Genomic DNA, 57671 nt, shown 5'->3' with positions numbered 1-57671 from the left:
GTCCTGCTGAATGGTACATAGCTAAGCCCGTCAATGACTACCAGATGGTATGCCGAGTACTGTTTTTCCAGCCAGTTTAGCCTGCATTCCTGCTGGTCCGCTATCAATTCGTTCCTTACGCGAGCTTAAGACAACCGGACAATTTGAAAAAACGAAACCCAAATAGACCAAGAATACGCATCAACGGTCTCACTTCACTGGTGATAAGGCCCACGCCAGCTGTTACCAAACATACGGAACCAAGCGATATCTTATCGTATTAGCGTAATCAGCGTAGCCGGGAAGATCGCGCAACAGCAATTCTTCTTCTTCTTTCTTAATCCTGAACATAATCATGGGTACGAAAAGGAGAGAGAATATCAATGCCCAATAGGAACCGAGGGCTAGAGGAGTAAACAACTGGATTATCAACAACCCGGTATACATGGGATGACGAACAACAGCGTAGGGACCGGTTGTAATAACCGGTTGTTCTTTTTCTACCTGGATGACCGTCGAAGCATAACTGTTTTCTTTAAATACTAAGAAAATGAACAAATATCCCAAAAAGACCAAGGCATTGGCGAGGATAACAATCCAAACCGGCACTGCCGACCAGTGATATCGGTAATCAAAGCCTGGAACCAAGAAGGCGAACAGAGATAAGAATGATAAGAAACGTATGATAGCGGGCTGTGGTTCTTTTTCTTTGACCTTCATTCGTCTTGATAAGAGCTCAGGATTCCTTTTCAAGAAATAGGCGGCAATAAAGAGTGTCATCGCTGAAATTATCGACCACCAAATCCATGCTTCCCAATACTTCAACGATCCTGCCGGAAGAAATAGCACAAGACCCATCACAACCATGATTATTACAGGCACCAGATAAGCCTTAAATGAGGACAATTTAGCGTCATCTCGCATTGATATTACCTCCCGTCCTTGTGATAGTAATTTATGGTTTTCAATGTACTTCCCGTCAGCTTAACAAAGTCGCCGATCCTTATACGGTTTTCCAAGTGCCATCCCACCTCCAAGTCAAGTATAAACCAGGCCCTAAGGGCCTGGTCAACAAATCTTGTTATACCTGCTTGGCTCGGCGCACCAGCTGGCAGATGCGATAAAGGAGTAATGTGCCTTGGCCCGCCGTCTTCATAAGCCTCAGGGCCGAGGGCGTGTACCCGAGCTTTCTGACCTTGGGATCGCTCAGATACATGGCCAATAGGCCGGTAACTACGAGGCGGTGAAAGGAAGGCGTCCTGAGCCCCGACGCCGCCTGGAGCGAACTGCCAACGAACAACCGCAGAGCCTCCCATTTTTGGTTTTCATCGCGGTAGTAGGAAACAAAATTGAGGTCACCTCCCAGCTTGTCTTCCTCCTGGTCGATCAAGTAGTCGAGGAGGATGTGCAGACCGCAGATCCAGGGGAAATAGGCGTGGTAGAGCCCCTCAGCCCAAGCAGGGGCACAGTCCGGATGGGCCGCTAGAGCCATAAGCCCAAACACGCCGAGGGTTGAGCCGGTAGCCGCTGCCAGTTCCCACCATGCCAGCCCGTACTGATCAGGTACCTCCTTCTTGATATAAGCCTCAAGGCGTTCCTGGCGTTGTCCGACCGGCAGGTGTTTCAAGACCTGCAGGTTCGAGTAATACCTCACAAGCTCGATTAAACGGTCCCGCACCAACTCGAGCCGCGGCAGGGAAGCCGCGATTTTCTGGCACGCCCTAACCAAAGCAGGAAGGTAACATTTTTCCTCCGCGTCCGCGTAATGCTCGTAAAAATCCACTAGCGGGGCCTCAGGAGCGAGGGCCACCACTATTGCCTGATGCAGTCGGGTAAAGGCGACCTCATCGACAATGCCAGCCCGGTCGCACAGGTTGTCCAGGTAATCAGATATGGTTTGGAAGGCAACGATGAGAGCTACCAGGTCCTCAAGTCGCTCCTTGGGGCCTAGGAGGGACATCACGGCTCCCCCGTAACAATGGAAAGCTTTCGCTTCGAGGCTGTCCAGGGCTTGATGCCTTAAGGACTCATCCTCTATATTGTCGGCTTTTTCTCGCCAAACCAGGAGTTCCTTGTCAACCAGCGGCAAGACCTCTTTCAGGTAACGACATAACCAGGAAGCGGGTGGCAAGCAACGCACGTTTCTTCCTCCTCATCTACACAGCCCTCGATTCTCCCTGCCAAACCGGCCGGCAACATGCTTATTATTGAATCCGCCATCTCTATAAGTTCGTCACGGGCAGGGCAATCCCTGAACGCAGCTAAAACCTCTTTGGCCTTCTCTACCTTGGCTTTGACTTTGCAGGCCGCGTACTCAAAGGCTCCGCATTCTTCAATCAGGGCTATTACCTTCTTGAGGTCAGAACCGTAAATCCGGCGTGAGAGAATAAGAAACGAAATCAGTTCCCTTTCAGGCGATATCTTGAGGGCTCTAATGACCGGAAGGGTTATCACCCCGTTGACTAAATCCGTTCCGGCTGGCTTGCCCATCTTCTCCTCGTCTCCAATCAAGTCGTTAATGTCGTCTGCCACCTGGTAGGCATATCCCAACTCCCGGCCGAACTTGCCCATAAGGTAAACCTCCCTTGCACTACCCCCTCCCGCCATCACCCCACAGCGGCAGGCAGCACTGAAGAGGCTGGCCGTCTTGCCGAATATACTGGTCCAATAATCATCCTCAGTGATATAGGGGTTGAACAGGTTTAAGTCTTGGTAAATCTCGCCTTTGCACATGTCTTGAATCGCATCACTCAATTCCCGCATAATGTGTTTGAGGTTGTGGCGGGTCAGTAACCCAAAGGCGGCGGCGAAATAATGGTCACCTACCAGGACTGCGATCTTGGGTCCGTAGAGGTGGTTTATAGTGGGTGCCCCTCTCCGCAGTACGGCGGCGTCGATGATGTCATCGTGAATTAGGGAGGCATTGTGTATGCATTCAACCGCCACTGCAACGTCAACCGTAAGATCCTCAATCGGCCCTAAAAGCCCCCGGCTTAGAAGGACCAGCCTCGGCCTCAACATCTTTCCCAAACCCTGAAGCGGACCCATAAGAACCTCCTCCAACTGGGCTTGGCCACCGGAGAGGACCTCTTTGAGCCTCTTTTGTACCCGCTCCGTAGCTGTGCTTGCTATCAACTGAGAACCGACCTCCGCACTTGTGTTTTTGTTATTAATATGGTTGCCATCTTCAACTAGCTTGATTACCATTGTGGTGCCATTTTGTACGGTGGCTAGTTTAATCCCTTTTGCTATGACAGTTGTATCCAACTACAGGCTGGTGTAGCAATGAGCTCTATCTCGTACTAGGCATTTTGGGCCAAGATATTTAACCAGGTTAAGCCTGTGGATATGAGAGCAGTAACAGTTCACTATTTCTGTTACTTCAACCATCAAGTCTAATATCTTTTGGAATCTGGAGCCCAAAGACCGGTTCGATAGTGGAAGCCTCATTGTGGTTGTTTTGGGCCGAAAAACTGCCCGGTCCGGGAAGCGAAAACCAGGCTCAACTGGGAAACTTCTTTTACTGCCTTCCTATGTAAAATAAACTTGACATCGACCAGCGTTGCGGTTATGCTGAAGATGTAAAGTTAACTTTACTACGCGAGGGATAGCGAGGGTGGTGAGGTAATGCAAAACCGTTTGCGAGCCCTGAGAGAAGAAAGAGGCCTGACCCAGGAGGATCTGGCATCCATGGTTGATGTCTCGCGCCAGACCATCATTTCTCTGGAGCACGGTCGGTATAATCCTTCAATTATCCTCGCACATAAACTAGCCCGGGTATTCGGCTTGACTATCGAGGAAGTGTTTATTTTTGAGGAGAGAGAGGAGGAAGAGAAATGAGAATTGGGAAGCTTTTTCTCGCAGTTATTTTTGCGGTCCTGATAGGACTGGGGTCACTGGCACTGGTAAACGGCAAGACAGGGATGGGAATAGGCCTCATCGCAGGCAGCGCGGCTGCCTTTACTGCCCGTACCATCAAGATGAAGAGACTGCGGCGCCTGGAAGAACGGGGTCTCAATCCTTACGATGAAAGGGTACAGATGATATCGGGCAAAGCAGCCTACGCGGGTTATGTGACGTTCATTATTGCCAGCAGCATTGTGGTGGTAATAGGGTCAGTAATCGGACCGGTGATGAGTGTTAATCTGTACGACGCTCTTGGAACCTGCCTCGCCCTGTTAGTGCTCTTATATGTGGGCTACTTTTACTACTACAGCTACAAAATGTAACAACGGTTAACAGGGTTACTGGGTCCCAAATCATGTCTTTGAAAACCTCTGGACACGCTAGCGGCCGAACGGGTTACGCATAAAGGGTAGTCGGAGAGATACTCTTGCCTGATGGTACGCTCCATGCCTTTTGCCTTTTCTTCCCTTGACGTAAGCCTCGTCCGCTTCGATTCTCCCGGGATTTTTTGCGCCCGAAGCTAAAGTTAACCTACCACTCTGCCGTGTTAATGCTTTATTATAGATAAAGAAGTCAAAGACAAGGAATGGAGGTTGGATCGATGGTTTTTTTCAGGAAAAGAAAGTTGTTGCTGACGAGTTTGCTGGTTTTTGTGCTAGCTCTGTTCATTGGGGGATGCAGTTCCAAACCGGCGACGGAAAAAAAAGACGAACCGGTGAAGTTTAAGATAGGTCACTGTACCTGGGTGGGTTACGGTCCTCTGTACATAGCCAAGGAAAAGGGATTCTTCCAGAAGTACAATATTGATCCGGAAATGGTAATCATCGAAGACGAATCCCAATACGCGGCGGCGCTCGCAGCTAACCAGATTCAAGCATTAGGAAATGTTGTGGATCGTGATGTTATTCATTACGCCAACGGGGTGAACGCAAAGTTCGTCTGCGGGATGGACCAGTCTTTTGGAGGGGACGGAATCATTGCGTCAGCCGATATAAAGACGGTAAAGGACCTAGAAGGGAAAACGGTAGGGCTGGACAAGGCTTCGACCAGTTATTTCTTCTTCCTGGCTGTTCTCGACAAATATGGAGTGGACGAAAGCAAAATACAGATTCAAGAGATGACCGCAGGAGATGCGGGAGCAGCTTTCGTGGCTGGAAAATTGGATGCTGCCGTGGTCTGGGAGCCGTGGCTGACCAAGGCCAGCCAGCGAGAGGGCGGACATGTATTGATTTCCAGCCGCGATTTCCCCGGCTATATAGTGGACGTAATCTCTGTGCGGCAGGACTTTATCGACCAGCACCCGGATGCCGTTTTGGGCTTGGTAAAGGCCTGGAACGAAGCTGTCGACTATTACCGTGAACACCCTGAGGAAGGCAACAGCATCATGGCTAAGGCTCTTTCCCTATCGGAAGAGGAGATCGCTGACATGGCCAAAGGCGTGCAGTTCATGGGTACCCAGGAAAACAAGAAGTTCTTTGATCCGAACGAACCGAACAACATCTATTACATTACCGAACTGGCTTCCCGGTTCTGGACGGAGAAGGGCGTCCTTAAGACCAAGGTAGACCCCAAAGATGTAATCGTCTCCCGGTTTGTTGAGGAAGCTGCCCGGTAAATGGGCCGAATACCCGTTAATGCAAGGAAGGGGTTGTTCTACGGCTGTAAGACGAATACTTATTGTTATTCTCTAATGGTAATTACGTCAGGTGTCGTAGAGGGCCTAGGTTTATCCGTAGTTCGTCTTTCATACCGGTACTTGTGAGGAGCGACTGACATGGAAGCAAACAAGGACTCGTTTTCCAGGTTTTCCAGCATGGAACCGCGCACTTACATGATGTTGTCGGTAATCGTGATATTAGGGGCCTGGTGTGTACTGTCTTTCAGCGGACGGGTTAACCCGATCTATCTTCCATCGCCGGCGGCTGTAGCTAAGGCCTTTGTCTCGCTGCAGGAGGAAGGGGTATTGATTCCCTATACTCTGGTCAGCTTATATCGGGTTTTGGCGGGTTTTCTGGTTGCCGCGGTTTTAGCCATTCCTTTAGGGATCGTCATGGCTACCAGCAGGAAGGCGGAGGCTTTTTTTGAACCGTTTATCGATTTTGTCCGTTACTTGCCGGTAACCGCGTTGATTCCCTTGATGATCCTTTATTTCGGGATTGGGGACTTTGAGAAGGTGGCCGTAATCTTCGTGGGGACGTTCTTTCAACTGGTGTTGATGGTGCAGGACACCGTTTCTACCGTGCCCAAGGAGTTGTTGCATGCGGCCTACACTTTGGGGACCAAAGGAAGGGCAGTCTATACCAAGGTGCTCTTACCTGCTTCACTTCCGGGAATAATGGACAACCTGCGGATATGTATGGGTTGGGCGTGGACCTACCTGGTTGTGGCAGAGCTGGTTGCGGCCAACTCGGGCCTGGGGTTCATGATATTGAGATCGCAGCGTTTTTTGCAGACGGATCGGATATTCGTGGGACTTTTGGTTATTGGCGGCCTGGGGGTTGTAACTGACTTTGCCTTCAAGGCCCTGTCGAAGGCCCTGTTTCCTTGGTGGGAAAGGTTGGGGAGTTAGATGCTGTCGGTAGAAGGAGTAAGCAAGGTATTCTTAGCGGGAGGCAGGCAGGTTGTTGCCTTAGAAGATATCAACCTCGGGATCGAGCCCCAGGAATTTGCGGTTATCGTCGGTCCTAGCGGGTGCGGTAAAACTACTCTGCTCCGCATGGTGGCCGGGCTGGAGAAACCTACTTCCGGCACTATCACGCTGCACGGGCGTCCCATTAGTGGACCCGGAGCCGACCGGGGGATGGTCTTTCAGGCTTACACCTTGTTCCCGTGGCTTACAGTAGAAGATAACGTGGCCTTTGGGCCCAGGCTGCGCAGGATTCCCGAAAAACAAGTGGAATCAATAGTCGACCATTATCTTCAAGTTACTGGTTTGCTTGAATTTAGAAGACTCTATCCTAAGGCGCTCTCGGGAGGTATGAAGCAGAGGGTGGCAATTGCCAGGGCCATGGCCAACGAGCCGGACATCTTATTAATGGACGAGCCGTTTGGTGCATTAGATGCCCAGACCCGTGTGGTCATGCAGGAGCTGCTCCTGAGAGTCTGGGAGGAAGACCACAAGACGGTGTTGTTCATCACCCACGACATCGACGAGGCTATTTTCTTGGCTGATACTATTCACGTTATGACGCGGCAGCCGGGTACCATAAAGAAAACGATTAAGGTTTCTCTGCCTCGTCCGCGCGATCACAGCATCCTTTTGACTCCCGAGTTCATAGCCATGAAAAAAGAGATAGTGGACATGATATGGGAAGAGAGTAAAAAAGCGGCCGAAGAAGTGTCAGTTCTCGATGTTTAGAGGAATTGTTCAACCAGGGGGGAATGCTTCGATGCTGACTTTTGATGAAGCCCTTCGTCTCGATCGAGCCTCTGCTGTTCAGCTGTACAAGCAGTATGTCAACCCTGGCCTGGCCACGCTGCTGGGCCTTCTGGATTTTGATAAGCGCTTTGTCCGGGCTCAGGGTGCCTATCTCTGGGACAACGACGGCAACCGCTACCTTGATTTCCTAGGCGCCTATGGCGCCCTCAATCTCGGGCACAACCCGCCGGAGGTGCTGCGGGCTTTGGAAGCGGTCCGGGAGCGACCGAATCTGCTGCAGGCTTCCTTAAATCCCTTGGCTGCCGCTTTAGCCCACAACCTTGCCGAGGTAGCTCCTGGGGAACTGCGGCACTGCTTCTTTTGCAACAGCGGAGCCGAGGCGGTAGAGGGGGCCTTGAAGGTAGCACGGGCGGCTACCGGCCGCCACGAGATCATACATTGCGAGGGTTCTTTTCACGGCAAGACTTTCGGTGCCCTTTCCGTTACTGGGCGGCCCAAATACCAGAAGCCGTTTGTGCCCCTGTTACCCGGCTGCTGCGCCATCCCCTATGGCGACCTTGACGCCCTAGAAAAAACCCTCAAACAGACCGAGGCTGCGGCTTTCATCGTGGAGCCCATCCAGGGCGAGGGCGGCATTATTGTTCCTCCTAAAGGTTATCTGGCTGGGGCGCGCGAGTTGACCAGGCGGTACGGTACGCTCCTGATCGCGGATGAGGTGCAAACCGGGCTCGGTCGCACCGGTGCGCTTTTTGCCTGCCAGCACGAAGGGGTTGCACCTGACATCCTGTGCTTGGCCAAATCCTTAGGAGGGGGAGTTATCCCGGTAGGTGCCTTCATGTGCACCCCTAAGATCTGGGAGCAGGCCTACGGCGGCTTGGACAAGTGCCTTCTTCACACCTCGACCTTCGGCGGCAACACCTGGGCCATGGCCGCGGGGCTGGCGGCGCTCGAGACCATCGTAGGGAAGAACCTGGCGGAGGAGGCCAGGCACAAAGGCGAGTTCTTTCTGGAGCGCATTCAAGATGTGGTGAGCGGCCATCCGCTGGTCAAGGCGGTGCGGGGGAAAGGTTTGATGGTGGGCATAGAGTTTACCGGTGGGGGCGAGGGCTTCCTGGATAAGTTGGCTGGCGGGCTGGTATCAAACCTGCGAGAAGAATACACCGCCTCACTGGTAGCGGGGCTGCTTTTGAACGAGCACCGTATTCTCACCGCCTATACGTTGAACAACCCCAACGTCATAAGGCTGGAGCCTCCTCTCATCGTTTCCTGGGAGGACCTGGAGGCGGTGGTGGACCCATTGAAAGCTATTCTATCCCGACACCGCAGCTTTGCCGGATTGGGTCTTGCCTCCAGCCGGACGGTGCTGGGTTCTTTGTTTCGCAAGAATTAGGCAAAGCCCGGCGAGCAGCTTTGTAAGAGCTAGGCCTGGCGGCTCGACAGGCCAAGGATTTCAGCGTCACTAGTGGCGTGGCGATGAGACCTTCGATGTGCTTTTGGATGACAACCAAACGATTGAATTGAGTTCTTTTGTACTCGACTTTACATATTCCTCGCCCATGGGAACATTTTCACTGGACTAATACAAGGTGACAATATCAGAGAACGATGACAAGCGGATAAAGGATAAGGTTGCCAGGTTTGGAAGTAGGTGATATGGTAAGACTAAGCTAATTAGCTTGGGGAGGTGCGTGTGCTATCTGGGTGTAATACTTGGTCAAAACCCGAATTCCGACCGGGAAAGTAAAAACAAGTCTAGTAACGAAGGGGTGTGAAATAGGATGAAGGGCTTAAAGAAATGGATTTTGCTTGTGAGTACGATTTTTATTGTTATGATATTTGCTGTACCGGCAGCCAACGCGAGCCTTGCGATGCAAACCATCAAAGCGTACAAAGGAGTAAACATATTCTATAACGGGAAGCAGTTGACGGATTCGAACCAGCCGTACGTGATCAATAACACCACGTACATACCTCTACGCATGCTGATGAACTATTTTGGCGATAAAGAGACTACGTGGGACCGGATCAACCAAAAAGTGGTCATTACAGATAAAGCAAGCTCTACCGAAACTGCCCTGAGACAGCAATTAACTCAATATCAGGCGCAGATAGCCGAGCTTCAGAGTAAGGTAAGGGATTTGGAGAGCAAAAACACTTCTTTAACCAATGAGAATACAACGCTGAAGAACAGAATCAGCGATCTTGAGGACGAGATAGAGGAACTCAAGGACAAAAACGACGTTTCCTTGGACGATATCGAAGACAGGCTTGACGATTATTTCGAAGATGCAGGTGATGATTATTTCGGTGACGACGGCATAAGGATTACGTTCACTTTGAGCGGTGATGAAGATGACCTAGTGTATAAGGCTACCTTTAGCTTCAGCGGTGCTGATGAATACGAGAAACTGACAGAGCTTTCCCAGAGCAGGCTGAAATCCTTCCTGAAGGCTGTAAAATCGAAGATTGAATCCGAGATAGAGGATACGGATTATGAGGATGCTGACATAACCGGGAAAGCGGTAGATAAGAGCAATTCCAGTTATTATGTGAAGTATGACGGGAGCACGTATACTTTTAGCTGGAGCGAATAGGCCGGATAAAGGTGCATCAAGGTATAGTAGATTTGAGGTAATTAGGCATATTCATTGCGCAGACGAGTGAGCCGATGATTTGTCATTTTGCGACCATCGGCTCAGGGGGCAGGTAATAACCGACTGCCTTATTTTTTTGGCTAAGCTGGTTCCCGCTGCGAAGAGTTCGTCTATTGCCTGAGCGGTGCCGTGAATACTCTTCAACAAGTATTCGAAAAGCCATACCCTGGCCTTGACTTCGTCTTCGCCTTCATAACTTCTATACAGTATCAGGTAGTTGTCTATCACCGTTTCATCTGTATTTATCCCTTCCATGGCTAGCTTGCGGGCAATTGTATCTTCTCCGACATCGACGTAGTAGTCAGCTAGAGCAGCAAACATTCCAGCATCCTTGATGTTTTCGGCATTTATTGACTTCACGAGGTCTGCAGACCGCTTTTGCTGCCCCACTTTAATATAGGACTGGGCTAATATCAACTTGGCCTGAACGCTATCCTTTAGCTCCTCGGGCAAGGGCTCATATTGGTTTACTATCTCCTGGTAGCGGCCCAAGTTATACAATGCGGTCAACTTGAATAACTTGCCTACCTTGGGCTGGTTCTGGGCAGTATACTCGTCTCCCAGATCCATTAGTTCTTGCCAGCGGTTTGCGTACATGCCTTCCAATACTTTATATGCTAATGATTGATCCGGATCCCGTGTAATTAAACCGCTTATGATCGCCAGTGCTTTTTGGTTATCTCCCTTTTGGACATACAGGTCCGCTAATAACAAACTGATTTCATTCTGCAGGATTTCGCTCCGGATAGAAAGGGTACGGGAGGCAATCATGTGATCGATTTGTTACTGTTGTGCTATTTATTTCCATGACAATGAAGAGCTACAATACAACGAGAATCAATTCGGCGCGGATAAGTGGTCAGACGCGCGTACATCGGCAGGTTTTGTTTTGGGGTGGGGTATATGCTGGATTACTTGGGCTGGCGTTGAGTGAAGCCGATACGGATCATCGGGGGTTTCATGCATCATTTCGCAGCGAAGATGAGGATTTTTGGGGTTAGGTTGCTCAGAGTGCTTCTGCAGCCGGATTTCCTTCTTGTCACGTGGTCAGTCTCAACGTGCTTGCCCTCTGCTGCCCGGGGCGCCGGACCAAGATTGTTTCCGAAGAAATGTTAATATCTTCCTTAGAAAAAAGATGTAGAGGATGAAAGGATTACGAATACGGGTATCGAATACAGCATACAGCGTGTGGAACTGGCTGTGTTGAGCAGGGGTGTATTGGCAAAGAGCATTTAGCTATCAGGGGAGAATAGACGTGGGAGCGGACGTTTCTAGCATTGCAACCATACATATGTCTTTAGGCGAAAATATACGGACCTACCTCATTTCATACCTGTATATTCTCGGTGGCCTTGTGCTAATAGTAACGGGCTTAGTCGCTGCAATCGTCCTATATGTGAAACACAGGCGTGAACGGGAATTAAATGAGGTCGATGCCGTGGCCCAAGACCTCCGGACGATAAAGAGGCTGGCAGCAGGCGCCAGTGAAGAGGTAACCCTTCCGGCTTACCCCATTATTCCTTCCCAAGAACCTTACCCTGCTACGAAAACGCTTCATGATCATCAAGCAGGTGCTGACACGACGTTGTTATTGGAGCAATTCATCGAGACTCAAGTCCTTGCTCCTGCGGTGCCAACCCCGAATCATGTAAAAACTGACCGGATGGCGAAGCCTCAAAACCTGCAAAGTGAGGTTAGATCTCATGCTGAAGACAGGTGAGATTGCCTTTGGAAAATACCGAATATTACAGCTATTGGGCAAAGGGGGCATGGGGCGGGTCTACCTTGCTGAGAACGTTAACGTAGGCAATAAGTGGGCCATCAAGGAAATCGAACACAGGCCTGGTAGCCCTTCGGGGTTGCTGGTTGAACCGGAGATATTGAAGCGCTTGAATCATCCAAACCTGCCTCGTATCGTCGATGTTATAAAATCCGACACCAGAATCTACATTATCGAAGACTATTTTGAGGGACAAAACCTGCAAAAACTGCTGGAAATCAGAAAAGCGGTAAACGAGGAGACGGCCGTTAAGTGGGCCAGGCAGTTGGCCGGGATACTCGTTTACCTCCATAACTTAAAGCCCGCGCCTATCATATACAGCGATCTGAAACCTGGCAACATTATCATCGACAAGAATGAGGACCTGAAGCTGGTTGATTTCGGTATTTCGCGGGAGAGCAGAGGGGGTTCCAGCCAAGGCGGCTTCGGTTCCAAGGGATACGCGGCTCCCGAACAGTACCGGGGTATTTATGACGAGAGGACCGATATTTACGGTTTTGGGGCAACATTTTACCATGTGCTGACCGGGCGCAGGTATGACCCTGCTAATCCAGTAAAGTTGAGGGAAGTCAACAAGTACTTTTCCGAGGGTATCGATTACATCATCCACAAGTGTTTGGAACAGGCACCAGAGCGGAGGTACCAGAGCGCTTCCGCTTTGTATCACGACCTAAGGTTTATTGACAGGTTTAGCCGTGAATACAAAATCGGAAAGCTAAGGCGGGTGCTAGCGGCACTCGGAATCGCGGCAATGATGCTGCTCGGTATCGCGTCCATAGGGAAAGGCGTGGAAGAAAGAGAGTTGACCAGCACCAAGTTATACCAGCAGAGAATAGATGCAGGCATAAGTCTGGCGGAGCGAGGCGAGTACACCCAGGCAGAGGACTCTTTCTTAGAGGCGTTAAAGTATAAGAACGAACCAGAGGTGTATCACAACTTGGCCCGGCTGTACTTACGGGAAAACCGGGCTTCAAAAGCCATTGAATTCTTGGAAGAAAAAATCAGAACAGGGGTGATCAAGGACGATGCTGCTACTTCGTACTTGTTGGGATCCGCTTATTTTGCCTTGAACGATTACGCTAGAGCGGCGTTGTATTTTGACCGCTGTATTCAGGATAGCCAGGGGTTGCCGGGAGAGGATTACGAGGCGGCGGTCCGGGACCTGGGCGTGAGTTATTGCCGGATGGGGGACTTTAGCAAGGCGAGAGAGGTATTGAATACCTTGGAAGCCAGTAAAGGGTCCACAACCCATGTGACCAGCTATGTTCTGGGAGAAGTGGAGATGGCCCAAAAGAATTATTCCCGAGCCTTGGCCTACTTTGAGCGAGCGCAGAAGGGCGATTCGACCAATATCGAGTACAAGCTCGGCACGGCCAGATTATACGAGGCTATGAGTACCCAAGCGGCGTCCCAGGCCGAAAAGGTTGAATACTTGAAAAGGGCTGTCGCTACGGTTAAAGCTGCCCAGGAAATAGACCCCTACCACATTCAAGCTATCAGTGACTATGGGAAATATTGTTTCGAATTAGGCCAGTTATACCAATCTTCCGGGGAGGAGACTTCGGTTCCGTTATTCCAGCAGGCTTTGCTTGCCTTTAACAAACTCGTCGACATCGGAATTGTTGATGGCAATACATACCTCAACATAGCAATGATCCACGACAAGCTAGGAAATTACGCCGCAGCCGAGCAAGCATTTCAAGAAGCGTTGCGGTTGGACGAGGGAGATTCACATACAAACTTCGTATACGGCTTGTTTAAATTGAAACACAAGCAGTACGAGACTGCTTACAAGTATCTGCAGAAAACCGTGGACCTCAATAAGGATAGCTACGAGGTATCGGTCGCCCGGGCCAGGATAGCCGAGTTGAGGGAAAAGGGCTGGATATAGCTTTACAAAGGAGCAAAGAGATTGAAAAGGCGAGCGAAGAAGCCCCCGGTGGGGGTAGTATGTGACACGGGACGGAGAAGAAAGAACAACGAAGACAGCTGGTTGATACACGAACCGCAGGATATGACGACCCTGAAAACTAAGGGAAGGCTTTATGTGGTCGCGGATGGTATGGGTGGAGCGGCTGCCGGCGAAGTAGCCAGCTGTCTGGCAGTTCAAACCGTTAAAGAGCGCTATTTTTCCAGACAGGACGAAGCTCCCTTAGAAAGCCTTAAACAGGCGATACTATCAGCCGACAAAACTATACGCCAGCAATCTCACAGTGTTCCCGGGCAAAGCGGCATGGGTACCACTATTACCGCGGTCTCGGTAGTGGGCGATACTGCCTACGTTGCTCACGTCGGAGATAGCCGGGCTTATGTTATCCGGCACGAGCAAATTATCTGCCTTACCCGGGATCAGACCGTTGTAGCTGATCTCGTACGCCAGGGGAAGATCGGTATCAAAGAGGCGGAGAGCCATCCCCATCGTCACATGCTCACCCAGTCTGTAGGGGGAGGGGCAAGACCCCCGGAAGTGTACGTTCTTTCTTATCCCCTTGAACCTGGGGATTTTTTAGTGCTCTGTACCGATGGGTTGTATAACGTGGTAAGCGACAAAGAAATAAAAGAGGCGGTGGCCTTAAACCAAGACCTGCAAAGGGCCGCCGAAATGCTGGTCCACCTGGCCAACAAGAGAGGCGGGCCCGACAATATAACGGCGGTTGCCGTCAAAATACAGGATCCGGTTGGGGCAGAAGGAGGATTGATCAGGAAAGGGATAGGGACAGCGGCTCTTTTGATTATTCTTGTTGCCATAGTCGCGATTGCTTACTACTTGGTTGTTCCCCGCTGAGGGGCATAATTGGGAAAGGAGAATGGGTTGTGAAACGGCAGGGTAAATGCCAGGGTGGACGGGTGGCGTTGCTGGCGGTAGCGGTGTTATTTACCAGCTTAATAAGCGGGTGTTTTGGCAGTACCGAGGCCAAGGTGAACAAGCAGCTTGAGCTCGCGGTCAAATACGTGAGCGAAAACAAGTTCGACGAAGCTGTTCTGGCTTACCAGGAAGTTATCAATATCGACAAGCGGGAGGTAAGAGCTTACCAGGGCTTGGGTAAGGTCTATACCCTGCAGGGCAAATTTGACAAAGCCCAGGAGACATATGACCAGGGTATTGAGGCTGTAAAAGAGGAAGACGTTATGCGGCTCAAGCTGAGCCTGGCCGGGATGTACATGGATAAAGGCGACCCGGTCCAAGCCGAGAAAGCATACAAGGAAATTATCGATGAAGACAAGACTGCTGTAGAAGCATACCAGGGTCTGGCCATGATCTATGAGCGGAATGGAGAAGGGGAGCAGGCTTTGGCAGTTCTGGAACAGGGAATCCTGGCCAATCAACAGGATTACCGGGCCCATAACGCCCTGGCCAGCTATTATGCCAGGAATGGAGAGAAGGACAAGGCCGTAGAGAGCATAGTTCAGTCGCTTGCCCTTGACGTCAACCAGGCCGAAGCTTATCGCATCCTCAAAGACATGTACAGTGAAGACTGGTCAGAACTGATTGATAAAGCGGGAAGTATTGAAGATCAGGGGATTGGGAACATTATGAGGTTCTATGCCCTGTACGAGAGCGGGCAGTACCAGGAGGCTTTGAGCCTGTATGAAGAAGAGCTGAAGCAGGATGAGGCCAACCAGAAAGCGGCGGTATTGGCAGCGGCTTGCATGTTCAGGAGTGGAGATGAGCAAAAAGCCGGGGAACTGGTGCAGAAAATAGCTGAAAAGCCGGCCAATGAATGGATTATGGCCGATATAGCCGGGTACTATTTGCTGACTGGTGATAAAGACAAGGCCTTGGCCTGGGCTGGCAGGAGCCTGGCAGCCAATGAACAGAACCTGGATGCGCTCAAGATAGTAGTGAGTGCTGCTACAAAGGAGCAGGAGCAACTTGCTAACAGATACATTACGAGACTCCTGATCTATACATGGCAGCCGGTCTATATTGTGCAAGAGGACATGTATGCGAACTCACTTCCGGCCCCTGTAAAGCCGGAAAATAACAGGCTTACCTATGATTACTTTATTCCCCGCCTGGATTATGAGTATACGTATCAAGACCGCTGTGGGGGCACATCGAGAGAGATCAAAACATCATGGGAAAAGGATGCTGGCGGTTTGTACAGCAGGTATATGGTCGAGGCTGGGGTAAAATACCCGTCCTTTTCCACTGACTATTATAAAGTGACCTCCTCGGGTATTGCCTGGACGGGTGGTGAAGCAGGTCAGTATGCCAGTGAAAGCTGGAACCATGTGCCGCTGGGCAACGAAAGATGTATGGTATTAGCGTTTGTAAATCCCAATACAGAGTGGACCAGCAATTATCGCATGAAGGAAGAATCGTACGAAACCAGCATTGAAAACTATACGAGAACCAGTAAATACCTTGGGGTCGAAAGAATAGAGGTAATGGGAAAAACCATGGATGCTGCCCATATCAGGTATGTGGAAACACAGAATGCAGAAGACCCAATGGCACTGATTAAGGAAAGCACAGATATGTGGTGTGTACGGGGTTTAGGTATGGTGAAAGCCACTTCTATCTGCGTCTATAACAATGGCAGCCAAGAAGAGGATACGCTTGAACTGGTATCAGTATCTCCAAAAGGAAACGACGAGGCAGCGGGCAATTCAGAAAACGAGCAACCGGAGTCCCAGCCCAGTCCTGCCCCGGCTCCGGCAACCGCGGGGAGCACGGTTATCAGCCCCCTAACCCAGGAAAGGGCCAGGGAAATGGTACTGGCGCTTCCCGAAGTTAAACAGTATCTCGCCCAGTATGATAATTTCAGGGTGGTCGATTATGATAAGCATGTTGACTCTAAAGGGACTCTGTTTTTTGACTTTTGGGCGTATTGGGACATGACAACTCACACAAATACCTTCGAACGCTACTCTGTTAACAGCCTTACTGGGGATATATACAAGGAGAATGTATCCCGTAACGGTTTTGTGAAGTACGTCGACGGTTCCTGGGTACCTACCAGCGACAGGGTGTTCTGAGTGACTCAAGTTTCATGAAAAGGGGGCAAAAACGTTTAACAAGTGTGGTGGAATGCCTGCATGACGTGGAAGATTGACGCGACCTAAGGTCGCTGAAACGGGTTACGGGCTTCACTTAAAGGCTGGAAAAGGAGCAGCGATTTTGGCAGCTAGTGCGAAGGCAGGTCCAGCCATCGAGGTTAACTAAAGTCAAGAAGGGGGGGAGTGTAGGCGTGTTTTGCCCTTATTGTGGTACAGAACTGCCTGCGGGAGCCAGGTTTTGTTCGGGTTGCGGTACCAGGGCTGCGTTCAATTCTGGTCCAGGTAACGGCGCTTCAATGTTAAGTCAGCCAACCATCAATGATGCCCGGTTTCTTGCTTCGGGTATCAACCAGGCGGCCGGGGCTGCCGGCATGGTGGTCGCCCAGGCAGCAGGAGGTGCTGTAAGAGCAAAGTTTACGGCGGTTGCTCTTACAGCGGCTATTGTTACCGCTGGTATCATTCTATATAACATGTTCTTCGTAACTAAGCCCCATGATGTGGTATACAAGTTCTTCAATGCCTTGAACGAAAAAGATTTCAATACCGCGATAACCTGCCTTGATCCCAAGTACGAGAAGATGTACAACGCCACCAGCAACATTCTGCAGTCCTTTATCGGCATTAGTCTCAAAGACGTTGCCGACCTATTCCCTGCCTTGTTTGAATTTGCCCAATACGAGAGCGGGGATACGAGTGACGTTAGGTTTGAGGTAAAGGACATAGTTTCAGAAGAGATAAGTGGTGATAAGGCAACTGTGGTGGTAAATTTAGAGGTCAAGGATGAGACTGGAAAGGTAGTGGATGGCGGAAACGGTGCGATTTACTTACAGCAGTTTAACGACGGCTGGAGGATCATAGACATGGAATAGCGAGAGAAAAAGCAACAGGGGGTATACGGGTGTTTTGTAGGAATTGTGGAAGCGAAGTCGCCGAACAGGCCGTGGTCTGTGTTACATGTGGGTGTTCGCCCAGGAATGGGAAGAATTACTGCCAGAACTGTGGAGCCGAAACAAATCCAGCTGCAGAAGTTTGCTTAAAATGCGGGGTTAAACTCACTGTTGTAGCAAAAACGGGCGATAAGTCAAAATTGGCTGCCGGCCTTCTCGGTATATTCTTGGGAGGTCTTGGCATACACCGTTTCTATCTCGGCTATGTCGGTATCGGGATAGCCCAGATTATCGTTACTCTGATTACTTTTGGAATTGGCGGTATCTGGGGATTTATTGAAGGCATCATGATACTGACCGACGTTATAGACAAGGATGCGAAAGGCATGCCGCTTAGAGAGTAAAGCGACTTACAGTTACATTAGTCGCTGAGTCAGAGAAGGTAACATGGGTTACTTGATGGGTCAAGGTGCTCGAGATTATTGCATCTAAGGAGGTAGTGAAGTGGCGAAAAGAGGTACATCAAATGCTCCTATGATATTAGGAATTGTAGGGGCGTTTGTTTCATTGCCCAACATCCTTTGTGCCAGCACCTGCGGGGCCGTCGTGGGGGCGGGAATGACAGATTCGGCTGGAGGCCTTGGTATGGGGGCTGCCTTGGGGTTTATTCCGGTTATCTTGGGATTTATTGCGGCTTTCTACGGCAAGTCCAAGCCTACTTTTTGTGGGATATCGATGTTTATCTGCGCTGCCATATCGCTTATCACTGTAATCATGACCGCATTTACCAGCCTGTTTGGCTGGGCTGCCTTGATACTGTTCTTAATCGCCGGTATAATCGCTTTTGTTCAACCGATGGAGGAAATACCGGAAAATTAATATCGGTAGAGACAGCAGTCTCATAAACATATATTGTTTCGGCTGTTTCATCCTTGAGCACCTTGACCCCAAGTGTACATTCAAGAAGGGTGTATAGTGAGCTTGTGATTACAGAAAGGACAACGATAGAAAGGGAAAAAACATGGTTAGACATCCTTTAATCGATATGGGTAGCTTCCCGATCTACAATGTCATGGCAGGTATCGGACTGATTTCGGCTTTACTGGTGTTGATGCACAACTTGAAAGATTATAATCTTTGTAAGCCTGAAGAAGATCGACTTTTATTGTTGCTGGCAATAGCATTTGTTACCGGAATGGGGCTATCTAATGTGGGTAACTGGTTCATAATGCCGGGCGCGTTAGATTTGCCTTTGCTGCTGAGAATAAAAAGCGCGGGGTTGAGTTTTTACTTTGGTTTGATCGGATTTTTGGGGACGGCGGCCTTCCTCCTCAAGGCGTTCAGGTATGATGTTGGGATGTATCTTAACGCCGTTGTTCCATCCATGCTCTTGTTCCATGGTTTTGGACGAATCGGCTGTTCCTTAGGAGGATGCTGCTACGGGAAAATCGTAAACTGGAACGTATTTAATACCATTTTTATTGAGAGGTTCCCAGCGCGAGAGATCGAAGCGATCTTGCTGTTTATTGGGTTTTTCGTAACTCAGTACGTTATTAAGGAACGCCGCCTAGTCTTTTACCTTTATGCGTATCCGGTAACGAGGTTCCTCCTGGAATTCGGGAGGGGGGATAACCGTGGAGTCCTGATTACCAGCGTTTTGTCCCCATCACAAATCATTTCAGTAGTAATAATATCCCTCATCTCGGTTTACTTTGTACTCAAAATGGTTAGTCAGCATAGTACCAGCTCGTTGTAACGGTTGTGGTTTCAGTGATTGCTTTATAATGTTGATTGAGTCACAATAAACGCTAACGAGTCAAATTGGGGATCGGTGATGGTGACAAGTATGGAGTTTTTGTGGGGAGCGGCAGGGTTTATTCTAGGAGGGCTAGCGGTCTGGCTTTGGGCCGGGGTACGCGTACGGGTTGCCGAGGGCTTACTGGCCGAGACCAAACAGCGGCTGGTGGAGGCGGAGGAAGATCTCAGGCTTACTAGGGAACAACTGGATGTCGAGAGAACTGCCCGTACACGGGCCGAAACACTCTTGGCAGAAAGTCAGAAAAAAATCGAAGAAGAGCGAAAGTTTCTAGACGAGGCTGCCCAGAAACTGGCCGATTCTTTTCGGAGCCTGGCGGGGGAGGCCTTGCGGCAGAATAATCAGGTATTCTTGGACCTTGCCCGCCAGAACGTGGAGGCGATTATGGCGAGGGCCCGGGGAGACCTGGGACAGGGGCGGCAGGCGGTAGAATCGCTGGTCGTATCACTGAGACAGGCACTTGAGCAGTACGAACGGGAAATAAAGGAGATGGAAAAAGCCCGGCGGGAAGCCTACGGCAGCCTGACCAGGCACCTGGAAGAGCTGAGCCAGGCTCAGCAATTATTGCAGAGCGAGGCCAGGAAGCTGGTCTCCGCCTTGAGAACGCCCCGAACCAGGGGCCGCTGGGGAGAGATAACCTTGCAGCGGGTAGTAGAGATGGTGGGGATGTCGCCTTACTGTGACTTCACGAGCCAGTTCTCGGTGGACAGTGAGGATGGCCGCGTGCGTCCCGACATGGTTGTTCACCTTCCCAACGGGCGCCTGATTATCATCGACGCCAAGACACCGCTGGAAGCGTATCTCGACGCAGTGGAAGTAGAGGAGGAAGAAGCTAAAAATAAGGCTTTGCAGCGGCACGCGCGGGCAGTGAGAAACCACATGCAGATGTTGGGATCGAAGGACTATCAGAGCCGATTCAAATCGAGCCTCGATTTCGTGGTCATGTTTCTGCCGGGCGAACCGTATTTCGGAGCTGCGGTCGAACAGGACCCTGCTCTAATCGAAGACGCTTTTAACCGCAGGGTGTTACTGGCTACCCCGGTAACCCTTGTGGCCTTGTTGAAAGCGGTAGCCTATAGTTGGCAGCAGAAGCAGGCGAGCGAGAATGCCGAACAGGTTATCGAAGCAGGTCGGCAGTTGTTCGAGCGGGTGTGCGTTTTTGCGGAACACTTGGCCGGCATGCGCCGGGGCCTCATAAGCGCCGTGGAGTCGTTCAACCAGGTTGTAGGGTCGTGGCAGACCCGGCTGCTGCCGGCAGCCCGCCGCTTTCAGGAACTCGGCGTGACCAAGAACCAGAGGGAGCTGAAAGAAATAGAGGATATAGAGACTCTACCACGTGAAGTCCAGCCTAATTGAATCTTCGGTAACGAAAAAGGGTAGGCTGCTTTATAGAACGCGAAGTCGCGGCCTGTTTTCTGTATTTAGAATACTTGCCAAAGTATACTCCCAAAATACTTTACGATCAAATGGATTAACCGTATAATCGTAAAGGCGGTCGACAGCCAACTGCCGTACTCACAAATAAAAGCCGGGTAACACCGGCTCAATGGAGGATGATCGCGTGCCCAAGAGGACAGACATCAACAAGGTACTGATTATCGGGTCAGGCCCGATAGTAATCGGACAGGCCTGCGAGTTCGATTACTCAGGAACCCAGGCCTGCAAGGCGCTTAAGAAGCTGGGGTACGAGATAGTTTTGGTCAACTCTAACCCCGCGACTATAATGACCGATCCCGGCATAGCAGACACAACCTACATCGAGCCCCTCACCGTAAAATCCCTCGCTGCCATCATAGCCAAGGAGAGGCCGGATGCCGTGCTTCCCAACCTCGGGGGTCAGTCGGGGTTGAACCTGGTATCCGAACTTCACAAGCAAGGTGTTCTGGACAAATACGGGGTTAAGGTTATCGGGGTTCAGGTGGATGCTATAGAAAAAGGCGAGGACCGTACTGTTTTTAAAGAAACCATGGAACGTTTGGGCATAGAGATGCCGCGCAGCCAGGCAGCTTACAGCGTAGAAGAAGCAGAAGAAATCGCCAAAGAACTGGGCTATCCGGTGGTGATACGCCCGGCTTATACTCTGGGAGGAACCGGCGGCGGCCTGGTATACAACTTAGAGGAATTGCGGACCGTCGTAAGCCGGGGGCTTGCCGCAAGCTTAGTGGGACAGGTCCTGGTAGAAGAATCCGTGTTGGGTTGGGAAGAACTGGAGCTAGAGGTTGTAAGGGATGCGAAGAACCAAAAGATAACCGTCTGTTTCATTGAGAATGTGGATGCGATGGGGGTGCACACCGGGGATTCGTTCTGTGTGGCCCCCATGCTTACGATAAGCCCGGAACTGCAGGAACGTTTGCAGGAATATGCATACCGGGTAGTAGAGGCCATCGGGGTCATAGGAGGAACCAACATCCAGTTCGCCCACGACCCGAAGACCGGGCGGGTGGTTATCATCGAGATCAACCCCCGCACCTCCCGTTCCTCGGCACTGGCTTCGAAGGCCACTGGTTTTCCTATCGCTTTCGTATCCTGCCTGCTGGCGGCAGGGCTGACTCTCGATGAAATTCCCTATTGGAGAGATGGAACGCTTGAGAAGTACACCCCTTCGGGCGACTATGTGGTAGTCAAGTTCGCCCGCTGGGCTTTCGAGAAGTTCCCCGGGGCGATAGATAAACTCGGAACCCAGATGAAAGCCGTGGGCGAGGTCATGAGCATAGGCAAGACCTACAAGGAAGCCCTCCAAAAAGCGATTCGTTCGCTCGAGATTAACCGCTACGGCCTCGGGTTTGCGAAGGATTTCCACGAGAGGCCGCTGGAAGATTTGCTGGCGATGCTGGCGGAACCGACGAGCGAGCGCCAGTTCATAATGTACGAAGCCCTGCGCAAAGGCGCTGACATTGAAGAGCTGTACCGCCTTACCCATATTAAGCCGTGGTTCATACAACAGATGAAAGAACTGGTAGAGCTAGAAGAGGAGATTCTGAAATACGAGGGGAGTCACCTGCCGGACGAGCTCTTCATAAAGGCCAAGAGAGACGGGTTTTCCGATAAGTACCTGGCCATGTTGCTCGGAGTCGGTGAGACTGAGATCCGAGAGCGCCGACTAGCATTGGGGCTGTCGCAGTCCTGGGAGGCTATACCGGTGAGCGGGGTTGAAAATGCAGCTTACTACTTTTCGACTTACAACGCGCCGGACAGCACTACTACCAGTAGCCGGCCCAAGGTCATGATCCTGGGCGGTGGTCCTAACCGCATCGGTCAAGGAATAGAGTTCGACTACTGCTGCGTGCACTCGGTCTTCGCTCTGAAGGAGCTGGGCTACGAGACGGTGATGGTGAACTGTAACCCCGAAACGGTTTCCACCGACTATGACACCTCCGACAAGCTGTATTTCGAACCGGTGACTGTGGAGGATGTCCTGAGTATTTACGAAAAAGAAAAACCCATCGGCATAATTGTGCAGTTCGGAGGGCAGACACCTCTGAACATAGCTCAGGAGCTGGCTGCAGCGGGGGTTAGGATTTTAGGAACCACTCCCGACACTATAGACCTGGCAGAGGACCGTGATCGTTTCCGCCGGATGATGGAAAGCTTAGGCATACCGATGCCGGAAGCGGGGATGGCGGCCAACCTGGAAGAGGCTTTAGAAGTAGCCGCCCGCATAGGTTATCCTTTAATGGTTCGGCCTTCCTACGTTCTGGGCGGCAGGGGTATGGAGATCGTATATGATGAAGAGATGCTGCGCCAGTACGTGACGGCCGCAGTGGGTGTGACCCCGGAAAGACCGATTTTGATCGATAAGTTTTTGAGCAATGCGGTTGAAGCCGAGGCCGACGCCATTGCCAATGGGAAAGACGCCTTTGTGCCGGCAGTTATGGAGCACATCGAACTGGCCGGTATTCATTCCGGGGATTCGGCGTGCGTCATCCCGCCGGTCACTATCCCGGAACGGCACCTCGCTACCATCGAGGATTACACGAAAAAGATTGCCCGCGAGCTAGGCGTCGTCGGTCTTATGAACATCCAGTATGCCATAGCCGAGGACAAGGTGTACGTGCTTGAAGCCAACCCGAGGGCTTCCCGCACCGTGCCTTTAGTTTCAAAGGTGTGCAACATACCCATGGCCAAGATTGCTACCGAGATCATGATGACCCATGCGGCCGGCAAAGAGTTCCCCATCGAAAGTCTGAAACGCAACCGGTTGAACCATTTCGGGGTCAAGGAAGCGGTTTTTCCCTTCAACATGTTCCCCGAAGTGGACCCAATACTTGGTCCGGAGATGCGGTCTACCGGGGAAGTGCTGGGGCTGGCTGATTCTTTCGAGCTCGCCTACTTTAAAGCCCAAGAAGCGACACTTTCCCCGCTGCCTACCGAAGGAACCGTGTTTATCAGCGTCAATGACCGAGACAAACCAGCAGCTCTGGAAGTCGCGAGGGAATTCGTCAAGCTGGGCTTCAGGATCAGGGCTACTGCCGGTACTTACAAGTACCTGCAGGAGCACGGGGTACCGTGCGAGTATATCAAGAAACTGGCTGAAGGCAGGCCGAATGTTCTCGATGTCATAACCAACAAAGAAATTCAGCTGGTGATCAACACCCCGGCTACCAAGCGGAGCAAACAGGATGACTCTTACATCCGCAAGGCGGCCATCAAGAACAAGGTCACGTATATCACGACTATGGCGGCGGCTCTGGCCGGCTCGAAGGGCATTGCTGCTTACAGAGAGAGCCTGGTGTCGCCGAAACCGCCTAAATCACTGCAAGAATACCACAAGTTCGAGTGAGGGATTCTCGAACAGGGAAGAAGCTCATCCGTTCCTTTATACAAGAAGATCACAGGTATGAGTAAAGCTTTTGCTGTAGAAGCATCAAAAAGGGATTGAATTGCCGGCGAAGGATTTCATATGGAAGTGATGCGTACAATGCTGGCAATAGCTTAAGGGCGGGGTAACCCGCCTCATGTTTGATCCCTGCGGTTTCGTGACTGTCCGACCTTCTGCCAGTTATTTCTGTCGAACAAAAGTAAGGATTGAGGAGATTGTCTCCAAATGATGGCTACGACCTACTCTGCTGAATGCTACGTGAGCTGCAGGGCGCCGATCTCAGTAAAAATTTCACAGAATGAGGCAGGATTTGGCGCATAAGCATAGAAATGCAAGAAATAGACTTCAGGACTGTAAAGTCATGCTGGACTCGGGAAGATTAACAGCTGTCGAAGCGGAAGTGACGTATAAAGCAGTTCCATCACTGAGGTGACGGGGGCGGTGAGGTTGAGGGACTGTGGTGAAGACAATACCCATCCCTGGCGTTGGTAAGGAAGGCTATCCGCAGGGGTTGAGGGACTGTGGTGAAGACAATACCCTGGACAGTAAACTGGAGTTTCTCCAAAGGTTGGTCGATTCTCTGCCTGACGCGACCCTGGCCGTGGCTGCCGATGGTAAAGTACTGGTATGGAACAGGGCAATGGAAGACATGACTGGAGTTAAGGCCGAAGAGGTTTTAGGTCGAGGTGACTATGTTTACGCGGTTCCTTTTTTTGGTGAGAGGAGGCCGATACTTGTAGATATTGCCTTAGGCAAAGGTAACAGCTGGACGGAAAGTTACGAAAAACTCACCCGAAAAGGACACATTGTAGTCGGGGAAGGTTTTGCCCCGCATGCACGTGAGGGCAAAGGGCTGTATTTTTGGACCCTGGCTGCCCCTATTTATGGCGATGATGGGCGCGTATTGGGGGCTGTTCAGTGCATTCGGGATATCGGCGAGCGCAAGCTTATGGAAGAGGAACTGAAACGCTTGAGCACGCGCGATGCTTTGACAGGCCTTTATAATCGAAACTTTTTTGAAGAGCAGTTGTTGTGTTTGGAGAGGGGTCGCTTTTATCCGGTAAGTCTCATTATCTGCGACTTAGATGGGCTCAAGCTGGTTAACGATGCATGGGGGCACGACCGGGGAGACGAGCTGCTCCGACGGGCCGCCTCTGTGATTAAGGGCTGTGTTCGCGCTTCGGATATAGTAGCCAGGGTGGGAGGCGACGAGTTTGCCGTTATTCTGCCGGGAGCGGACAAGAAAACGGCAGAGAAGGTCATGAGACGGATCAAGATGGCCGTAGATACAGATAATACCAAGCATTCCGATTTTCCTCTGAGTATTTCTGTAGGATCGGCAACAGCGGAAGACGGTTCCCGTCCCCTACGTCAGTTGTATAAGGAAGCAGACGACGCCATGTATCTCAACAAACTTGCAAACGGCAGAGACCTGCGGGCTGCGACCATTAGCGCTCTGAAAACTGCCTTGGCCGGAAAGGATTTTCATAATATGGAGCGCATGAAGGAACTGGCTTGCAGCCTGGGGAATGCCGTCGGGCTTTGCCAGGAAGAGATGGACAGCCTTCGGCTTTTGGTTGAGATGCACGACGTTGGGAAACTGGGCGTTCCCGATGACGTTTTATGTAAGCCAGGGCCTTTGACTGAGGAGGAGATGAAGGTGGTTCAGCGTCATCCCGAGACCGGATACCGCATAGCACTCTCCTCCGGGGAATTGGCCCGCATAGCGCCTTACATTCTCCAACACCACGAACGTTGGGATGGAACAGGGTATCCGCAGCGGTTAGCTGGGGAGGACATACACCTATTGAGCCGTATACTCTCCATAGTAGATGCGTACGACGCTATGACGTGTCAGCGGCCATATCGTCCAGCACTTACCCATCAAGAGGCCTTGAATAATCTAAAACAGGGCGCCGGAACCCAGTTCGACCCACGCTTGGTAAGTATCTTTCTCACACTCGTTCCGGAAGGGGAGGATTAACAGGCTGAAAGCCATGTCACTTAGCCGGATTATGCCCCTGGCAAGCCTTTATCATTCAGGAAAAAGCGCAGCACCTTCAATGAATTTCCGGCGGAGGCACCTAGCGTGCGAGCCGTGTACTTGCCTGCACTCTAGCGTTTAACTCGGGAAGATACTATGCCGTCGTAAGGTACGCCGAGAATCCCAACGTGCGGTTTGTCATGCAAATTGTTAGCAAGACCCATCCAAAGCCTTTTCGGATTGTTCTTCAAAACATCACCCCGAAGTTATCGCAGTTCCCGGCTGGCATAGATTTTGATTTATATAATTCCCCGTCTCTAAGCAGATTCCTCCAGTCACGTATGCCTTAACGAAAAAGGCTACCTCCGAAAGTTGAGCCCATATCACATAAAGGAGGCAGGTATGGCAAAACTCATCTAAAGGGTGTTAAACCAGGTATTGGATGCCCAGGCCACTGAGCAACTGCGAACGAAACGTCTCTAAGGCAGAATTGGAGCAGTGCTTGTTGAGATTGATAATAAGTGGAGTAGAACCCAAGTACCTAACATCACCGCCTTATGCCACGTATTATAACTTCAGACTGCAATGCAGGAAAGAAAGTCTGTGTTGTTGGGAGCGTTGGGAGCGATAACTGTTTATCTCAGACAGTTCGGATTTTCGTTGAAGTTTGTTCACAGAATGGCAACAGAAATAGGATATGTTGGTAAGAGGGAACTTAGCAGGGGAGTGAAGAAGTTTGGAAGCGCTGTGTAAGTTTTACTTGTGGACTGAACTTATGGTGGCGCATTTTTGGAATTGCAGCCTGTAAACCGGTATTGTCCTGACCATGAGCGACTCTTTAGGCCCTGATCGCCGCGGGCAGTAATAGATGCGGTTCGAGGCGGCGACTACGGCTACTTCGGTGAGTTATTTTAGGGTAAAAGCGGATGATGGAGGTGCGAAGTATGGGGAAGTCAAGAATTCTATTCAGAGTAAGGGAAGCAGCATACTTTATTTTAGGCGCTTTAACTATGTTAGCCTTCTTGTCAAGCTCAGGAGTCATATCGAACCCGGTTGAAGTTGCTTCAGGAACGAGGGCAGCTGCTGCGTCATCGGCAGCCGTTACGGATTCCTCTGTGATTCCCGAGATAGTGGCACGGGTTAGTCCGGCGGTCGTCACCATAAACACCACTGAAAACATCAGTATCAATCAAAACCCTTTCTTCACGGACCCTTTTTTTCGTCAGTTCTATGGGCGGCGGCTCCGGACTCAACCGCAGTCTCAGACCGTACAGGGGCTGGGGTCTGGGTTTATCATTTCTAAAGACGGCTATATCCTAACCAACGAGCACGTAGTGAGCAGCGCGGACGAAATCGTGGTAAGTCTTTCTGGTGACGACAAATCGTACTCGGCACGCAAAGTCTTCTCAGATTACAACCTCGACTTGGCAGTGCTTAAGATAGACGCTGACCGTAATCTGCCGACTTTATCTTTGGGAAATTCAGACAGCACCAGGGTCGGCGATTGGGTCATCGCTATCGGTAATCCTTATGGTCTGGACCATACTGTGACTGTCGGAGTAATAAGTGCCAAGAGCCGCCCGATCACTATTGAAAACCGACAGTATAAGAACCTCTTGCAGACAGATGCGTCTATCAATCCGGGGAACAGTGGCGGTCCACTGCTGAACCTGGAGGGAGAGGTAGTGGGGATCAACACCGCTGTGAGCTCAGAAGCTCAGGGCATCGGTTTCGCTATACCCAGCAATACTGCTCTGAAAGCAATAAACAACTACATCAAATAGTCCAAAAGTACCTTTTTGACAACAATGCTTTCCCGACAGGTAAGATGTACGAGACGTAGGCATGACGAAAGGGTTAACTACCTAAAACCAACGACAGCAAAAAAGCGTGTCCCAAAAAAGAGGAATAATCTGAGAGAGAAGAGAATTAATAATTCACAGGAATTTCCGGTATTATCTTGCGAAAGGGGAGAGGTGACTTGGAAAACCGAAACAGTTGGCACGTGTGGGTGGCATTCATTTTAGCCCTCGGCTTAATAGTCTCGTCATCTATTGTGACTTGGGGGTTGTTGAGGGTTAAAGCCGCAGGTAATACAATAACGGTTACGGGGTCAGCCAAAAAAGAAATCGTATCCGATCTTGCTGTGTGGACGGGAAACTTCAGCGTGAGAACCAAAGACCTGAAAACGGGTTACAATCAATTAAAGGTCAACGAAGCTACGGTGAAAAAATATTTGATTGAGCAGGGGATACCGGAAAAGGATATCGAGTTTTCTTCCATCAACACCAGTACAAACTACGTTATTGGACCCAGCGGTCAATACACGAGTGAAATTGAAAGTTACGTCTTGAACGAAGAGGTGAAAGTTCAGTCCAAGGATGTTCAGAAGCTAAAGCAGCTGGCTCTCCAGGCAACTGATCTGATGAATCAGGGCCTTGAGTTCCAGTCCTATCCCCCACAGTATTTTTACACAAAACTTCCCGAGCTGAAGGTAAAGATGCTCTCTCTAGCCACCCAGGACGCCAAGCGGAGAGCCGAGGAGATAGCGGGCAATGCCGGAAGCAAGGTAGGAGCCCTGAGATCCGCCCGTATGGGGGTATTCCAGATTACACCTCGCTATTCTAATGAGATTTCGGATTACGGTATCAATGACACAAGCTCGTTGGAAAAGGAAATAACCGCAGTTGTAAGCTGCAGTTTTGAGATAAGGTGAACGGTTCTAAGAGAGCGGGGACGAGAAAGTGGCGCAGGTGGATGCACGTCCCGAAATAGGAAAGGGATCGCAAGAAATAGGCCTCAAGAAACGTAGATATCGATAAGAAAACAACGGGAGCGGGGAGGAAGAGGGCGTGATCAGGAAAGAGAGGCCTGTTTGGCTGAGTGCTGTCGTTCTGGTATTGTTTCTGGCTGCCGGGTGCGGGGGCGGCGGGACAGCCACGATACCTACCGGGCCAGAGACTGCACTGGCTGCGGATTTTGCCACCTATCAGGAAGTCAAGGTGGATGTAACCCCGCAGGTGCCCGCCTACAAGGTAGCTACAAATCTCGAGAACGTAACGAACCGGGACCGCTTCAAATTCTCTTCGGAGGCTCAAAAGCTGCTGGTCGACAACGGCTTCGTCGTGATTCCGGCTCAGAACCCGGAATTCTTCATAGTCTATGAAACCAACAGGTACGACGGCATACCGAACTTCATCACCACCGACGCCATGCTTCATAACTATCACCTCTTCTTCAACCAGCTATTGAAGACCGTGGAAACACAGTATTTGATCCCCGAACTGAAGAAGCTGAACACAGGGATGCTGGCCGAATCTCAGAAACAGTACGAAAGCTTGAAAGGCACGGCTTGGGAAAATGCAGCCCGGCGTAACGTAGCCTTTTTTGCGGTAGGCAACAGGCTTTTGGACCCGCAAGCAAAGATCCCTGAACAGGTGAAAGAAGAGGTAGAGCGGGAACTGGCACTGATCGAGGCCCACCAGGAGACCGCGGTTTCTCCGGTGATGACGATGGGCAAGTCTCCCGATGTCTTGGAATCTCTTAAAGAAGACTACACCCAATACATCCCGCGCGGGCACTATGTTAAAAGCGAGGAGTTGAAGAACTACTTCAAAACCATGACGTGGTACGGGCGTCTTACTTTCCGCCTGAAAGACCAGGATGAGATTAGGTCTGCCGTGCTGATGACCTTGGCTCTTAACCGGGGAGAGAACCTAAAGAACTGGGAGAACATCTACCGCACAACCGCGTTCTTCGTGGGCAAGAGCGATGACCTGGGTTATTTAGATTTTCAACCGATACTGGCCGAAGTTTACGGAAACGCGGTCAGCTTGAAGCAGTTGGCTACCGACTCCTCTCAATGGGAACTTTTTATGAAGAAAGCCGCAAAGCTCCGTCCTCCGGCTATCAACTCCATTCCCATCTTTGACGAGACTATCCAACCGGATCGGGAACGGGAGATAAAAGGCTTCCGCTTCATGGGACAGAGGTTTACCCTCGATGCCTCGGTATTCCAGCGCCTGGTTTACCGGGAAGTGAAGGAGAACCCGGACGGACAAAGGAGGGTGCTGCCCAAAGGCCTGGATATTCCGGCGGCGATGGGTTCCGGTGAGTCCTATGCCATTCTGAAAGAAATGGGAGAAACCAGGTACCGCAACTACCCCGAGAACATGGCCAAAATGAGACAGTACATCAAAGGGCTGGATAAAAGCACTTGGACCCAGAACCTTTATTGGAGCTGGCTGTACACCCTCAAGCCTCTCATACAGGAAAAACCCGAAGGTTATCCTTCGTTTATGCGTAACCAGGCCTGGGCGAGGAAAGAGTTGAACACCTATCTCGGTAGCTGGACGGAACTGAAGCACGATACTGTTCTTTACGCCAAACAGGTCTATGCCGAGATGGGGGGAGGCTGGGAACAGGGAGATGACCGGGGCTATGTGGAGCCTAACCCCGAAGTCTACGCCCGCCTGGCAGCTCTGACGGCCATGACCAGAGAAGGTTTACAAAGTCGGGGACTATTAGCGGAAAGGGACAAAGAGAGCCTGAACCGGCTGGAGAAACTGGCTTTGGACCTCAAGGACATATCGGTAAAGGAACTGAATAACGAACCTCTCTCGGAAGCCGATTACGAGCTCATCCGCACTTTCGGCGGACAACTGGAGCATTTCTGGCTGGAAGCTTTGCGGGATGAGGTCGAGAGCCGGTCCCAGATATGGGAGAACCCGGCTCCGGTGGTGGCAGACGTGGCTACGGCCCCTCCCGACCTGGTATTGGAGGAGGGAACGGGCTATATATCAGACATTTACGTTGTCGTCCCCGTGGAAGGGAAGCTCCGCATAGCCCGGGGTGGGGTCTATTCCTACTACGAGTTTCCCTGGTCTGCCGCCGATCGCCTGACCGACCAGAAATGGCAGGAAATGCTGCGCTCCGGGAAGGCTCCCGAACCTCCGAAGTGGACCGGGATATTCACCGCCAGAATGGAAGAGTGGCCGATTGTACCGGTTTGGCAGTGAGGACCAGGTTATGGAACATCGAGGGTACCGGAGTTGTTGGAGATGGCTGGGCCTGGCTCTTGCGGCCGGGCTTTTTCTTTGGTGGCTGGGTTACTTCTTTGGCATCGACAGGGAAGTGACGGTTAGCGGGAGAGACCTCGACGGCGACGGCGTGCTGGAAACCTATGTACTGAAAGGGCGCATCCTGACCGTCAGCGAGGAAGATAAGCTGATATGGGAGTCGCCGTCGGATTGGAAAGTAGAGGACTTTTTGATCGCCGATGTAACGAATGATGGCCAGGAGGAGCTGGTCATGACGGTGTGGGTGCGGGGCAGGTTCGGGAAGCACAGGCCGTTTTGGGTTTCTGGTGATGATGGTAAGTGGTGGAACCACCTTTACCTTTACAGGCTGGTGGGCAACCAGATGAAGCCGGTGTGGATGTCCTCGGGTTTGGAGCGGCCGGTTCTCGAACTGGAAGCGGGAGACGTAGATGGGAACAAGGCCCTTGAAATGATAGTAACCGAATCCCGCTACCGCTGGCTTTCTTGTTCTCTCCGCAGATTTCCTTTAGGCCGCGAGCGTTCGGTATGGCGATGGAATGGCTGGGGATTCTCGCGCCTGTGACCCACCGTTTTACCTACCGCCTATGGTCAGAAGTATGTGTTAGTAGCTCATATCATGTGAGACACATTACCCTCACCTATTTGACGACGACCCGAGGTCAACGACAGGAGGATAATGGTACTTTATGTCGAATTTGGGTTACATAGGTTTAACACACGCAGCCGAACGAAGCTTTTGGATACATTGAAAAAGAGAAACCTATAGGTAGATGCGGCCCCAGTCATCAAAATGATAACGCTTAACGGGCTTATTTAACGTTAAAGTCGGGAAGCGGTTGGAGGGGAGGTAATTCTTTTGGCGGTTCTCCCAGAGAAGAGTATCCTGCTCGTCGAGGATTCGGCACTAACCAGGTTTGCAACTCGAAGAGCGTTGGAGGAAAAGGGCTACTTGGTCGATGAGGCCGCGAGCGGTCAGGAAGCGCTGGCTAGGGCGCGGGAAAAGATAAGGCCTTACGATTTGGTGATACTTGATATCCACCTGCCGGGGATGGACGGCCTGACAGTGCTGGACAGTCTTGAACGCCTGCCGGAATACCGACATGTGCCAGTCATGGTGGTTACAGTCGAAAGCAAAGTCACTACAATCAAGCAGGCTATAGAACTGGGAGCAGTGGAATACCTCATCAAGCCGTTTTCGGAGCAGGAGCTGGTACGCCGTGTAAAGAAACTGTTGGGTACTGGTGCCAGGAAAGAAGTTTCACCCCTCGACTTACTTCGAAAAGTGCTAAGAAATGAAATCAACCGGGCAAACAGGGGTGGGTCGAAGGCAACTCTTGTCCTTATCGTGGTCGAAGGAGTAGGCAGGGGAAAAATCATAGAGTGCGCCGAACAGGCTTCACGGCAATTGCGTGAAATAGACACAGTTATGGAGTTAGGGAAAAACACCATTGCCTTAGTTCTTCCACTAACTGGGAGAGATGGAGCGCAGGTAGTCGTGAATAAGCTAGAACTAGCAGGCGTGCTCCAGGGGGTATGGACATGTGGGATCGCAGTGTACCCTGACGATGGAGAGAACGGGGAAGAGCTCTTGGCCAGAGCCGAAGCTTCATTGAGGGAGAAAGCAAAGGAGAAAGCCCCATCCGAACCGAGCTAGCACTCCGTTAAGCAGAAGGAACTTGGCACCTGGAAACGGGAGATTTTAGTTACTTCAGGGGGGAAATCATGGAATTCTTAATTAACCCTACTGCTTGACAGACTATTGATACAGGCGATATCCAGATAGGGGCGAGGTAAGTCCTTATAATTGTGTAAAAATGGAGAGCCAAGGCAACGCTGCTGGTTAGAATGGTATTAGTTACAAACCAAAAGCCGCGGAGGTCTTGCAATGGCTCAATACCATGTTACCATCGATTCTGAATTGTTGCACATGCCATCTAACCGGTGCATTTTTACACACGAATTGGGACTTGATAGGTATAAGGTTGCCATACTAAATGTCGATCAGCTGCTGGTCCGGGCCTACGAAAACTCAAAGGAAGTCTGGCGTGACGAAAGCAACATTGACTACATCCTGGTCAAAGAAAAGCCGGAGTCGCCATGGGTTATTTTAGACGCTGGTAGGTAGTTGCAGCAGATCGTTGAAATCCGCGGCGGCAGTCTGCTCAGGAGAGGCTTCCCCTTCCTTCATCCCATTTTCGGGGAGGAATTGTGAGATGAGCTGGTTATTGCCCAGAAGATTGTTGCTCATTTTCTTTGGCCTTGCCTTCCTCTGCTCTGTTGCGGTGGCCGCGGATCTGAGTGGGTGCCGCGGCGCACAGAAAGGGGCAGCGGCCTTATCTCCATCTCTCGGTTACGTGACCATTACGAAGGAAGGGGACAAAGAAGTCTGGACCGGGCGGCTGCGCGACAGCCGGGGCAAAGAAGTGATGCTATTTAAGTTCACGCCCTCCGGAGGGGAGGCCAGGCAAGAGTAGGTCCTTTTCCCGCGGCGGTTTTTCGCCTGGGCTGGAAAACATGTGGCCTATTGCGGGGCAGAACAGCAAGAAGTCATCCTCGTCGATTACCAGACGCAGAAAGAGGTTTTCCGCAGGCGGTTCGCAGAGCGTGTCACTTATCTTAGTGCCCACCCTAGGGGGGAGGAATTTCTCGTTGCAACTGAAAAGGCGCTTTATCTGGTACAGCCGGCGGAGGAAAGTAGCGCGCCTCGTTCCTCCGAAAAAGCACCTGCATTTATCTTGCGCCGTCTCAAAGATGGAGTCTTTCACTGGCCCGCCCTCTCCCCGGATGGCCGGCAGGTAGCCTCCGGGAAAAAGGATAAAAAGGGCGAAGGGACAGCACTTGTCGTGCTTGACCTCTCGAGTGGGCGCGAAAGGGAAATGCTCCCATCTTTCACCAATCCGTGTGCGCCAGACGTGGCTTACCGGATCATCACCTCCGTCGCCTGGAGTCCCGACGGCAAAAGGATCGTGGTGGGGACGACAAGTCCAGCCGACCCCCGTAAAGAATGGCTTGTTATCTTGGAGCCTGAAACCGGTCAGAAGCGGGATCTAATGAGCACTACCCAGCTGTACACTCCCCCCGGATGCTTTACGCCGGACGGGAAGCACTATCTCATTTCTCGGGGCAAGCCGGATTATCGCGAGTTCATGGGCGAAGGAAGCCAGTACACGGGTCCGGATGTGCCCGACCCCTTCCGGGCTAAAGTCGTCCTTCTGGAACCGGAAACCGGGCGGCTCACATACCTCCGGCACATTCCACCGGACTTAGACTCCTACTGGCCGCTGTGCGACCCGGGGGGAAAAATCTATTTCCTCGATAAAGACCCCGATCGCGTTGTTTACTCACTACGCCGGGATGCTGCCGGTGTAAGCGTTTATCGAGCGGCGTCACAAGAGGGACAACCTGAGCGCCTGCTTGAGGTTAAAGGCCTGGCGAGTTATGCGGTGATTCCCTGAATGGCAATTAAAAACCTTAGCAAACCTAACAGAAAAAGCAGGTGGTACGCATGAATTTTCTAATGTAAGAAACGTCCCGCCTCTGCGTATTGTTGGTTAGGAATACCACTCTCATCAGGAGGGAACAAAATGGAGCACAATTCGAGGGGGAACATGTGGCGGTGGCGAAAAACAGCAGGGCTGCTGGCAGCCATTTTCGGACTGCTTCTCTGGGTGACAGGTTGTCCAGCGGCATATGCTTTAAGCGATGAAGCGGGTATCAAAGTGTACTGTAACGCTGATTATCGTGGCAGTACTGCCTATATTGACACTGGGAGCGGGGTAGCCCTAGTTCCTCTCGCACTTATTGAGGGCATCCCGGGATTAAGGTTTGACATAAAGGATAATCAGGCATGGTTTGCCATAAACGGACGCCAGCTGAAAACGACAGTAGGGAGCAATACTTACACGCTTAATGGAAAATCATATCGATGGAGATGTGGATTGCAGTACTGGGAGTACGGCATAGCAGTACCTGCTCGCGACCTGTTTGAAGCCCTGGGATGCGGTGTCCGGTGGGACGGAGAGAACAGAGCCGTCTACATAGATGTTCCAGTTGAGTCTGCTCCTATGCCTCAGAGGGTTGCAAAAGCAGCGCTACCTCTGCGAATGGCCTTTATTCATGACGAACGGTTGTGGCTGCTGGACATGAATCGAGCCGAGGCTGAGCCGCAACTCGTCCCCGGCGAAAATGTAGACCAGATCATAGGTTGGTCCGAGGACGGGCAGTGGCTGGCCTACTTGCGACGGACGTCTGACGACGAGTTTTCAGATGATACGCGCCTGTGGGTGGTTCGGGCCGACGGGGAGCAATCACTGTGTCTGGATGATCAGCCCGTAGTGCGCGGAACTCTTGCGTGGTCGCCGGCAGAAAACGCCATCGCCTACCAAACTATGATGCTTGGGAAGAACGCCTCAGATCAATCTTTAAAGCTGGCCGTGCTGGAAAACGGGAAATGGGTTAGTAATAAATTGGTTGATTGTAGGGGGACAATAGCCGGATTATCCTGGTTTCCGGGCGGTTGTAGCATAGCTGTGACCTGGAGGAGGGGTGATGACGGCAAAGAAGGTCCAGTTATCGACAGGATTGACTTGGGCGGCAAATGTACCCGCCTTTTTACCCTGCCTTCTAATGGTGCAGAGAGCGACGAGAGCGGTTTATACCCTTGCGAGATTAGAGGGCTTAAACTGTCGCCTGATGGGCGTTACGCGGCGTATTTTCTGGCCCTCAACTCGGAATCCCTGAACGCCGATGGCATGACCCTGCAGGTGGTTGACCTGCAAAACCCGCAAAAACTTTTTACGATAGGAGATGCATTGGGGTACCCGGAATGGCTGACCTGGTCTCCGGATAGCAGGAAGCTCGCTTGTATAGTAGGATGCGACCGTATAGCCAGTACCAATAAACGTCTGAAAGTGGTCGACATAGTGAATTCCAGGTTCCAGGAACAAGACCTGGGCGAGGCCGATATGGTGGATTCCCGGCCTTTTTGGGGGATAAACGGGCAGTATCTCTTCTATGCCCGTGGCCGGGAAAGCGGGACCTGGCTTGCAGAAGGCAGACACCAGGAAGTAAGAGTTCCCGGTCAGCAGGTATGGTGTAGGAAATGGACAGAAGAGTACCCGGTTACTGTGCCCGAGAACACACAAGCGGACTACCCGCTGTCCTTATCGCCTGACGGTAAATTCTTGGTTTTTGAAAGGTTGGACTGGTTTGATCAGGGTTCCCTGTACCTGCTGGATCTGGGGACTAATCAGGAGGTCAAGGTGTTGGACAATCTTCAAGTTGATCCCGGATTTTACGGAAACTATTATCCGGACAGTGTCAGCATAAAATGGGTTCTTCGTTGAGAGAATGTTTATCCTAGACGAACAAGAAATTCACTCTGATCGAGGTACATTTTCGCCTTTGGCAATCCTGGAGAAGAGAGGTATACTTGCTCAGGGACCATGTGGGGGGATTAACAAAGTGGTTGCTTCGTGGCTTAACAGGAATCCAGCTGTAAAGTGGTGTTTAATAGCTGTTGGCATATTCCTCGCCGCTGCAGTCGTATTTCGACCGACAGCCGATGAACGAACTGTGGATTACCATGCCGTGAGTGATCCGAGCGTTATAGCCCATCTGTGGGATGAATACATTCAGGACGCCATACCGACCATTGCCAATCAGCCATTTTCAAGTCCAGAGCAGATCAACCGCGACTACGCGATTCAGTACGCCATACGGGTCATCTGTCGCAAGCAGGCATATCAAAAGTTGAATGACGGCTTCGGGCGCATCGATCCGCAGCTAGTCTCTCAGTACATTCGTCAATACCTTAATACTTGTATTAGCAATATCGACCCACCAAAAGACTTTGCTTACACTGCTTATTATGACACCGACAGAGAAGCTTTCGATATCGAGGAGATGGCCGTATCGGCCTCCTACGTTAAATATAATGAAATGACGCCCTGGGCCATCCGGCTAGACTCGGTCACCAAGAACGAGGCTGAGGGCAGCTATACAGTCAAACTAGTTCAGCTGGCCTCCGCCAAGAGCACACGGGTCGTAAGGGAAACAACCTGCGTGCTACAAGAGCGTCCCGACGGCACTATGTATTTCAAGAGCATTCACCATGCCTATCCGACCAGTGCACAATCCATTGTCATCGACGGCCGATACCAAAAGTTGAGCCCCACCCGGCTAAACGTAAGTTCTACCGATAAAGAATGGCCGCTGCATGTGCTGGCAAGTTTTGACGGCAAGGTTTTTGCTCGCTCCGACAATGGAAAGGAGGGCAGTGCATATCAAGATACTCTGAAGGTGTACGATGCCCGAAACTTTAACGAGCTAGCTTCATTTGCGTCACCGAAGCAGTTTGAGGCAGTCAAGGTCACCCAATCAGGCTATCTAATCGTGAGCCGCGGCAACGTCTTGAAACTGGATCGACAGTTGAAAGTGATAGAGATTACTGACATTCCTTCTGACGTTGCTAAAGAAGCATTCGGCAGTGATTGGTGGGGTGGTTTTGACGTCTCCAAAGATGGCAGGTACTTTGTTTACAGTTCACAGAGCCAGGGGCTGAAGCTGTATGATGTTAAGACCGGTACCGAAAGGCTGCTGGCCAGACATCTTCCCGAGAACACGAAATTCCAATACGTCCCGTATATTCAGGGACCAGCTTTTGTCGACCACGACAGCAAAGTGGTGGCCAGAGTTGCTGGATATGAAAGCATCAGCGGGTACGTAATCATTGATCTCAGAACAGGTCGGACCAAGAAACTAACCATGGACGACCTCGCCTTCAACGGCATTTACACCTTTGATAGCAATTTTCCCTATGCCTACGGGCTTTCCGCCCGCACTGTCGGTGCTGGCACCAGCAAACCTGACATCTACATCACCAGGCTCGATTACGGTCAGATGGAAATGAAACAGTTCAAGGTCAGGGTGACCGATGATGCGCAAAGGGTTCCGCTCTCCGCCGAGTTCTGGCCCCTTGTAACACATAACGACAAATACCTGGCCTATGTGTCAGTTCAGTACGCTGAAACCGGTGATAGCGCCGACAATGTGTACCATATCGTGCGTGTTGACCTCAAGACTCTTAAGGCGGAAACACTACTATCCATCAAAGCCGGGTGCCCAACAGTTTTGGGCATACTGGAAGACGGCCGGGTAATATTCTCTTACTACTTTGAAAACACGGGCGGTCTGGGGGTAACGGAGAAATAATTTCGAGTGATCCGTGGCGGAACCCATAGCCGCGGGTAGGTCCAGGCCCTTGAGCAGGCTCCAGGGCAAACCCCCATGGCACCGTACTGGAGCCACCACTGGATGACGGAAATTGCTCAATGCCTGTTTTTTGACACTTGTCAATAATTGGCGCAAGTCTAGAACCGTCTCCACTTGCATAGCCGCACTTTGCAGTCCCCACTTGATTATTTGGCATTAAAACCGGACTAATGTTCTCCGGGTTTGTCGATGGAGTCGATCAGCCACTGGTCACCAACCTTCTTGAAGGTAATGGTGGTGCCGGCGGCGGGGCCGGAGGTAATGGTTAAAGGTCCCTTTAGCAATTGTATCGTTAAAGTCTACACCCCAGGACTGCCCCAGCGGTGATTGTGTCATCTTCGCTGCACGGGCCCTCTGCACCAGTTAGTCCTCATCCCCTGATTGTGTAAGGGGTAAACCTTTTGTCGCTCTAAAAAGCAGTAGATAATAAAAACAAGTTGGAATACAATAAAAGTTAGAAAGTTAAACGTTGAATATGGAGATGGTAACATGCTCGTTGAATTAAAACGGAAGTCTCAGGTGACTATTCCCAGTGAGTTGGTGAAAAAACTTAAACTTAAGCCAGGTGACAAGCTGGAAATTGAAGAAAAGGATGGCTGCCTGATCATTACTCCGGTGGCGGTTATTCCGCGGAATCAGATGTGGTTTTATTCGTCAGAATGGCAGGCAGACGAGCAGAAGGTAGATCAACAAATACGGGAAGGCCGGGTAAAAGCAGCAAAAAGCAAAGAAGAATTGTTAGATGGCCTGGGGCTCACTGAATTATGAATATATACTATTCCGAGCTTTTCGCCGATAAAGCGAAGCAACTGCCAATAGAAATTAGGCGAACCTTAAAAACTAAACTTGAACTGTTGATTGAAAATCCCTGGCACCCTTCGCTCCGTACTAAGAAAATTCGGGGGCAAGCTAATATTTTCGAGGCAAGTATCACCGCGAATATCCGGATGACCTGGCAATACGTAGAAGACGGTATTCTATTGCGAAATATCGGTGAGCACGACAAGACCTTAAAGAATCCATAAGTTAGCTTTTGTCAATAATTGGCGCAACTCTAGAACCGTCCCCATTTGCATCCGGAGCAGATACCGTGCTCTCTAAGGAGTTCGAGGAACCACGTTTTCAAGAACCATGGTCCCGGTTTTGCAGTCAAACGCACTATGATAGGTCTTATCGGCCTGCTCGGCAATGACCAACCAGTAAATTTTATCTTTTTCATACGGTGCCAGATACATTTTCTTTATGTTTTCAGTCTTAATGCCTTTGGCCCGCAGCATGTCGTACACTTTTTCTCTGGAGATCGCCTCTGCCAGCACTACAGACCCGGTGACGGACACCGTCCCTCCATACCTGTTCTTGGTCAACCAAACGGCCTTTTCCCGGCCCAATTCATCATTTCCGACTACCATGGTATCAGTGTCGCCGTATTCACAAAAGCGAATGGGGGTGAACTGAACGTCCTTCACGGTCTTCAGCAATCCCTGCTTTAACACATAAGCTTTAGCTTCCTCGGCCGAAGGGCCACTATTGGGTCCAACCTCGAGGTCATACAGTCTGTAGTAATTGTCAGTGGCCGGCATTTCCTGCTTGCTGACCGCCGGGGGCGGATATTCCGGCCCCATGAAATCCCCTGTCGAGATAAAAACGGTTTTGCGGGTCTCGTCCCAATCCACCTTTGTGCCCAGCCCCTCGGCCAGGAACCGCAAGGATACCATGGTATGGCCTTTGACCAGAACCGGCGGTTCTTCCAGGAAAAAAATCCCGGCGCGTTCTTTGAAAGCTCGATCCGAGCCGATATTCAGGCTGAACACCGTGTCCCCTTGCTGAATTCTGACCTGGGGAATGGTGCCAGTCCAGGTCACTGTTGCTCCCAGGGGCTCGACCACGGCGCGCAGAGGCACCATAATGCTTTTATGGGACAGGACCGGGTCTTGGTCAACGGGTAATGCCGTACCGTTCACCAGCACCGCGATGTTGGCAGGCGTATAACTGGCCTCAGCCGCGCCAGCGGCCCAGGCCGAAATGGTGGTAGAGGTTAGTACCACCGTAAGGACACTGAAAGCAACCAGCAGTAATCTTTTCATGTTCAAACCCTCCCCATGTACCCGTACTGCTCACAGAATACCTAAAGCGCGCCGGTCAATCAAAGGTTTACGCGCGTCGCCATCGAAAGCAGCATGATAATGATCATGGGCGCGAGACAACCGTCGAATTATTATCTTACCTCCGCACGGTTGACCGGCTTGCCCCACATACCAGGGACCAGTCAATGATAGCCGCACTTTGCAGTCCCCACTTGATTATTTGGCATTAAAACCGGACTAATGTTCTCCGGGTTTGTCGATGGAGTCGATCAGCCACTGGTCACCAACCTTCTTGAAGGTAATGGTGGTGCCGGCGGCGGGGCCGGAGGTAATGGTTAAAGGTCCCTTTAGCAATTGTGTGTCATCGTTAAAGCCCACACCCCAGGACTGCCCCAGCGGTGATTGTGTCATCTTCGCTTCGCGGGCCTTCTGCACCAGGCGGCTGCTCGTTACCAGGCGGGTAGCCCGGTTAATGTTGTCGGTGGATAAACACCAGATAAACTCCACCAGGGTGTTGTAAGATGATGGCATGACGGTGGCTCTGGTCCGACGGTAGACATCCCCTTTGCGCTGCCAGGTGTCCGAGAACCGGCGATGAGGGCCCGGGTTAGCCTCGTGAAAGATGTTGCCTTTCCCGTCTTCCGTCCACAATTCGCCGGAGATGTTGAAGCTGTCAAGGCCGGGCCCGGTGAACTCGGCGGTGCCGTGAAACCCCCGCCAGAGGTTGCCGGCAGCCGGAGCTCTCCATACCACCTGCCATTGTTGACCCTCGAGACGATAGAGATAGTAGGTGGGTATAGGGGATCCGCTTCCCCAGGCCGCGGTATCGAAAAATACCCCCATTTCCGGAGCCCCATGAACACTGTTAACAACAAGCCGGGCCTTTAGCAGTCCATGGTCTCTGCTCAATCCGTGTTCAATCTCGTCCGCACTAAAGAACGTTTGCCAGTAGAAATGCTCCTGTTTGCTAGCCCGGTCGAACTGCCACCAGCAGATAAGGTGCGCGTCATAGCCGTCAGGGGGAGAACTCTTGCCCACGTCCAGCAGCAACACCTGCGGGATCAACGCCCGTGGGGTCCCGCTGAATCTGTCCCATTCAGGTTCGACGGCGTGCACTGCAAGACCATGGTTGCGCGCCCAATTTTCTATGTCTTTGATGCCCCGGTCCCTATCTTCGGGCTGCAGAGCTGCAAGGTACTTGATGACGGCATTTACTGCGGGACGGGCTGCCAGCCTGCGCAGTTCTCTTTCCCCCACGGGGACGCTATCCGGAGGCAGGAACTCCCGGGGCCGACGGTACGCCTTTTCGGCCTCGGCGTACTGTCCCAGGGCCTCGTACGCCTGTCCCAGGCCCACATAAGCGTCGGCCAGGTCAAACTCACCCACCGGCATGTTGAGCATACTGCCGATAGAGCTGTTCCTATCCTTCTGGGGAGGTGGGAGGATTTGCTTCTCCTGGGCTGTGACCGCTGCAAACTTCTTGAGAGCTTCACCGTAACGCCCTAAAGCCAGAAGAGCCCTGCCTTCCACCAGGTTGAAGTTCCCCCAAGGGGGATATTCGCCCTGCATCTGCCGCCCCTTAGCTGCAGACTGCAGGGCTTTTTCCGCCTGTCCTGCCTTCACCTGGGCATCAGCCAGGTAGTACCAGAGAACGCGTGACTCCGGCATTCTTTTGACCTCGGCTTCGTAGTAAGCGACTACGCGCGGAAAGTAGGCCGCATAGGCACTTTCCACCGGATGAAAACCCGATAGGTCGGGATGGGCCCGGTACACTACCACCGCACAGGCGGAGCCCGTATCTTTGGACCAGAGCGCGATTTCCCGGCGGCCGTCCCGGTCAAAGTCGCCGATGTCCATGCGGTGATACCCGTTTTCCCATACCACCCTTACCGTTGGCAAGCCCTTATCATTCGGCGAAAAGTGCAGCACCTTCAATGAATTTCCGGCGGACGCACCTATAGCCCCTCCCACCACGACATCGGGGACTCCGTCACCAGTAACATCGAGACAGCGCAGGTCCGCCAGCTCATAACCCAATTCCTGCTGCCAAACCGTCCGGTACGTCTCCTTTTCCGGGGTCGCGATAACCACACCGGCCTGTGTCGGTTCGCCCGGTACCCGGTAGGCGACCACCAGTTCCCGGTCTCCGTCGCCGTCCAGGTCTACCGCCTGTACCGCCGGGGGCGGTTGGACACCCGGCTCGGTGCAACCCGGACGCAGTAACTCAGAACCGGCCGGTATCAATTCCCGCGCCGCTTGCCGGAGTTGGCTGGCAGTCTCCGGGATATTGGTCCGTTCGGGGACCCCCGGCCCGCCGCAACCGGCTATCAGTACCATAACGAGCAAGAAGCAGGTGAGCTTTCTTAGCATCGTATACTTTTCCTCCTCAGTCGTATAATACGACTATGCACATCTCTGGCTTACACTTAGCTTCCTGTTTCTCGCACAATTTCTCAGCTAATAGGCAGAATGAAAGCAAAGGTTACTAAGTAAGGTATATTCGAATTCAAAGCCGGTTTTGTGCCCTTCTAAAAAGGCTTCTTCCCGCGCCTTGTTTTGTCCAAACCCAATGATAGGGAATCCTGGTTGATAGAGTGGTCCAATTTCTTATGCATTTCTGTTGGCCACGCCAAAGCCCTCTATTGACAACTGTTACAGGGATTGATAACCTAAAGGTGTATTAGTGACATAGTACACTAGGATAGTCGCGGTGAAGCGGGGGTAGCATGATTTGTGGTTTCGTATCGATACCCGGTCGAGTGTGCCTATTTACCAGCAGATTAAGGAACAGGTCAAGAGAGGTATCGACGGGGGGCTCCTTGAGCCCGGGGCCCGGTTGCCGTCGGTACGCGAACTGGCGTCCCGGCTGCTGATAAACCCCAATACCGTGGCCAAGGCCTACCAGGAACTGGAGTGGGAAGGGGTTATTGCCACCTCGCGGGGCCGGGGTACCTATGTTTCGTCATCAGCCCGTATGGCCAGCCGGGAGGAAAGAATGGAGATGTTGAAGCGGATGATGGAGAGGCTGCTGGAAGAAAGCCATCACCTGCAGCTCGGGCGGGAGGAGATGGAAGCCTGCTTCCACGAGGTGCTCGAGAAATGGGAAGGGGGCAAGAATGGTGCTGGCGATTGAAACCTGGGAGTTGACCAAGCGGTTCAACCGGGTCACGGTGGTTGACGGCCTGAACCTGGCGGTACCGGAAGGGTCGGTGTTCGGCCTGGTGGGGCCGAACGGGGCGGGCAAGACCACCACCATCAAGATGTTGCTGGGACTGCTGCAGCCGACGAGGGGAAGTGCATGGGTACTGGGCCATGAGGCAAAAGATGCCGTTGCCCGGCACCGCATCGGGTACGTGCCGGACACCCAGAAGATGTATCCCTGGTTTAGGGTGGAGGAGATCTTTTTTCTGTGTTCCGGGTTCTATCAAAACTGGGATTGGGGCCGGGTCAAGCACCTGCAATCAAAGTTCAACCTGCCGGTGGAAAGGCGCATCCGCAACCTATCTCAAGGTACGACCACCCTGGTAGCTCTGACCATCGCCCTTTCCATCCGTCCCCGGCTCTTGATTCTGGACGAGCCGACCACCGGCCTGGATCCTATCAAGCGGCGGCAATTCTTTCAGTTAGTGCTGGAGGAAGTGGCCGGGGAGGGAACCACCGTGTTTCTGTCCACCCACCACCTGGGCGACTTGGAGAGACTGGCCGACCAGATTGCCTTGCTGGATAAAGGCCGACTGGTCTTCTGCCAGGACATGGACGACCTCAAGCGGAGCTTCCGGCGTATCCAGACGGTCTTCCCGGGCGGGTTGCCTGCCGAACTGTCCCGGCTTCCCGGCGTATTGAAAGTGGAGAGAGCGGAGCACGTCTGTTCGCTGATTGTAAACCGGGATGCCGACCGGATCCTGGCCAGGGTACGGGAGTTCAATCCAGCCTTTGTCGAGGTGCAGGATCTATCACTGGATGAAATCTTCTACTACGCTGTTGGAGGTGAACATCGTGTTTAGCCGGGTTTTTGGGCTGCATCCCATGCTGGCCTTGAAGGAACTGCATCAGCACCAGCTCAAGTTTGTTATCTACACGTTGCTCCTGAGCGGTATGTATATCGCGGGACCGTTTCTAGTCGCAGGGCTCAACGCCCGGGCCGGACAGCCCTGGGATATTGACCTGGTTGGCTTAGTTCACAGTACCATCGGGAGCGACGCGGGTACCACCGGTTTTGGATTTCTGGGGTGGATGATCGCCTTTGGCCTCGGCATCTTCCTGCTGTCGGACGAAAAGAAAAACGGTACCCTGGAGTTTTTGCTGGCCACCCCGGTAACCCGGCGTCAGGTGGTCAAGGCCAAGTATGTAACCGGAATGACAGTGCTGGTTCTGAACGTGCTGGCAGTCGCCGTTTACCTGTCAGGCCTGGTTCAATTCATCTCCACCCCGTATACCCTGTTCGACGTATGGGTCTGGTGTGCCCGCCAGGCCGCGGTTCTGGCCGCAGTTTTCAGCATTTCTTTTGCGGCTTCCACGGTGGCCGGAAACGCAGTATCGGCCGGTATTATAAGTGCCGGATTGATTTTTGGGCCTGCCCCGGTTCTGCTGGGCTTCCGCAATTTCTTGTACGGGTTGGGATTGATTCGCCTGGAATATGGCCTGGGACGAGTGCTGGAGAGAATAGCATATGCAGCGGACACGTTGGGGAGTGTGGTGTTAGGGGGACCGCATGCCGCCCTCCCGTCGCTGCCGGCTTGTTTCTTGCTGGCCTTGCTGTGTGTAGGGCTTTACTACCTGTCAGTCTGGCTTTTTGACCGCAGTCCCCTGGAAAGAAACGGCCAGATATTGGTGTTCGGAGATACCGCGAGGGTGCTCCAGTTGGTGGTAGGGGCGGCGGCGGCCCTGTGGACGGCCTCGGCTGCGGCCGGCAACACCGGCCCCCTGGGTTTCCTGCTACTGGTAGGCACAGGCTTCTTCGTACCTTACCTTCTTTTGGGGGCAGGCTTGAAATTTGTGAAATTCTTGTTTTCGTAGTCGGCGTAGCATCCCCGGTTAGTCCAGGAAGGTTAAGGATATAAATCAGACCCACAGCTCTTGATAAGAGCCCAGAAAACATCAACGTACCGTTTGATATGTTAGGCACGCGCTGCTCACTGGTTAAGTAGCCTTTCATCTTTCATACCTCCTTGGTATTACGGTAGCCCTCAAGGCATCCCACATCTCGCCCGTTACCAGACCCAACCGCCAGATGGCAATACCCTCAAGGCCGTACCGCTTAGCGATGCCCACCTTGGTTAGAATGCTTTCCGGCGTTTCCGTAGGGACAGAAATTCCAAGCACTAGCTTTTCCGGCGGGACAGAAGCCTTAGCCATTTCCACAGCTTGCGTGACAAGGCTCACCGGTTCCGGCTTAGAACCGTAGTCGTAGGCCATAATGATAATCCGGTCGGCAATCTGTCCCAGTGCCCGGTAGTCGTAACCCTTTTAACCTCCTGTATCGATGGGAGTCGAATACAACCGTATCAACGGGAAGTACAAAACAACTTCGCCCCTGATAAAGGTAATTCCTCCCTCTTACAGAATTTCATCGTTTCTAGGATGTTTGTATAAGTCCCGTTACGGCAACTCACACGTTTGTCTGTGCGCTCGTACACTGTGCTTAGAGCTGCTCGCTAGCTTCAGCCTCCGACACCTGTTTCAAGACTGATTGAAGTGTTTGTGCACACCTCTCTCCTTGGCATCCGACAAGAAGAGTTGCTGCCATAATTGGGAATCGATGGTGACATGGTATTGGGCCGTTGTAAAATACCATTTCAACCTGGACCCTTGGCTCACCATTTTTGCACAATTGTAAGGACTTAACTGCGGTATTGTGCTGCCTGACCAAAGAGTCAGGTTGTTCCTGTTTTGAAAAACTGTTTGCTCTTTTAATAGTCTGTGCAGGAAAAATAAAGATGTTATCGAAAAGTACATAAATATAGTAAATAAGGTAGCTAGCTGGAGGATTTGGAGGTTTTTATCGGTATTCGACAGAGGAGGGAGAGGTATGGATAATTCGTTCGAGGGCCAGAATAACGTCGGTGTCGATGAAAAGCGGGCTTGGCAGCTTGCCGCACCTTGTTTCCTGGAGATGTTTGCAGAAGGAGGGTTGGTTTTTACCAGCGACCTGGAAGTTTTCGATTTTGTGAGGAGTTCAAACCTCGATGTGCCTTTGCGTGTGGGAGACACGATTGACACTGTGGATTTGGTCAGGGCCTGCATTCTGACCGGACAGAAGCAAAGCGGTACCATCAGGAAAAAGGTATACGGTTTTCCTTCAAAAATAAGAGTTTCCCCTATTGTTGACGGTAACGGACGGCTTATAGGGACCTGCGGCATCATGTTGCGTAAGGTTCATGACATCCACCGCTCGTTTGATTTGTTTGCTCCCATCGTGGCGCAATCACAGATGGAGGGAGCCTTGGTATTGGCCACCGATGAAGAGAAGATTACCCACCGCTTGGGGTCAGATAAGTTCGACATTCCGTGGATTAAAGTGGGAATGCCGATGAAGGACGACGATGTCGGCAAAATAGTTATGCGGCGCGGGGAGTTTGCGGTCGTGGACATGCCCTCTAAACAGTACAAGGTTGTTAGGTGTGTTGGAATTCCGTTAAAAGATGATGAAACCGGAGAAATTCTCGGTTCCTTTGGCATATTCTCTCCCCGGCTATTGCCCTACAAACTACAAGAGATGGCGCAACGACTGAGCAGTACAACCGGCGAAATAGTCAAGGTTATGCACTAAATAGCTTTGGCGGCAAGCAATATCAACGTCAATGAATCGAATTTGGCAGAGTTGGTAAGGGAAGTCCAGGCAATTTCGGGACGAATACACGAAATACTTGATTTTATCAAGTCTGTTGCTGATCAAACCAAAATGTTGGGGTTGAATGCGGCTATCGAGGCGGCACGGGCGGGAGAGCACGGCCGAGGTTTCGGCGTAGTGGCCGAAGAAATTCGAAAATTATCTGACCATTCCAAAGCCACCGCAGAAGAGATCAGAAAGCTCACGCAGAACATTGAAGATAAGATAAAAGCTGTCCGAGTTGCTTCTGAGACGAACGTCAAACAAAGTCAAGAGCAGGCAGCCGCAACAGAAGAGGTTACTGCCTCGATTACCGAGATGAGCAGCTTGGCAGAGCTGCTAAAGGATCTGGCCAATTCGCTTTAAGCTGGAAATCGCATTGTTGTAGTTGTTCGCGGTGACAAGATCACAGATCGATAACACGTTATCAGCAGGTTTCCTTGACATACGGTTTTGTGGAAGAATATAATTAACCTGGCTATCCTATGGGGTGGTGAGTATATGAAGATTGAAGTGGGGTGGCTTCAGCATCATCCCCACGAAACTGAGGTATTCCACCTGAGCAAGAAAATCGAGGGAATCGAGATCGCTGGTGAAACAGTGACGTTTCCCGAAGAGGTTCATGTGGATCTTACTCTTACCAATACCGGTCGCATGATAGTGGGGAACGGTAAGATAAACGCCGTGGCCATACTAACCTGTGGACGGTGTCTTCGCCCTTACCAATTGCCGATGCTGGTTGACTTCTACGTTCAGCTAGTGGAAGAAGGGGCGGCTGTAACACGTGATGAGGTGGAAACCGGGGACGTGCTGGTCATCCGGGATGAAAAAGTTGACCTGGAACCTCTGGTTATCGAAAACATTGTCGTCAATCTTCCACTGGTACGCGTATGCAATGAAGACTGCCGGGGATTCTGTCCCGGGTGCGGAGTGGACTTGGCTGTGGAAGCTTGCCGTTGCCAGGAGGAGGAGATTGACCCCAGGTGGGAGGCATTAAAAGCTTTGCTTGATAACAAAAACTGATGCAGAGGAGGAATTACGATGGGAGTCCCTAAACGCCGGCAATCGAAGTCCCGCAAGAACATGCGCAGGAGCGAGTGGATGAAGATGGAGCATCCGACCTTGGTAGAGTGCCCGCAGTGTCACGAACTGAAGATGCCTCATCGCGTTTGTTTGAACTGCGGTTTTTACAAGGGTAAAGCAGTAACGAAATAACTTGTTCTACAGAGGCAAAAAGTAAGGTAATGGGCGTTAGCAGCCATTAGCTTACTTTTTATTTTATAGCTAGAAAAGAGGGTGAAGTGCTGTGCGAGTTGCAGTCGACGCTATGGGTGGCGACTATGCTCCCCGGGAGGTGGTCAGGGGTGCGGTTGAAGCTATAAATAAGCTAGGGATAGAAGTGATATTGGTCGGGGATCAAGAGATTGTCGGCAGAGAGTTGTCCGGCCTCGATTACGACCGAGGCAAGCTGACGGTAGTTCACTCGTCTCAAGTAATAGGTATGAACGAGCATCCGGCCTTGGCTTTACGTAAGAAGAAAGACTCGTCCATCGTTGTGGCTACCGGATTGGTGAAAGCGGGTGAGGCCCAGGCTGTCGTGTCGTGCGGAAACACCGGGGCCCAGATGGCAGCCGGAGTTTTTGTGTTGGGAACCGTTGCAGGCGTGGAGCGACCGGCCATAGCCGCTAACATACCGCTTAGAAGCGGCCAGAACACTATTCTGCTCGATATAGGGGCTAATGTGGACTGTAAACCACGACAGCTGGTCCAGTTTGCTTTGATGGGAAGTGCTTATGCTTCGGTTGTGAATGGCAGTTCGCAGCCGAGCGTGGGGATGCTGTCCAACGGGGAAGAGGAGAGCAAAGGTAACCAAGCGGTACTCGAGGCTCACGCGATGTTGAAGAAGGAAACGGGCATAAATTTTATAGGGAACGTAGAGGGCCGCGATATATTTGTGGGTAAGAGTGAAGTGGTGGTCTGCGATGGTTTTGTGGGTAATGTGGTTTTGAAAGCAGTAGAGGGTTTTATGGGCTTGCTAATGGATACCTTGAAGGAAGCGTTGTCTCCCGAGGTACTCCGGCTGCTAAAGAGCTTCGATTATAACCAGGTAGGGGGAGCTCCTCTATTAGGGGTAAACGGGGTGAGCATAGTCTGTCACGGCAGCTCGAAGGCCCAGACGGTTACTAACGGCGTAAAGGCAGCAGTGCAGTGTGTCGAGAACGACATGGTAGGGAAGCTAAAACGAGCATTAGGAGTTGATTAAAATGGAGTTGCGAGGTCGTTTTTCGGTTGCGTGACGGGAATAAGGTGAAACCATGAGCAGGAAGGGAAAACTGGCCGAGCAGTTTAAGCTCGCCAACTGTATTGTCGAGGTCGATACAGGCCTTTTGACAAAGGCTTTGACCCACCCTTCTTATTCCCAGGAAAATGAAGCGGTTGAGAACAACCAGCGCCTGGAGTTTCTAGGGGATGCGGTGTTGAATATGGTCGTGGCGGAGTATCTTTATAAGAATTTCCCAGAGCGGCCAGAAGGGGATCTTACCCGCATAAGGGCCAAAGTTGTTTGTGAAAAGGCCTTGGTTAAAGTGGCTAACACCTTGAAAGTCGGCGAATACCTGTATCTAGGCCGGGGAGAAGAGTTATCGGGGGGACGCAAGCGCAATTCGATACTGGCAGATACGGTAGAAGCGGTGGTGGGAGCGGTATACTTGGACCAGGGGCTGGAGTATGCTCGCGACTTTATACTCAGGTATCTCGCCCAGGATATCCACGAGGTCGCGGAGGGCAACTTCTACGACTACAAGTCCCAGCTACAGGAACTGGTACAGAGCCGGGGCAAAGACAACGTGACGTATGCCATTCTGGAGGAAAGCGGGCCTGCTCACGATAAGACTTTTATCGCCGGCGTGTTTTACCGGCATAAGCTGCTGGCCCAGGGGGTTGGCAAGAGCAAAAAAGAAGCCGAGCAGAAGGCAGCGGAAAAAGTTCTCCAGATGAAGGTATTTGAAGGGTAACGGTCATGCTCCACAGGATTATTCCAATATTTATTCCCCATCTCGGTTGCCCGCACCGGTGTGTTTTTTGTCAGCAGTACCGCATTACCGGCAGCGAGAAACCACCTTCCCCCTTGGCCGTGGCAGAAACGATAGAGAAGGGGCTGCAGCAGAGTGGGGCATCGGCTTCGGAGCCGGTTGAGGTGGCCTTTTACGGGGGGAGCTTTACCTCTCTGCCGGTACAAGTGATGGAGGGGTACTTGAAGGCGGTTCAACCGTATCTGGCTACCGGTAAGGTTGCCTCGATAAGGGTATCGACCCGGCCGGACGCCATAAGCGTTGAGGTCCTGCGCCTTCTTATTGAACACGGCGTAACCACCGTAGAGTTAGGGGTGCAGTCGCTGGATCCTGAGGTCTTGGCTTGTGCCGAAAGAGGGTATACGGGCAGACAGGTTTGGGAAGCGGCGGGTTTGATCAGAAAACACGGGCTTGCTCTGGGCATTCAGCTTATGATCGGTTTGCCTAAAGATACCCGGGAAAAAGACCTGGCTACCACTCGTGACGTTATCAAAATGAAACCCCTGATGGTCCGTATATACCCTACCTTGGTATTGAAGGGCACTCGTCTTCATCAGATGTGGGAACAAGGCCTGTACTCCCCCTTGAGCATGGAAGAAGCGGTAGATATAACCGCCGACATGTTCATCATGTTGGAGGCGGAGGGCATCAAGGTTATCAGGATGGGTCTACAACCGACTAGTGACCTGAACAGCCCGGATACTTTGTTGGCAGGACCTTTTCACCCCAGCTTCGGGGAATTAGTGGCTTCGGAGGTTTTTTTTCGGCAGGTTTTGACTGCCTGGAGGTTGTGGAGTGAAAAACCGGAAACAGAGGATTTCGGTGTTTTTGTTAATGAAAAGGATCTATCTAAGATGGTTGGACAAAACAGGAGCAACCGTGAACGGCTGAAAAGAGGGCTTGGGGTGAACAGGCTCAGGATAGCAGGGATCAAGAGCGAGGAGAGGGATTGGGTTGGGCTTGGAAGGGCAGAGGCGGATAAGCCACTGTTTGTGCTGTCACGGCAGGACTTTTACCGCGCCTGGTCAGGACAAAATCACATATGATTGTGTTGTTCGAGAGTCGGCTCCGAAAACGGGCCACAGACCCGGCACTCAGCTCAAGTCTTGATCAGCGACTAGCGTTTTCGGGACCAACTGGCATGTTGCAATGTCGTCCAGCTGAGTGCCGGGCTGATGAACACAGATTATGTTTTTGCTTAAAGATTTCTCGGCTGTTATTAGAATAAGATTTTCATTCTCTAGTGGCGGCACTCTTAGGTGTCGCGGGAGGTCTGCGTAAATCAGCGTCTAAACGGAGCTATGAAAAGCGAGAACCGTTCCTCTTTTGTTGAGGAGGGGGGAATCATGAAATACCGGATACTTTCCAAGCTGCAACAGAATCAGGGCGAGTGGGTGTCTGGGGCCGAGTTGGCTCGGGAGCTGGGGATAAGCCGGACTGCGGTTTGGAAACACATTGACAGTCTGAGAAAGGAAGGCTACCGCATAACCGCTATTCCCAATCAGGGTTACCGTCTGGAAGACGAAGGATGCGAGGGCCCGGGGTTGGAGCCGGGGCCTAGAAAGGTAAGGTTTGGGAGCCAGCGGTTGCAGTTGGATGAAACGTCTTCTACCAATACTGTAGCCTGGGAAATGGCGGATCAGGGGAGGTTGGCGGAGGGTGGAATAGTAATAGCGGCAAGACAAACCCAAGGTAAAGGCCGCCGCGGTAGGAGATGGGAGTCCCCGGCCGGAGGGTTGTGGCTTTCGATCGTTTTGTACCCGGAGTTGCAGGTAAGAGACGTGGTGCCTCTTTCCCTAGTTTTTGCCCTAGCAGTGGCCTGTGCTCTCCAGAGGTTTATAACGGCTCCAGTAAAAGTGAAGTGGCCGAACGACGTGCTCCTCGGTGGCAAGAAAGTAGCGGGGATTCTCCTGGAGATAAACACCGAATTCGATATGATTAAGTATGTAGTGGCAGGGATCGGGGTCAACGTGAATCTCAGGGCCGAAGATCTGCCAGCAGCGTTGAGGGACCAAGCTACCTCCCTGTATTTGGAAACGGGACAGGAGTTCGACTTGGAAGCAGTGCTTTCAGCCATACTCGCGGAACTGGAAAAGGCATACGCCCGGTATCTAGAAACGGGATTTAAGGGTTTGCGGCGTCAGTTTATGGAGAGGTGTGCTCATTTCGGGCAACCGGTGACTGTGCATACTCAAGGACGGGATTTGAGCGGAATCGACCAAGGGATTGACGACCACGGCTGCCTGCGGCTGAAACTCAAGGACGGTAGGCTAGTAAGAGTAACGGCCGGGGATGTAATGCCGGGTTAAAAATCCGAGGACGGTGGAGGAGTCAAGTGTACCTTAAACGTTTAGAACTGAAAGGGTTTAAATCTTTCGCCGAGCGAACCGAAATCGAATTTATGCCCGGCGTCAACGTCATAGTCGGGCCTAATGGGTGCGGGAAGAGCAACATAGTAGACGCGATCAGGTGGGCTTTGGGCGAGAGTAACGTTCGCCACTTGAGGGGGCAGAGAAACGATGATGTTATTTTCAGCGGTACGGATAAGAGGCGTCCCTTGGGCTTAGCTCAGGTAGACGTGGCAATAGACAACTGCGACAGGGTTTTACCCCTTGACTTTGCCGAGGTAAGCGTTACCAGGAAAGTACACCGCTCGGGTGAGAGCGAGTTTTATATTAACCGGGTTCCGGCCCGGTTGAAAGACGTTCAGGATCTTTTTGCGGGGACAGGTTTGGGTAAAAAAGGGTACTCCATTATCGGCCAGGGAGAACTCGAACAGATACTTAACCTCAAACCTTTTGACCGCCGTCTTCTGCTTGAAGAAGCTTCTGGTTTAATAAAGTACCGACACCGCATGGAGGAAGCTGAAACCAAGCTGGCGGTTATCAAGGAGGATATGGCCAGGGTCGAAAAGATGCTGTCTGATCTCGAAGGCAGGCTGGAAGTACTGGCAGAGAAGGCCTCCAAGAGCCGGCGCTACCGCGAACTTGCCGGGGAACTCCGGAACCTAGAGCAAAACTTGCTGGCTTCCGCGATCGAACGGTTATACCGCGAGTTGCAGGATTACTTGGGCGAACGCGATAAGGTAAAGGCAGAGCTGGCAAAAGCAAGGACTTTGATTCAGGAAAAGGAGCAGGAACTGGCCTTGCTCAAGGCGAAGACAGGCGAGGTCAAAGAGAATTTGTCCTTCTACAACGAGGAGCGACACCGGTTGCAGTCCGAGTTGCAGCGCTGCGAGGCCGAGCTTAGATTGTCGGCCGAGCGCCTCATGAATGCCCGGCAGAGACGGGAAGATTTAGCCGGTGAGGAAGCAAACTACCAGGGATTGCTGGCCAAGCTGGAGGAAAATATAAGGCTGGGCGAAGACAAGCTGGCAAAGGAGGAGGCAGAGTTAAAGGCTAAAGTAGAGAGCCTGCGAGAAGTGGAGTCGAGGGTCGGGCAACTGGAAAACGTGCTGGCTGATTATAACCGCGATTACGAGGATTTGCGGACCGAGTTGATAGAAAAACTCAAGGAGGAGACTGAGGATAAGAACCAGCTGACTGTCTTACAGGAGCGGTTGAAAAGGCTGGAGGACCGGCTTGAACGGTGTCAGGAGGACCTGAAGCAGAAAGAAGCCCACGAGAAAGAGCTTGAACAGGCTGAAAGCCGAACCAGGGAAAAACTAAATGAAGCCCGGGCCCGGCTGGATCACTGGCAGCGAAAAAAAACCGACACCGAGAAGGCACATGATCGGGCTTTGACTAGTGCGAAAGAAAGAGAGCAGGACCTTGCCCGGTTACAAGCTGAACTTTATAAAGCGGAACAGGAACTCAACTTATATTTCGATGAAGAAAGGGACGGCAGGACCTATCCGGAGGCAGTTCGAGCGGTCATGCGGGCAGCCAGGGACAAACAGTACGGTTTGAACGGGATACTAGGGGTGGTAGGGGACTTGATTGAGGTTCCTCCGGGTTTGGAGGCCGCGGTAGAAACTGCCCTTGGGCGCAGCATTCAAGACATCGTGGTTAGGTCAGAGAAGGATGCTCGTCGGGCCATCGAGTTTTTGAAAGAAAAGAAGCTGGGCAGGGCGACTTTTCTGCCGCTGGACTTGTTGAGGGTTAGTGACTTGCCGCGAGATAAAATCCGGAGAGCAGAGAAAATGCCGGGAGTGGTGGGATGGGGGCATGAGTTGGTCGATTATCCGGCGGGATTTGAAAAGGTTGTTAAGTATCTGCTGGGGAGGGTGGTAGTAGTAGAGACCCTACAATCAGCGGTGAAGGTTTACCGTGAATCAGGGTTACCGGTAAAGCTGGTTACTTTGGAGGGGGAGGTACTGACGTACACCGGTGCTATAACCGGGGGAACAGTCAGCAACCGATCTGTTCAGCATTTTAGGAGGAAGAACTGGGCTAAGCAACAGGCTCTAGTATTGGCGGAGAAACAGAAAGAATGCGAGCTTTTGCTGGCTCAGCTGGAGAACCTGAGAAGCACTGCAGCGGAGCTGGAGCGAGGGCTCCAGGAGATTAGGCAGCAAGAAGAAGAACTGAAACTGGAAGAGAAGATGTTAATGCTGGAATTGGAGAATGCTTGTGGGGAACGGGAGAGGTTGATACAGGCCATCGACGACCTGCGGTATGAGAATAAAGGCTACAGCGCCGAAATCGATTCCCTGCGGGAGTCGATGAAGGATGTGGAGGCGCAATACCAGGCTGCAGCAGACCAGGCTCGCCGTTTGTCAGATAGAGTGGAGGAAATAAAACAGGGGCATGAAGAAATGTTGCGCGAGTACGAGGTTCTGAAGGAACGAACCAAGTCTTACAGGGAGTTTGTCGCAGGCAAAGAGCATGAAATTGAAAGCTTAAAGCAGAATCTCGTTCAGCTGGAGAAGATAAAAGCCTCGTACCTACAGGCTCTGGATAAGTGTGCTCAAGAAAAGAAAGCCTTGGCCGTCGAAATGGACAGGCAAGAGTCACTGCAACTGGAGTTAAAAACGCGATGCGACGGCTTTCAAGAAAAAATGGGCCAACTGAGGGGAGAAATGGAAACCCTGGTCCGGGCTATAACCGGGCTGGAGGAGGACTCACGCGGGATAGAAAAGAAACTGACGGAAGAGAGGCAGTGTTGCAGACAGTTGGAAGAGCAGTCCCGGGTAGTGGAGCTCCGCATAGCCCGAAGGGAAGCAGATATGGAAAACCAGATCAAATTGTGGGTCGATAGTTATGGTGAGGAATACGTACCGGGAAGCGGGATTATTCTGGACGGCGAGAAGGAGAGGGAGGCCAGGCAAAGAAAAGAGGTTCTAACCAAGCAGCTTGCAGAACTGGAACCGGTAGATCACGGAGCGGAGGCAGAATACGAAGAGATTCGGGCCAGGTACGATTTTCTTAACAACCAGTACCAAGACATAACCGAGGCCAAAAACGCCATTTACGCGCTGCTTAAAGAAACGAGGGCAGTTCTTTCCTCTCAATTCGTGGAGTTCTTAAAAGGTGTCTCGCAGAGCTTTCACCACACCTTTCTGGCAATGTTCGGTGGAGGCAGCGCCTTTCTAAACTCCAACGGGGCCATAGAGGATTTGGACAGCGGGGTAGAAATAGCGGTGAAGATGCCGGGCAAGCGCAAACAGTTGCTGGAACTGTTGTCCGGGGGGGAGAGGGCTCTTACATGCATCGCTTTTGTGTTTGCCCTGCTGGCACTTCGACCCAGCCCGTTTTGCCTTTTGGATGAGATCGACGCCGCTTTAGACGACGTGAATTTGGCAAGGTTTGCCGGGTTCTTGAAAAGATTATCCCAGGATATCCAGTTCATTGTTATAACTCACCGTCAGGGGACCATCGAGATCGGGCAGGCTTTGTACGGAATAACCATGCCGGAAGAGGGGGTATCGCGAGTGCTTTCGGTGACCATGGAAGAGGCAGAGGCGCTCGCCGGGTAACGCAACAAGCCAACACCGGTCAACTGAGGGGGGTTGTAGTGAAATCACTTTATAGAAAAGGGTGGGGTGGCGATTGGGATTCTTCGAGAAACTTAGGAAAAATAAGAGGGCAGGCGCGCCAGAAGAGGAATTGACGGCGCGCGGGGAACACACGGGGGAAAACCTGCCAGCAGAGACGGCAAACGGGAGTGAGTCGCCTTTCGAGGCTTCAAATGTTGGACCCCCACCGGCGGAGCCGGTTAAGGAGGGTTTTTTTGCCCGTCTAAAAAAAAGCCTGGCTAAGACCCGCCAGAACATCACGGAAAAGGTCGAGCGGCTCATCAAGACCTCTCGCCGTATCGACGACGAGTTTTTCGAGGAATTGGAAGAGATCCTTATTCAGGCCGACGTGGGAGTAAGTACGGCCATGGAACTGATCGATAACCTGCGGCGGGCTGTAAAACAGAAGAAGATTACCGAGGTGGACGAGGTTAGAGGCCTTATCAAGCAAGAAGTGGTCTCTATAATGGAGGGAAGCGATGCCCCGTTGAACAAGGCCCCAGAAGGACCAACAGTCATTATGGTGGTCGGGGTAAACGGGGTGGGCAAAACCACTACTATCGGCAAGCTGGCCTACCGCTTTAAACGCGAAGGTAAGAAGGTCATTATCGCTGCTGCCGATACCTTTCGCGCGGCTGCTATCGACCAGCTGCAGATTTGGGCTGAACGAGTGGGGGCTGACCTCATAAAACACCAAGAGGGAGCCGACCCGGGGGCTGTGGTTTTCGACGCGGTCAACGCGGCTCAGGCCAGAAGGGCCGATGTGCTCATCGTGGACACGGCCGGAAGATTGCATACCAAGACCAACCTTATGGAAGAGATAGCCAAGGTCAAAAGGGTTATCCAACGTACTTATGCGGACGCCCCGCATGAGGTGTTGCTGGTGCTGGATGCTACGACCGGGCAGAACGCTATCAGCCAGGCCAACCTGTTCAAACAAGTAACCGGAGTAACCGGCATTGTCCTGACCAAGCTGGATGGGACCGCTAAGGGAGGAATTGTCATCGCGATAGCCAAGGAGCTTGATATTCCAGTCAAGCTGGTTGGGATAGGAGAGGGTTTGGAAGACCTGAGGGATTTTTCAGCAGAAGAGTTTGCAGAGGCCCTGTTTTCAGATTAAGGGGGTTGAAGAAAAAGGGAGGGGTATTGTGCCAAGAATAGCAGTAATCGGTGGTACAGGAGTGTATGATC

Annotated in this window: 51 protein-coding genes (2 of these 51 cut by a window edge); 43 read left to right on the top strand and 8 right to left on the bottom strand. The window is 51.7% G+C overall.

The annotated features are described in order from the left end of the window. From SLIP_RS06615 to SLIP_RS06600, 4 genes are all read right to left on the bottom strand, one after another. Positions 1-107 carry the beginning of an ATP-binding protein gene (locus SLIP_RS06615; RefSeq protein WP_049765023.1) on the bottom strand. Its footprint begins 223 nt before the window's first position, so the window shows 107 of its 330 coding nt (coding positions 1-107); the start codon lies at positions 105-107; its stop codon lies beyond the left edge, outside the window. Between the two features lie 115 nt (positions 108-222). Then, on the bottom strand, positions 223-903 hold the full coding sequence (locus tag SLIP_RS06610) for a methyltransferase (RefSeq protein WP_013175502.1): 681 nt from the start codon (positions 901-903) through the stop codon (positions 223-225). Between the two features lie 157 nt (positions 904-1060). Then, complete coding sequence (locus SLIP_RS06605) at positions 1061-2119, bottom strand: tetraprenyl-beta-curcumene synthase family protein (RefSeq protein ID WP_013175501.1); 1059 nt, start codon at positions 2117-2119, stop codon at positions 1061-1063. Further along, on the bottom strand, positions 2077-3114 hold the full coding sequence (locus SLIP_RS06600; RefSeq protein WP_013175500.1) for a polyprenyl synthetase family protein: 1038 nt from the start codon (positions 3112-3114) through the stop codon (positions 2077-2079). Before SLIP_RS06600 ends, SLIP_RS06605 begins: the two co-directional genes overlap by 43 nt. A 492-nt stretch (positions 3115-3606) precedes the next feature. On the opposite strand from SLIP_RS06600, the gene SLIP_RS06595 reads away from it, so the two are divergent. The 7 genes from SLIP_RS06595 (at position 3607) to SLIP_RS06565 (ending at position 9858) form a co-directional block, all read left to right on the top strand. Continuing rightward, positions 3607-3819, top strand: a complete 213-nt coding sequence (locus tag SLIP_RS06595) for a helix-turn-helix transcriptional regulator (RefSeq protein WP_013175499.1) — start codon at positions 3607-3609, stop codon at positions 3817-3819. Continuing rightward, complete coding sequence (locus SLIP_RS06590) at positions 3816-4208, top strand: DUF2178 domain-containing protein (protein WP_013175498.1); 393 nt, start codon at positions 3816-3818, stop codon at positions 4206-4208. The genes SLIP_RS06595 and SLIP_RS06590 overlap by 4 nt, the downstream gene beginning before the upstream one ends. Positions 4209-4486: 278 nt before the next feature. Continuing rightward, positions 4487-5500 (top strand): ABC transporter substrate-binding protein, encoded by a 1014-nt coding sequence (locus SLIP_RS06585; RefSeq protein ID WP_013175497.1) that lies wholly within the window; start codon positions 4487-4489, stop codon positions 5498-5500. A gap of 159 nt (positions 5501-5659) precedes the next feature. Continuing rightward, positions 5660-6454, top strand: coding sequence for an ABC transporter permease (locus tag SLIP_RS12585; protein WP_013175496.1), 795 nt, complete (start codon positions 5660-5662; stop codon positions 6452-6454). Next, positions 6455-7243, top strand: a complete 789-nt coding sequence (locus SLIP_RS12580) for an ABC transporter ATP-binding protein (protein WP_013175495.1) — start codon at positions 6455-6457, stop codon at positions 7241-7243. A gap of 31 nt (positions 7244-7274) precedes the next feature. Continuing rightward, positions 7275-8654, top strand: a complete 1380-nt coding sequence (locus SLIP_RS06570) for an aspartate aminotransferase family protein (RefSeq protein ID WP_013175494.1) — start codon at positions 7275-7277, stop codon at positions 8652-8654. Between the two features lie 388 nt (positions 8655-9042). Beyond that, positions 9043-9858: a stalk domain-containing protein gene (locus SLIP_RS06565; RefSeq protein ID WP_013175493.1), complete on the top strand. Its 816-nt coding sequence runs from the start codon at positions 9043-9045 to the stop codon at positions 9856-9858. Between the two features lie 51 nt (positions 9859-9909). Here SLIP_RS06565 and SLIP_RS06560 read toward each other — a convergent pair whose 3' ends face one another. Further along, entirely contained in the window at positions 9910-10632 is a 723-nt protein-coding gene (locus tag SLIP_RS06560) for a tetratricopeptide repeat protein (protein ID WP_148216535.1), read from the bottom strand. A 541-nt stretch (positions 10633-11173) separates the two neighbouring features. Between SLIP_RS06560 and SLIP_RS06555 the strand changes: the two genes are divergently transcribed. The 22 genes from SLIP_RS06555 to SLIP_RS06445 all read left to right on the top strand — a co-directional run bounded on the left by SLIP_RS06555 (position 11174) and on the right by SLIP_RS06445 (position 39308). Continuing rightward, positions 11174-11638: a hypothetical protein gene (locus tag SLIP_RS06555; RefSeq protein ID WP_013175491.1), complete on the top strand. Its 465-nt coding sequence runs from the start codon at positions 11174-11176 to the stop codon at positions 11636-11638. Beyond that, entirely contained in the window at positions 11622-13589 is a 1968-nt protein-coding gene (locus SLIP_RS06550; RefSeq protein WP_013175490.1) for a serine/threonine-protein kinase, read from the top strand. The genes SLIP_RS06555 and SLIP_RS06550 overlap by 17 nt, the downstream gene beginning before the upstream one ends. Positions 13590-13610: 21 nt before the next feature. Continuing rightward, complete coding sequence (locus SLIP_RS06545) at positions 13611-14483, top strand: Stp1/IreP family PP2C-type Ser/Thr phosphatase (protein ID WP_013175489.1); 873 nt, start codon at positions 13611-13613, stop codon at positions 14481-14483. Between the two features lie 29 nt (positions 14484-14512). Continuing rightward, a complete protein-coding gene (locus SLIP_RS06540) occupies positions 14513-16681 on the top strand; it encodes a tetratricopeptide repeat protein (RefSeq protein WP_013175488.1) in 2169 nt (722 codons plus the stop codon). A 212-nt stretch (positions 16682-16893) separates the two neighbouring features. Beyond that, entirely contained in the window at positions 16894-17571 is a 678-nt protein-coding gene (locus SLIP_RS06535; protein WP_013175487.1) for a zinc ribbon domain-containing protein, read from the top strand. A gap of 29 nt (positions 17572-17600) precedes the next feature. Further along, entirely contained in the window at positions 17601-17993 is a 393-nt protein-coding gene (locus SLIP_RS06530; RefSeq protein ID WP_013175486.1) for a TM2 domain-containing protein, read from the top strand. A 100-nt stretch (positions 17994-18093) separates the two neighbouring features. Beyond that, positions 18094-18468, top strand: coding sequence for a hypothetical protein (locus SLIP_RS06525; protein WP_013175485.1), 375 nt, complete (start codon positions 18094-18096; stop codon positions 18466-18468). 142 nt (positions 18469-18610) lie between these two features. Beyond that, the gene (locus SLIP_RS06520; RefSeq protein ID WP_013175484.1) at positions 18611-19345 is read left to right on the top strand and encodes a prolipoprotein diacylglyceryl transferase family protein; all 735 of its coding nucleotides are present in this window, start codon (positions 18611-18613) and stop codon (positions 19343-19345) included. A 78-nt stretch (positions 19346-19423) separates the two neighbouring features. Next, positions 19424-20761, top strand: a complete 1338-nt coding sequence (locus SLIP_RS06515; RefSeq protein WP_013175483.1) for a DNA recombination protein RmuC — start codon at positions 19424-19426, stop codon at positions 20759-20761. A gap of 205 nt (positions 20762-20966) precedes the next feature. Beyond that, entirely contained in the window at positions 20967-24185 is a 3219-nt protein-coding gene (gene carB / locus SLIP_RS06510; RefSeq protein ID WP_013175482.1) for a carbamoyl-phosphate synthase large subunit, read from the top strand. A 499-nt stretch (positions 24186-24684) separates the two neighbouring features. After that, complete coding sequence (locus SLIP_RS06505) at positions 24685-26208, top strand: sensor domain-containing diguanylate cyclase/phosphohydrolase (RefSeq protein WP_169303755.1); 1524 nt, start codon at positions 24685-24687, stop codon at positions 26206-26208. 944 nt (positions 26209-27152) lie between these two features. Further along, positions 27153-27992 carry a trypsin-like peptidase domain-containing protein gene (locus tag SLIP_RS06500; RefSeq protein WP_013175480.1) on the top strand — a complete coding sequence of 280 codons (840 nt, stop codon included), beginning with the start codon at positions 27153-27155 and terminating at the stop codon, positions 27990-27992. Positions 27993-28189: 197 nt separating this feature from the next. Then, on the top strand, positions 28190-28924 hold the full coding sequence (locus tag SLIP_RS06495; protein WP_013175479.1) for an SIMPL domain-containing protein: 735 nt from the start codon (positions 28190-28192) through the stop codon (positions 28922-28924). A 136-nt stretch (positions 28925-29060) separates the two neighbouring features. Continuing rightward, positions 29061-31226 (top strand): DUF3160 domain-containing protein, encoded by a 2166-nt coding sequence (locus SLIP_RS06490; RefSeq protein ID WP_013175478.1) that lies wholly within the window; start codon positions 29061-29063, stop codon positions 31224-31226. A gap of 10 nt (positions 31227-31236) precedes the next feature. Beyond that, positions 31237-31830, top strand: coding sequence for a hypothetical protein (locus tag SLIP_RS06485; RefSeq protein ID WP_013175477.1), 594 nt, complete (start codon positions 31237-31239; stop codon positions 31828-31830). A 294-nt stretch (positions 31831-32124) separates the two neighbouring features. Then, positions 32125-32922, top strand: coding sequence for a response regulator (locus SLIP_RS06480; RefSeq protein WP_013175476.1), 798 nt, complete (start codon positions 32125-32127; stop codon positions 32920-32922). Between the two features lie 231 nt (positions 32923-33153). Beyond that, complete coding sequence (locus SLIP_RS06475; RefSeq protein ID WP_013175475.1) at positions 33154-33393, top strand: hypothetical protein; 240 nt, start codon at positions 33154-33156, stop codon at positions 33391-33393. An 88-nt stretch (positions 33394-33481) separates the two neighbouring features. Continuing rightward, positions 33482-33742 (top strand): hypothetical protein, encoded by a 261-nt coding sequence (locus SLIP_RS06470; protein WP_041432813.1) that lies wholly within the window; start codon positions 33482-33484, stop codon positions 33740-33742. A 42-nt stretch (positions 33743-33784) separates the two neighbouring features. Next, on the top strand, positions 33785-34723 hold the full coding sequence (locus SLIP_RS06465) for a TolB-like translocation protein (RefSeq protein ID WP_041432811.1): 939 nt from the start codon (positions 33785-33787) through the stop codon (positions 34721-34723). Positions 34724-34852: 129 nt separating this feature from the next. Further along, entirely contained in the window at positions 34853-36613 is a 1761-nt protein-coding gene (locus SLIP_RS12070) for a stalk domain-containing protein (protein ID WP_013175474.1), read from the top strand. 118 nt (positions 36614-36731) lie between these two features. After that, entirely contained in the window at positions 36732-38480 is a 1749-nt protein-coding gene (locus tag SLIP_RS06450) for a WD40 repeat domain-containing protein (protein WP_013175473.1), read from the top strand. Between the two features lie 549 nt (positions 38481-39029). Beyond that, positions 39030-39308: an AbrB/MazE/SpoVT family DNA-binding domain-containing protein gene (locus SLIP_RS06445; RefSeq protein ID WP_013175472.1), complete on the top strand. Its 279-nt coding sequence runs from the start codon at positions 39030-39032 to the stop codon at positions 39306-39308. Positions 39309-39637: 329 nt separating this feature from the next. Here SLIP_RS06445 and SLIP_RS06435 read toward each other — a convergent pair whose 3' ends face one another. Both SLIP_RS06435 and SLIP_RS06430 read right to left on the bottom strand, forming a co-directional pair. Further along, on the bottom strand, positions 39638-40624 hold the full coding sequence (locus SLIP_RS06435; RefSeq protein ID WP_013175470.1) for a copper amine oxidase N-terminal domain-containing protein: 987 nt from the start codon (positions 40622-40624) through the stop codon (positions 39638-39640). Positions 40625-40861: 237 nt separating this feature from the next. Further along, on the bottom strand, positions 40862-42994 hold the full coding sequence (locus SLIP_RS06430) for a tetratricopeptide repeat protein (RefSeq protein ID WP_013175469.1): 2133 nt from the start codon (positions 42992-42994) through the stop codon (positions 40862-40864). 361 nt (positions 42995-43355) lie between these two features. Between SLIP_RS06430 and SLIP_RS06425 the strand changes: the two genes are divergently transcribed. Genes SLIP_RS06425 through SLIP_RS06415 form a run of 3 tightly spaced genes read left to right on the top strand, consistent with a single transcriptional unit; the run spans position 43356 to position 45640 of the window. Continuing rightward, the gene (locus SLIP_RS06425) at positions 43356-43757 is read left to right on the top strand and encodes a GntR family transcriptional regulator (RefSeq protein WP_013175468.1); all 402 of its coding nucleotides are present in this window, start codon (positions 43356-43358) and stop codon (positions 43755-43757) included. Next, positions 43744-44628 carry an ABC transporter ATP-binding protein gene (locus SLIP_RS06420; protein WP_049765019.1) on the top strand — a complete coding sequence of 295 codons (885 nt, stop codon included), beginning with the start codon at positions 43744-43746 and terminating at the stop codon, positions 44626-44628. The genes SLIP_RS06425 and SLIP_RS06420 overlap by 14 nt, the downstream gene beginning before the upstream one ends. After that, positions 44621-45640, top strand: coding sequence for an ABC transporter permease subunit (locus tag SLIP_RS06415; RefSeq protein ID WP_013175466.1), 1020 nt, complete (start codon positions 44621-44623; stop codon positions 45638-45640). The genes SLIP_RS06420 and SLIP_RS06415 overlap by 8 nt, the downstream gene beginning before the upstream one ends. A 135-nt stretch (positions 45641-45775) precedes the next feature. On the opposite strand, the gene SLIP_RS06410 is transcribed toward SLIP_RS06415, so the two are convergent. Beyond that, positions 45776-46039 (bottom strand): hypothetical protein, encoded by a 264-nt coding sequence (locus SLIP_RS06410; protein WP_041432803.1) that lies wholly within the window; start codon positions 46037-46039, stop codon positions 45776-45778. Positions 46040-46652: 613 nt separating this feature from the next. On the opposite strand from SLIP_RS06410, the gene SLIP_RS12065 reads away from it, so the two are divergent. From SLIP_RS12065 to mtnP, 11 genes are all read left to right on the top strand, one after another. Then, entirely contained in the window at positions 46653-47393 is a 741-nt protein-coding gene (locus SLIP_RS12065) for a hypothetical protein (RefSeq protein WP_049765018.1), read from the top strand. A gap of 6 nt (positions 47394-47399) precedes the next feature. After that, positions 47400-47819 carry a methyl-accepting chemotaxis protein gene (locus SLIP_RS12060; protein WP_278078292.1) on the top strand — a complete coding sequence of 140 codons (420 nt, stop codon included), beginning with the start codon at positions 47400-47402 and terminating at the stop codon, positions 47817-47819. Between the two features lie 135 nt (positions 47820-47954). Next, positions 47955-48476, top strand: a complete 522-nt coding sequence (locus SLIP_RS12055; RefSeq protein ID WP_013175465.1) for a YceD family protein — start codon at positions 47955-47957, stop codon at positions 48474-48476. Positions 48477-48494: 18 nt separating this feature from the next. Next, positions 48495-48668: a 50S ribosomal protein L32 gene (gene rpmF, locus SLIP_RS06395; RefSeq protein WP_013175464.1), complete on the top strand. Its 174-nt coding sequence runs from the start codon at positions 48495-48497 to the stop codon at positions 48666-48668. Positions 48669-48759: 91 nt separating this feature from the next. Beyond that, the gene (gene plsX / locus SLIP_RS06390; RefSeq protein WP_013175463.1) at positions 48760-49716 is read left to right on the top strand and encodes a phosphate acyltransferase PlsX; all 957 of its coding nucleotides are present in this window, start codon (positions 48760-48762) and stop codon (positions 49714-49716) included. Positions 49717-49768: 52 nt separating this feature from the next. Continuing rightward, entirely contained in the window at positions 49769-50467 is a 699-nt protein-coding gene (rnc, locus tag SLIP_RS06385; protein ID WP_013175462.1) for a ribonuclease III, read from the top strand. 5 nt (positions 50468-50472) lie between these two features. Beyond that, positions 50473-51570: an elongator complex protein 3 gene (locus SLIP_RS06380; protein WP_013175461.1), complete on the top strand. Its 1098-nt coding sequence runs from the start codon at positions 50473-50475 to the stop codon at positions 51568-51570. Positions 51571-51870: 300 nt separating this feature from the next. Beyond that, positions 51871-52833: a biotin--[acetyl-CoA-carboxylase] ligase gene (locus SLIP_RS06375; protein WP_041432801.1), complete on the top strand. Its 963-nt coding sequence runs from the start codon at positions 51871-51873 to the stop codon at positions 52831-52833. A 26-nt stretch (positions 52834-52859) separates the two neighbouring features. Beyond that, positions 52860-56441 carry a chromosome segregation protein SMC gene (gene smc / locus SLIP_RS06370; protein ID WP_013175459.1) on the top strand — a complete coding sequence of 1194 codons (3582 nt, stop codon included), beginning with the start codon at positions 52860-52862 and terminating at the stop codon, positions 56439-56441. 274 nt (positions 56442-56715) lie between these two features. Then, complete coding sequence (gene ftsY / locus SLIP_RS06365) at positions 56716-57600, top strand: signal recognition particle-docking protein FtsY (protein WP_041433480.1); 885 nt, start codon at positions 56716-56718, stop codon at positions 57598-57600. Between the two features lie 28 nt (positions 57601-57628). Then, positions 57629-57671 carry the start of an S-methyl-5'-thioadenosine phosphorylase gene (mtnP, locus tag SLIP_RS06360; RefSeq protein WP_013175457.1) on the top strand. It continues 764 nt past the right edge of the window, so 43 of the gene's 807 nt are visible here — the first part of the coding sequence; the start codon lies at positions 57629-57631; the stop codon falls past the right edge of the window.

The sequence above is a fragment of the Syntrophothermus lipocalidus DSM 12680 genome, assembly GCF_000092405.1.
Classification (GTDB): domain Bacteria; phylum Bacillota; class Syntrophomonadia; order Syntrophomonadales; family Syntrophothermaceae; genus Syntrophothermus; species Syntrophothermus lipocalidus.
This window is presented reverse-complemented; position numbering and strand designations above follow the sequence as displayed.

Bases quoted from the DNA above. Each gene is read 5' to 3' on its own strand.
- SLIP_RS12065 (WP_049765018.1), top strand. From the start codon at position 46,653: ATGGATAATTCGTTCGAGGGCCAGAATAACGTCGGTGTCGATGAAAAG.
- SLIP_RS06445 (WP_013175472.1), top strand. From the start codon at position 39,030: ATGCTCGTTGAATTAAAACGGAAGTCTCAGGTGACTATTCCCAGTGAG.
- SLIP_RS06595 (WP_013175499.1), top strand. From the start codon at position 3,607: ATGCAAAACCGTTTGCGAGCCCTGAGAGAAGAAAGAGGCCTGACCCAG.
- SLIP_RS06485 (WP_013175477.1), top strand. From the start codon at position 31,237: ATGGAACATCGAGGGTACCGGAGTTGTTGGAGATGGCTGGGCCTGGCT.
- SLIP_RS12070 (WP_013175474.1), top strand. From the start codon at position 34,853: ATGGAGCACAATTCGAGGGGGAACATGTGGCGGTGGCGAAAAACAGCA.
- SLIP_RS06375 (WP_041432801.1), top strand. From the start codon at position 51,871: ATGAAATACCGGATACTTTCCAAGCTGCAACAGAATCAGGGCGAGTGG.
- SLIP_RS06520 (WP_013175484.1), top strand. From the start codon at position 18,611: ATGGTTAGACATCCTTTAATCGATATGGGTAGCTTCCCGATCTACAAT.
- SLIP_RS06475 (WP_013175475.1), top strand. From the start codon at position 33,154: ATGGCTCAATACCATGTTACCATCGATTCTGAATTGTTGCACATGCCA.
- SLIP_RS06515 (WP_013175483.1), top strand. From the start codon at position 19,424: ATGGTGACAAGTATGGAGTTTTTGTGGGGAGCGGCAGGGTTTATTCTA.
- SLIP_RS06550 (WP_013175490.1), top strand. From the start codon at position 11,622: ATGCTGAAGACAGGTGAGATTGCCTTTGGAAAATACCGAATATTACAG.
- SLIP_RS06565 (WP_013175493.1), top strand. From the start codon at position 9,043: ATGAAGGGCTTAAAGAAATGGATTTTGCTTGTGAGTACGATTTTTATT.
- SLIP_RS06380 (WP_013175461.1), top strand. From the start codon at position 50,473: ATGCTCCACAGGATTATTCCAATATTTATTCCCCATCTCGGTTGCCCG.
- SLIP_RS06435 (WP_013175470.1), bottom strand. From the start codon at position 40,624: ATGAAAAGATTACTGCTGGTTGCTTTCAGTGTCCTTACGGTGGTACTA.
- SLIP_RS06470 (WP_041432813.1), top strand. From the start codon at position 33,482: ATGAGCTGGTTATTGCCCAGAAGATTGTTGCTCATTTTCTTTGGCCTT.
- rpmF (WP_013175464.1), top strand. From the start codon at position 48,495: ATGGGAGTCCCTAAACGCCGGCAATCGAAGTCCCGCAAGAACATGCGC.
- SLIP_RS06430 (WP_013175469.1), bottom strand. From the start codon at position 42,994: ATGCTAAGAAAGCTCACCTGCTTCTTGCTCGTTATGGTACTGATAGCC.
- SLIP_RS12585 (WP_013175496.1), top strand. From the start codon at position 5,660: ATGGAAGCAAACAAGGACTCGTTTTCCAGGTTTTCCAGCATGGAACCG.
- SLIP_RS06570 (WP_013175494.1), top strand. From the start codon at position 7,275: ATGCTGACTTTTGATGAAGCCCTTCGTCTCGATCGAGCCTCTGCTGTT.
- SLIP_RS06500 (WP_013175480.1), top strand. From the start codon at position 27,153: ATGGGGAAGTCAAGAATTCTATTCAGAGTAAGGGAAGCAGCATACTTT.
- rnc (WP_013175462.1), top strand. From the start codon at position 49,769: ATGAGCAGGAAGGGAAAACTGGCCGAGCAGTTTAAGCTCGCCAACTGT.
- SLIP_RS06410 (WP_041432803.1), bottom strand. From the start codon at position 46,039: ATGGCCTACGACTACGGTTCTAAGCCGGAACCGGTGAGCCTTGTCACG.
- SLIP_RS12580 (WP_013175495.1), top strand. From the start codon at position 6,455: ATGCTGTCGGTAGAAGGAGTAAGCAAGGTATTCTTAGCGGGAGGCAGG.
- SLIP_RS06610 (WP_013175502.1), bottom strand. From the start codon at position 903: ATGCGAGATGACGCTAAATTGTCCTCATTTAAGGCTTATCTGGTGCCT.
- SLIP_RS12055 (WP_013175465.1), top strand. From the start codon at position 47,955: ATGAAGATTGAAGTGGGGTGGCTTCAGCATCATCCCCACGAAACTGAG.
- SLIP_RS06590 (WP_013175498.1), top strand. From the start codon at position 3,816: ATGAGAATTGGGAAGCTTTTTCTCGCAGTTATTTTTGCGGTCCTGATA.
- SLIP_RS06585 (WP_013175497.1), top strand. From the start codon at position 4,487: ATGGTTTTTTTCAGGAAAAGAAAGTTGTTGCTGACGAGTTTGCTGGTT.